The sequence below is a fragment of the Mycobacterium sp. NGS49 genome (assembly GCF_059812565.1).
Window position 1 is genome coordinate 56822 of the sequence record NZ_JCALCX010000010.1, and the last position, 56143, is coordinate 112964.

At 66.8% G+C, this 56143-nt stretch carries 56 protein-coding genes and 4 tRNA genes (2 of these 60 cut by a window edge); 23 read left to right on the forward strand and 37 right to left on the reverse strand.

All coding sequences use genetic code 11. The features are described from left to right. Nucleotides 1-1337, forward strand: partial view of a multicopper oxidase family protein gene (locus tag AC5Y7D_RS12325; protein WP_499924250.1) — the 3' portion only. The gene continues 292 nt to the left of window position 1, outside the view; the window shows 1337 of its 1629 coding nt (coding positions 293-1629); the start codon falls outside the window, past its left edge; its stop codon occupies nucleotides 1335-1337. Nucleotides 1338-1350: 13 nt separating this feature from the next. Here the strand turns inward: AC5Y7D_RS12325 and AC5Y7D_RS12330 are convergent, their stop codons facing one another. Genes AC5Y7D_RS12330 through AC5Y7D_RS12365 form a run of 8 tightly spaced genes read right to left on the reverse strand, consistent with a single transcriptional unit; the run spans nucleotide 1351 to nucleotide 10471 of the window. After that, nucleotides 1351-2169, reverse strand: coding sequence for an alpha/beta fold hydrolase (locus AC5Y7D_RS12330; protein ID WP_499924251.1), 819 nt, complete (start codon nucleotides 2167-2169; stop codon nucleotides 1351-1353). Beyond that, complete coding sequence (locus AC5Y7D_RS12335) at nucleotides 2169-3158, reverse strand: cyclase family protein (protein ID WP_499924252.1); 990 nt, start codon at nucleotides 3156-3158, stop codon at nucleotides 2169-2171. The genes AC5Y7D_RS12330 and AC5Y7D_RS12335 overlap by 1 nt, the downstream gene beginning before the upstream one ends. Continuing rightward, complete coding sequence (locus AC5Y7D_RS12340) at nucleotides 3158-3973, reverse strand: coniferyl-alcohol dehydrogenase (RefSeq protein ID WP_499924253.1); 816 nt, start codon at nucleotides 3971-3973, stop codon at nucleotides 3158-3160. Before AC5Y7D_RS12340 ends, AC5Y7D_RS12335 begins: the two co-directional genes overlap by 1 nt. A 20-nt stretch (nucleotides 3974-3993) precedes the next feature. Then, complete coding sequence (locus AC5Y7D_RS12345) at nucleotides 3994-5298, reverse strand: LLM class flavin-dependent oxidoreductase (protein WP_499924254.1); 1305 nt, start codon at nucleotides 5296-5298, stop codon at nucleotides 3994-3996. A 2-nt stretch (nucleotides 5299-5300) separates the two neighbouring features. After that, nucleotides 5301-7025, reverse strand: coding sequence for an FAD-binding protein (locus AC5Y7D_RS12350; RefSeq protein ID WP_499924255.1), 1725 nt, complete (start codon nucleotides 7023-7025; stop codon nucleotides 5301-5303). Next, complete coding sequence (locus AC5Y7D_RS12355; protein ID WP_499924256.1) at nucleotides 7022-7942, reverse strand: 3-carboxyethylcatechol 2,3-dioxygenase; 921 nt, start codon at nucleotides 7940-7942, stop codon at nucleotides 7022-7024. The genes AC5Y7D_RS12350 and AC5Y7D_RS12355 overlap by 4 nt, the downstream gene beginning before the upstream one ends. Continuing rightward, complete coding sequence (locus AC5Y7D_RS12360; protein ID WP_499924258.1) at nucleotides 7890-9608, reverse strand: bifunctional 3-(3-hydroxy-phenyl)propionate/3-hydroxycinnamic acid hydroxylase; 1719 nt, start codon at nucleotides 9606-9608, stop codon at nucleotides 7890-7892. Before AC5Y7D_RS12360 ends, AC5Y7D_RS12355 begins: the two co-directional genes overlap by 53 nt. Further along, entirely contained in the window at nucleotides 9608-10471 is an 864-nt protein-coding gene (locus tag AC5Y7D_RS12365; RefSeq protein ID WP_499924259.1) for an alpha/beta fold hydrolase, read from the reverse strand. The genes AC5Y7D_RS12360 and AC5Y7D_RS12365 overlap by 1 nt, the downstream gene beginning before the upstream one ends. A 117-nt stretch (nucleotides 10472-10588) precedes the next feature. On the opposite strand from AC5Y7D_RS12365, the gene AC5Y7D_RS12370 reads away from it, so the two are divergent. Continuing rightward, nucleotides 10589-11254 (forward strand): IclR family transcriptional regulator, encoded by a 666-nt coding sequence (locus tag AC5Y7D_RS12370; RefSeq protein WP_499924260.1) that lies wholly within the window; start codon nucleotides 10589-10591, stop codon nucleotides 11252-11254. A gap of 14 nt (nucleotides 11255-11268) precedes the next feature. Beyond that, complete coding sequence (locus AC5Y7D_RS12375) at nucleotides 11269-12915, forward strand: FAD-dependent oxidoreductase (protein WP_499924262.1); 1647 nt, start codon at nucleotides 11269-11271, stop codon at nucleotides 12913-12915. Here the strand turns inward: AC5Y7D_RS12375 and AC5Y7D_RS12380 are convergent. Continuing rightward, nucleotides 12905-14122, reverse strand: a complete 1218-nt coding sequence (locus tag AC5Y7D_RS12380; protein WP_499924263.1) for a sensor histidine kinase — start codon at nucleotides 14120-14122, stop codon at nucleotides 12905-12907. The genes AC5Y7D_RS12375 and AC5Y7D_RS12380 overlap by 11 nt on opposite strands. A gap of 93 nt (nucleotides 14123-14215) precedes the next feature. Here AC5Y7D_RS12380 and narL point away from each other — a divergent pair, with 93 nt between their 5' ends. Beyond that, nucleotides 14216-14869, forward strand: a complete 654-nt coding sequence (narL, locus tag AC5Y7D_RS12385; protein ID WP_499924264.1) for a two-component system response regulator NarL — start codon at nucleotides 14216-14218, stop codon at nucleotides 14867-14869. A gap of 34 nt (nucleotides 14870-14903) precedes the next feature. Here narL and AC5Y7D_RS12390 read toward each other — a convergent pair whose 3' ends face one another. The 9 genes from AC5Y7D_RS12390 to AC5Y7D_RS12430 form a co-directional block, all read right to left on the reverse strand. Continuing rightward, nucleotides 14904-16118, reverse strand: a complete 1215-nt coding sequence (locus AC5Y7D_RS12390) for a sensor histidine kinase (protein ID WP_499924266.1) — start codon at nucleotides 16116-16118, stop codon at nucleotides 14904-14906. 13 nt (nucleotides 16119-16131) lie between these two features. After that, a complete protein-coding gene (locus AC5Y7D_RS12395; RefSeq protein WP_499924446.1) occupies nucleotides 16132-17331 on the reverse strand; it encodes an MFS transporter in 1200 nt (399 codons plus the stop codon). A 146-nt stretch (nucleotides 17332-17477) separates the two neighbouring features. Then, nucleotides 17478-18974: a glycosyltransferase gene (locus tag AC5Y7D_RS12400; RefSeq protein ID WP_499924267.1), complete on the reverse strand. Its 1497-nt coding sequence runs from the start codon at nucleotides 18972-18974 to the stop codon at nucleotides 17478-17480. A gap of 16 nt (nucleotides 18975-18990) precedes the next feature. Beyond that, the gene (locus AC5Y7D_RS12405; RefSeq protein WP_499924450.1) at nucleotides 18991-20232 is read right to left on the reverse strand and encodes an MFS transporter; all 1242 of its coding nucleotides are present in this window, start codon (nucleotides 20230-20232) and stop codon (nucleotides 18991-18993) included. A gap of 217 nt (nucleotides 20233-20449) precedes the next feature. Continuing rightward, entirely contained in the window at nucleotides 20450-21574 is a 1125-nt protein-coding gene (locus AC5Y7D_RS12410; protein WP_499924268.1) for a PPE family protein, read from the reverse strand. 13 nt (nucleotides 21575-21587) lie between these two features. Continuing rightward, nucleotides 21588-21890: a PE family protein gene (locus tag AC5Y7D_RS12415; protein WP_499924270.1), complete on the reverse strand. Its 303-nt coding sequence runs from the start codon at nucleotides 21888-21890 to the stop codon at nucleotides 21588-21590. A 104-nt stretch (nucleotides 21891-21994) separates the two neighbouring features. Further along, on the reverse strand, nucleotides 21995-22867 hold the full coding sequence (locus tag AC5Y7D_RS12420) for an ArgK/MeaB family GTPase (protein WP_499924271.1): 873 nt from the start codon (nucleotides 22865-22867) through the stop codon (nucleotides 21995-21997). A 237-nt stretch (nucleotides 22868-23104) separates the two neighbouring features. Beyond that, nucleotides 23105-23347: a hypothetical protein gene (locus AC5Y7D_RS12425; RefSeq protein WP_499924273.1), complete on the reverse strand. Its 243-nt coding sequence runs from the start codon at nucleotides 23345-23347 to the stop codon at nucleotides 23105-23107. Nucleotides 23348-23417: 70 nt separating this feature from the next. After that, the gene (locus AC5Y7D_RS12430) at nucleotides 23418-23810 is read right to left on the reverse strand and encodes a DUF732 domain-containing protein (RefSeq protein WP_499924274.1); all 393 of its coding nucleotides are present in this window, start codon (nucleotides 23808-23810) and stop codon (nucleotides 23418-23420) included. A 258-nt stretch (nucleotides 23811-24068) separates the two neighbouring features. On the opposite strand from AC5Y7D_RS12430, the gene AC5Y7D_RS12435 reads away from it, so the two are divergent. Together AC5Y7D_RS12435 and AC5Y7D_RS12440 are read left to right on the forward strand one after the other, a co-directional pair. Beyond that, nucleotides 24069-24953 carry a proline iminopeptidase-family hydrolase gene (locus tag AC5Y7D_RS12435; RefSeq protein ID WP_499924275.1) on the forward strand — a complete coding sequence of 295 codons (885 nt, stop codon included), beginning with the start codon at nucleotides 24069-24071 and terminating at the stop codon, nucleotides 24951-24953. A gap of 46 nt (nucleotides 24954-24999) precedes the next feature. Further along, entirely contained in the window at nucleotides 25000-25842 is an 843-nt protein-coding gene (locus AC5Y7D_RS12440; protein WP_499924276.1) for a transglutaminase-like domain-containing protein, read from the forward strand. A 3-nt stretch (nucleotides 25843-25845) separates the two neighbouring features. Here AC5Y7D_RS12440 and AC5Y7D_RS12445 read toward each other — a convergent pair whose 3' ends face one another. Genes AC5Y7D_RS12445 through AC5Y7D_RS12460 form a run of 4 tightly spaced genes read right to left on the reverse strand, consistent with a single transcriptional unit; the run spans nucleotide 25846 to nucleotide 29988 of the window. Further along, on the reverse strand, nucleotides 25846-26613 hold the full coding sequence (locus tag AC5Y7D_RS12445; RefSeq protein WP_499924278.1) for an enoyl-CoA hydratase/isomerase family protein: 768 nt from the start codon (nucleotides 26611-26613) through the stop codon (nucleotides 25846-25848). A 1-nt stretch (nucleotide 26614) separates the two neighbouring features. After that, nucleotides 26615-27715, reverse strand: a complete 1101-nt coding sequence (locus AC5Y7D_RS12450; RefSeq protein WP_499924279.1) for an acyl-CoA dehydrogenase family protein — start codon at nucleotides 27713-27715, stop codon at nucleotides 26615-26617. Beyond that, nucleotides 27702-28607 (reverse strand): acyl-CoA dehydrogenase family protein, encoded by a 906-nt coding sequence (locus tag AC5Y7D_RS12455; protein WP_499924280.1) that lies wholly within the window; start codon nucleotides 28605-28607, stop codon nucleotides 27702-27704. Before AC5Y7D_RS12455 ends, AC5Y7D_RS12450 begins: the two co-directional genes overlap by 14 nt. Continuing rightward, complete coding sequence (locus tag AC5Y7D_RS12460) at nucleotides 28585-29988, reverse strand: class I adenylate-forming enzyme family protein (protein ID WP_499924281.1); 1404 nt, start codon at nucleotides 29986-29988, stop codon at nucleotides 28585-28587. Before AC5Y7D_RS12460 ends, AC5Y7D_RS12455 begins: the two co-directional genes overlap by 23 nt. A gap of 93 nt (nucleotides 29989-30081) precedes the next feature. Between AC5Y7D_RS12460 and AC5Y7D_RS12465 the strand changes: the two genes are divergently transcribed. Together AC5Y7D_RS12465 and AC5Y7D_RS12470 are read left to right on the forward strand one after the other, a co-directional pair. Continuing rightward, nucleotides 30082-30363 carry a 2Fe-2S iron-sulfur cluster-binding protein gene (locus AC5Y7D_RS12465; RefSeq protein ID WP_065135507.1) on the forward strand — a complete coding sequence of 94 codons (282 nt, stop codon included), beginning with the start codon at nucleotides 30082-30084 and terminating at the stop codon, nucleotides 30361-30363. Between the two features lie 19 nt (nucleotides 30364-30382). Continuing rightward, entirely contained in the window at nucleotides 30383-30697 is a 315-nt protein-coding gene (locus AC5Y7D_RS12470) for a hypothetical protein (RefSeq protein ID WP_499924282.1), read from the forward strand. On the opposite strand, the gene AC5Y7D_RS12475 is transcribed toward AC5Y7D_RS12470, so the two are convergent. The 5 genes from AC5Y7D_RS12475 to AC5Y7D_RS12495 all read right to left on the reverse strand — a co-directional run bounded on the left by AC5Y7D_RS12475 (nucleotide 30694) and on the right by AC5Y7D_RS12495 (nucleotide 35664). After that, nucleotides 30694-31563: a pyridoxamine 5'-phosphate oxidase family protein gene (locus AC5Y7D_RS12475; protein ID WP_499924283.1), complete on the reverse strand. Its 870-nt coding sequence runs from the start codon at nucleotides 31561-31563 to the stop codon at nucleotides 30694-30696. The genes AC5Y7D_RS12470 and AC5Y7D_RS12475 overlap by 4 nt on opposite strands. A 59-nt stretch (nucleotides 31564-31622) precedes the next feature. Beyond that, entirely contained in the window at nucleotides 31623-32603 is a 981-nt protein-coding gene (locus AC5Y7D_RS12480; RefSeq protein WP_499924454.1) for a CaiB/BaiF CoA transferase family protein, read from the reverse strand. A 104-nt stretch (nucleotides 32604-32707) separates the two neighbouring features. Next, on the reverse strand, nucleotides 32708-33664 hold the full coding sequence (locus tag AC5Y7D_RS12485) for an LLM class F420-dependent oxidoreductase (RefSeq protein ID WP_499924284.1): 957 nt from the start codon (nucleotides 33662-33664) through the stop codon (nucleotides 32708-32710). Continuing rightward, complete coding sequence (locus tag AC5Y7D_RS12490) at nucleotides 33649-34074, reverse strand: cobalamin-dependent protein (RefSeq protein WP_499924285.1); 426 nt, start codon at nucleotides 34072-34074, stop codon at nucleotides 33649-33651. The genes AC5Y7D_RS12485 and AC5Y7D_RS12490 overlap by 16 nt, the downstream gene beginning before the upstream one ends. Continuing rightward, nucleotides 34075-35664, reverse strand: a complete 1590-nt coding sequence (locus AC5Y7D_RS12495) for a methylmalonyl-CoA mutase family protein (protein ID WP_499924286.1) — start codon at nucleotides 35662-35664, stop codon at nucleotides 34075-34077. It abuts the gene before it with no gap. Between the two features lie 421 nt (nucleotides 35665-36085). Here AC5Y7D_RS12495 and AC5Y7D_RS12500 point away from each other — a divergent pair, with 421 nt between their 5' ends. After that, nucleotides 36086-36772 (forward strand): cutinase family protein, encoded by a 687-nt coding sequence (locus tag AC5Y7D_RS12500; RefSeq protein WP_499924456.1) that lies wholly within the window; start codon nucleotides 36086-36088, stop codon nucleotides 36770-36772. A 35-nt stretch (nucleotides 36773-36807) separates the two neighbouring features. Here the strand turns inward: AC5Y7D_RS12500 and AC5Y7D_RS12505 are convergent, their stop codons facing one another. Beyond that, on the reverse strand, nucleotides 36808-37464 hold the full coding sequence (locus AC5Y7D_RS12505; RefSeq protein ID WP_499924458.1) for a M15 family metallopeptidase: 657 nt from the start codon (nucleotides 37462-37464) through the stop codon (nucleotides 36808-36810). A 228-nt stretch (nucleotides 37465-37692) separates the two neighbouring features. On the opposite strand from AC5Y7D_RS12505, the gene AC5Y7D_RS12510 reads away from it, so the two are divergent. After that, a complete protein-coding gene (locus AC5Y7D_RS12510) occupies nucleotides 37693-39405 on the forward strand; it encodes a CocE/NonD family hydrolase (protein WP_499924287.1) in 1713 nt (570 codons plus the stop codon). Here AC5Y7D_RS12510 and AC5Y7D_RS12515 read toward each other — a convergent pair. After that, a complete protein-coding gene (locus tag AC5Y7D_RS12515) occupies nucleotides 39402-40064 on the reverse strand; it encodes a sensor domain-containing protein (protein WP_499924288.1) in 663 nt (220 codons plus the stop codon). The two genes, AC5Y7D_RS12510 and AC5Y7D_RS12515, sit on opposite strands and share 4 nt — an antisense overlap. Before the next feature lie 179 nt (nucleotides 40065-40243). Between AC5Y7D_RS12515 and AC5Y7D_RS12520 the strand changes: the two genes are divergently transcribed. Then, nucleotides 40244-40810 (forward strand): TetR/AcrR family transcriptional regulator, encoded by a 567-nt coding sequence (locus tag AC5Y7D_RS12520; protein ID WP_499924290.1) that lies wholly within the window; start codon nucleotides 40244-40246, stop codon nucleotides 40808-40810. A 107-nt stretch (nucleotides 40811-40917) separates the two neighbouring features. Further along, nucleotides 40918-41568, forward strand: a complete 651-nt coding sequence (locus tag AC5Y7D_RS12525; protein WP_499924291.1) for a biliverdin-producing heme oxygenase — start codon at nucleotides 40918-40920, stop codon at nucleotides 41566-41568. Nucleotides 41569-41581: 13 nt separating this feature from the next. On the opposite strand, the gene AC5Y7D_RS12530 is transcribed toward AC5Y7D_RS12525, so the two are convergent. Then, nucleotides 41582-41914: a DUF3703 domain-containing protein gene (locus AC5Y7D_RS12530; protein ID WP_499924293.1), complete on the reverse strand. Its 333-nt coding sequence runs from the start codon at nucleotides 41912-41914 to the stop codon at nucleotides 41582-41584. A 446-nt stretch (nucleotides 41915-42360) separates the two neighbouring features. On the opposite strand from AC5Y7D_RS12530, the gene AC5Y7D_RS12535 reads away from it, so the two are divergent. After that, the gene (locus AC5Y7D_RS12535; protein WP_499924295.1) at nucleotides 42361-44004 is read left to right on the forward strand and encodes a PE family protein; all 1644 of its coding nucleotides are present in this window, start codon (nucleotides 42361-42363) and stop codon (nucleotides 44002-44004) included. An 18-nt stretch (nucleotides 44005-44022) separates the two neighbouring features. Here AC5Y7D_RS12535 and AC5Y7D_RS12540 read toward each other — a convergent pair. From AC5Y7D_RS12540 to AC5Y7D_RS12550, 3 genes are all read right to left on the reverse strand, one after another. Beyond that, a tRNA-Phe gene (locus tag AC5Y7D_RS12540) sits at nucleotides 44023-44096 on the reverse strand. 33 nt (nucleotides 44097-44129) lie between these two features. Then, nucleotides 44130-44206: transfer RNA gene (locus AC5Y7D_RS12545), tRNA-Asp, on the reverse strand. Between the two features lie 40 nt (nucleotides 44207-44246). Further along, nucleotides 44247-44319: transfer RNA gene (locus AC5Y7D_RS12550), tRNA-Glu, on the reverse strand. 126 nt (nucleotides 44320-44445) lie between these two features. On the opposite strand from AC5Y7D_RS12550, the gene AC5Y7D_RS12555 reads away from it, so the two are divergent. Both AC5Y7D_RS12555 and AC5Y7D_RS12560 read left to right on the forward strand, forming a co-directional pair. Next, nucleotides 44446-44518 (forward strand) — tRNA-Lys (locus AC5Y7D_RS12555). Between the two features lie 114 nt (nucleotides 44519-44632). Then, complete coding sequence (locus tag AC5Y7D_RS12560) at nucleotides 44633-45451, forward strand: TIGR04255 family protein (protein ID WP_499924297.1); 819 nt, start codon at nucleotides 44633-44635, stop codon at nucleotides 45449-45451. Nucleotides 45452-45457: 6 nt separating this feature from the next. Here AC5Y7D_RS12560 and AC5Y7D_RS12565 read toward each other — a convergent pair whose 3' ends face one another. Continuing rightward, nucleotides 45458-46363, reverse strand: a complete 906-nt coding sequence (locus AC5Y7D_RS12565) for an SAM-dependent methyltransferase (protein WP_499924298.1) — start codon at nucleotides 46361-46363, stop codon at nucleotides 45458-45460. 83 nt (nucleotides 46364-46446) lie between these two features. Here AC5Y7D_RS12565 and AC5Y7D_RS12570 point away from each other — a divergent pair, with 83 nt between their 5' ends. The 3 genes from AC5Y7D_RS12570 to AC5Y7D_RS12580 are packed head-to-tail and all read left to right on the forward strand — an operon-like array spanning nucleotide 46447 to nucleotide 47610. Further along, a complete protein-coding gene (locus tag AC5Y7D_RS12570) occupies nucleotides 46447-46959 on the forward strand; it encodes a nucleoside deaminase (protein ID WP_499924299.1) in 513 nt (170 codons plus the stop codon). Nucleotides 46960-47009: 50 nt separating this feature from the next. Continuing rightward, complete coding sequence (locus tag AC5Y7D_RS12575) at nucleotides 47010-47402, forward strand: ArsR/SmtB family transcription factor (protein WP_499924301.1); 393 nt, start codon at nucleotides 47010-47012, stop codon at nucleotides 47400-47402. Nucleotides 47403-47412: 10 nt separating this feature from the next. Next, nucleotides 47413-47610 (forward strand): zinc transporter Slc39a7, encoded by a 198-nt coding sequence (locus AC5Y7D_RS12580; RefSeq protein WP_499924302.1) that lies wholly within the window; start codon nucleotides 47413-47415, stop codon nucleotides 47608-47610. 4 nt (nucleotides 47611-47614) lie between these two features. Here the strand turns inward: AC5Y7D_RS12580 and AC5Y7D_RS12585 are convergent, their stop codons facing one another. Continuing rightward, nucleotides 47615-48658: an oxygenase MpaB family protein gene (locus AC5Y7D_RS12585; protein ID WP_499924304.1), complete on the reverse strand. Its 1044-nt coding sequence runs from the start codon at nucleotides 48656-48658 to the stop codon at nucleotides 47615-47617. A 66-nt stretch (nucleotides 48659-48724) separates the two neighbouring features. Here AC5Y7D_RS12585 and AC5Y7D_RS12590 point away from each other — a divergent pair, with 66 nt between their 5' ends. The 5 genes from AC5Y7D_RS12590 to phoU all read left to right on the forward strand — a co-directional run bounded on the left by AC5Y7D_RS12590 (nucleotide 48725) and on the right by phoU (nucleotide 54772). Beyond that, nucleotides 48725-49336, forward strand: a complete 612-nt coding sequence (locus AC5Y7D_RS12590; RefSeq protein ID WP_499924305.1) for a TetR/AcrR family transcriptional regulator — start codon at nucleotides 48725-48727, stop codon at nucleotides 49334-49336. A gap of 172 nt (nucleotides 49337-49508) precedes the next feature. After that, the gene (locus AC5Y7D_RS12595) at nucleotides 49509-50531 is read left to right on the forward strand and encodes an acyl-ACP desaturase (protein ID WP_499924307.1); all 1023 of its coding nucleotides are present in this window, start codon (nucleotides 49509-49511) and stop codon (nucleotides 50529-50531) included. Nucleotides 50532-50537: 6 nt separating this feature from the next. After that, nucleotides 50538-51671 (forward strand): tRNA dihydrouridine synthase DusB, encoded by a 1134-nt coding sequence (gene dusB / locus AC5Y7D_RS12600; RefSeq protein ID WP_499924308.1) that lies wholly within the window; start codon nucleotides 50538-50540, stop codon nucleotides 51669-51671. 337 nt (nucleotides 51672-52008) lie between these two features. After that, entirely contained in the window at nucleotides 52009-54027 is a 2019-nt protein-coding gene (locus AC5Y7D_RS12605; protein ID WP_499924459.1) for an LCP family protein, read from the forward strand. A 76-nt stretch (nucleotides 54028-54103) separates the two neighbouring features. Next, entirely contained in the window at nucleotides 54104-54772 is a 669-nt protein-coding gene (phoU, locus tag AC5Y7D_RS12610) for a phosphate signaling complex protein PhoU (protein WP_499924310.1), read from the forward strand. Between the two features lie 4 nt (nucleotides 54773-54776). On the opposite strand, the gene pstB is transcribed toward phoU, so the two are convergent. Together pstB and pstA are read right to left on the reverse strand one after the other, a co-directional pair. After that, complete coding sequence (gene pstB, locus AC5Y7D_RS12615) at nucleotides 54777-55553, reverse strand: phosphate ABC transporter ATP-binding protein PstB (RefSeq protein ID WP_499924312.1); 777 nt, start codon at nucleotides 55551-55553, stop codon at nucleotides 54777-54779. Nucleotides 55554-55571: 18 nt separating this feature from the next. Beyond that, nucleotides 55572-56143 carry the 3' portion of a phosphate ABC transporter permease PstA gene (gene pstA / locus AC5Y7D_RS12620; RefSeq protein ID WP_499924314.1) on the reverse strand. The gene runs 343 nt beyond the window's last position, so only the last 572 of its 915 coding nucleotides appear in the window; its start codon lies off the right edge, out of view — the gene reads right to left on this strand; its stop codon occupies nucleotides 55572-55574.

Genomic DNA, 56143 nt, shown 5'->3' on the forward strand with positions numbered 1-56143 from the left:
TCGGCGACGAGGTCGTCGTCTCGGTCAGCAACAGGCTCGACCGCCCCACCTCGGTCCATTGGCACGGTGTCGCATTGCGTAACGACATGGACGGTGCCGCGCCCGCCACCCCCAATATCCCCGCGGGTCAGGACTTCACGTATCGGTTCTCGGTGCCGAATGCGGGCACTTACTGGGCACATCCGCACACCGGCCTGGATGCCGACAAGGGCCTGTATCTGCCAATCATCATTGACGATCCGACCGAGCTGGGCAGTTATGACACGGAATGGATTGTGGTGCTTGATGATTGGACGGATGGCGTCGGAAAGTCGCCGCAGCAGCTATACGACACCCTGGTCAACAAGCCGCCCGTTCAGGAGCCTCCGGCGGCGACGACCACGCCGACCTCCACCTCCGTGACCACCACGACGGGGGCACCCGCGACCACGGGCACCAGCCCGACCGGCACGTCGCCGGCGAGTTCACCCAGCCCGGCCAACAGCATGCCGGGTATGCCGGGGATGCCGGCCGGGGTCGGTAAGAGCGAGCTGCTCGGCGGTGACGCCGGGGACATCGCCTACCCCTACTATCTGATCAACGGACGGATTCCCGAGGCGGCCACCACTTTCAACGCCAAGCCCCAGCAGCGGATTCGGATCCGGATCATCAACACCGCCTCCGACACGGCATTCCGCGTCGCGTTGGCAGGGCACACGATGACGGTCACCCACACCGACGGCTACCCGGTGATCCCCACACAGGTGGACGCTTTGCTGGTGGGCATGGCCGAGCGCTACGACGTGGTGGTGACCGCCGCCGATGGGGTGTTCCCGCTGGTCGCGTCCGCCGAAGGCAAGAATGCCCTGGCCCGCGCCGTGCTCGTGACGGGCAAGGGCAGCCCGCCCGACCCGCAGTTCCGGCCCGGTGAACTCACCCGGCGGGTCGGCACCGTTGACATGTTCACGGCCGTGACCGCCGCCAATCTCGGCCGTCCCGACCCCAATCTCGACCTGCCCGTGGTACTGGGTGGCACGATGGCCAAGTACGACTGGACGATCAATGGCGAGCCATACAGCAGGACGAAACCGATACAGGTGCGGGAGGGGCAGCACACCACTCTCACGTTCGACAACACCACCATGATGTGGCATCCGATGCACCTGCACGGCCACACATTTCAGGTGATCAAGGACGACGGCACGCTGGGCGCCCGCAAGGACACCGTGATCGTGCTCCCCGGGCAGAAGCTGCGCGCCGTCCTGATCGCCGATAATCCGGGGATCTGGATGTTGCACTGCCACAACACTTACCATCAGGAGGCCGGCATGCAGACACGCCTCGAATACGTCTTCTGATGCCGGTTGCGTACTACCGTCCGAAGAAGTCCAGCAGTAACCGGTTCACCACGGAGGCCTGCTCGATCTGCGGGCAGTGCCCCGCTTCGTCCACCACCACCGAACGGGCGCCCTCGATCTGGCCGGCGATCTGCGCCGCCCACCCCGGCGGCAGGAGTTTGTCGCCGCGCCCCTCGATGACCAGCGCCGGCACCCGGATCCGCTCGTATGCCCGCGCACCGGACGGCGCCGTGGGTGCCGGGGCATTGGGGCGGCGAAAACGCGCGGCCGCCACGGCCTCCCATGCCCCGGGCGCGGTACTGGACTCGAAGCGGCGCCACACATAGTCCTCGTCGGCCGGGTAGGCGGTGTCGTAGAACAGTGCGTCGACGATGTTGCGCATAGCCGGTAGCGTCGCGTCGTACTGCTGCAGCGCCTCGAAGTGGTGATTCTGCCGAATTTCCCCGCCACCGCAGATGATCGCCATGCTACGCACCGGCAGCAACGGTGTCTGCGACGTTGCGTCGGCGAGTAAGTTGATGGCGCCCATGGAGTTTCCGGCGAAGTGCGCCGACTCGACGCCCAGCACCGCACAGAATCGCGCGACGTGCCGGATCCGCATCGCTCGGCTGTTGACGAAGTCGATGACTTTCGCCGACTGGCCGAACCCGAGCTGGTCGGGGGCAAGCACGCGGTAATGTGCCGCGAGCGCGCCGATGTTGCGCTCCCATCCCAACTCCGCGCTAGCCCCGAACTCACCGCCGTGCAACAGCACCACCGGGTCACCATCGCCGGACTCGAGGTAACTCGTCGCCAGGCCGTCGATTTCGATGGTTCTGCGATGTGTCTCCATCACTTGATGGCGATCGGGTTCACCGGGGAACCGACCGCGCCGGTGAATCTCAGCGGCGGCGCGATGAGTTGAAACTCGTAAACACCATCGGCGGCACAGTCTTCGGCCAGCGCGGTGAGGTCCCAGTACTCGCCGAGCATCAGGCCCATGTCGCGCAGGCAGAGCAGATGCAACGGCAGAAACATTCCCTCGACACCGGACACCGGGTCCTCGACCTGCAGGTTGTCGGCGGCAACCGCGGCGACCTCGTTGTCGTGCAGCCATCGCGCACAACGCCAGTCCAGGCCGGAGTACGGCTCGATCCTGTCGCCCGTCATGAGAAACCTTGCCCACCAACCCGTTCGGATCAACACAATGTCACCACACTCGATGGTCACACCCTGCGCCCGCACGACGTCGTCGAGTTCCTCGGGGGTGATGGGGTTCCCGTGTTCGAGGAACACTTCGGCTCCGCGGTGGCGGACCAGATCCAGCAATACACCGCGTGAGGTGATGCCCTTGACGTCGACCTTGTCGATGCCGCAGTGAAAGGCTCCCGCGCTGGTGACCGAAGCCGCCGGGAAGCCGTTGTAAAGCTGATCGTCGTAATACACGTGGGACAGCGCATCCCATTGGGTTGCGGCCTGCAACGGCATGATCACCATGTCGTCGTTGAAGCGGAACGGGCTGTCGACCAGGTAGCCGCCCAGTTGAGCGGCGGTAGGGTTCTTGTCCCATCCGGGTCCGTACACAGCAAGCGAGTTCGCGTCGCCCCCGTCCACTGTCATCACGTGAATGGGATTGTGGCGGAACCCGAAAGCTCCCTGTGGTCCCGACGAGCCGAAGTCGACACCGAGGGAGAACACCTTGCCGTGCCGGACCAGGCCGGCCGCGTGCCGCACCTTCTCGGGGGTGATGAAGTTGAGCGTGCCGAGTTCATCGTCATCTCCCCACCTGCCCCAGTTGCTGAGATCCTTTGCGGCTCTGCGGAAGTCGCTCATACTGGCCATCAGGCCGGTCCTTCCTCGAGTTCGGCGGCGATGGCGGCGCCGACGTTGCCACCGTCTACCCACACCACCTGGCCCGAAATATAGCTGGCCGCCCAACTATTCAGAAACACCAGCACCGCGGCCTGCTCCGCAGGGTCACCCACCCGCCCCAGCGGTTTGGCGATGTCGTCGAGGTAGGCCGATCCGTACGCGGTGCGCAACTGGTCGAGGATCGGGGTTGCAGTGACCCCCGGCCCGGTGCAGTTGATCCGGATGTCTCGCTTACCCAGTTCCACCACGCTGCCCATGGTGTAGAGAATGACGGCTTCCTTGGACAACTGGTAGCCCGCCCCCAGCGTGTCGGGGTGGCCTTCACACCAACGCACACCCTCCCGCATCGTCGCCGTGCGCAGCAACGGTGCGACCTGCGGCGCGTGCTCGCGGTACGCCGCCGCCGCAAGTGACGACACGCTCACAATCGACGAACCGGCAGGCATCCGGGGAATCAGCGCCTCGGTGAGATGGCGCATCCCCAGGAAGTTGATCGTGACCACCAGCAGCGGGTTCCCGATTCCAGAGGACACGCCGGCGACATTGAACAGCGCATCGACCGGGCCGTCGATGGACGCGACGGCCCGGTCGATCGACACGGGGTCGGACAGGTCCACTTCGCGAAAGTCGTTGACTGCGAGAGCGGGTTGATGCCGATCCAGTCCGATCACCTGCGCGCCGAGTTCGCCGAGCTGCTGCGCGACCTGGGCGCCGATACCCGATGCGCATCCGGTCACCACGGCACGGCGGCCGTCATAGCGCCACAGTTCATCGATGCGGGCCAACGGTCAGCCGGCTTTCGGTGTCACTGGTTGGCCTGCTCCTTCGCCCGCTGTGCCGCCTGGACACGGCCCTCGTTGATCTCGGCCATGGCCTCGGGGATCTCACTGGCGGTGAACTTTCCGCCCCGCCCGGTCGGCAGGCCGCCGAACGAGTAGTTCTCGTCGAACGGCGGGATCGTCGACTCGGGCCGGCGCGCCTCCACCTTCTCGATCACCGGCGCCAGTCTCGCGGCCTTCTCGGCCACCGCCCTCTCGTCCCGTTCGATGAACTCGGGCAGCACCTCCTTGCCCATCAGCTCAAGGGATTCCATGGTGCCCTCGTGACTGCGCGGGTTGAGCAGCAGAATGATCTCGTCGACGCCGCTCTCCTCGTAGCCACGTAGAAACTCGCGCACGGTGGCGGGCGATCCGATCGCACCGCGACCGGGACCGTAGGCCAGGGTCGGGTCCTTCTCGACCTCCTCGAGATAGCGTTCCCAGACGCCGGTGCGCCCCGGGGTGTGCACACCGGTCATGTAGTAGTGCATGATGCCGAAAGAGAAGAATCCGCCGCCCTTTCCGAGGCGCTGCAGCGCCAGTTCGTCGCTGTTGGCGACCATCATCGACAGGTCACCGCCGATGGCGAGAATGTTCGGATTGATCTGCGGGGTGACCGGGACGCCGTTCTCCTCGAACTCCTTGTAGTAGCCGTTGACCCGCTCGGCCAGCGGGCCGGGGCCGGTGTAGGCGAAACTCAGTGCGCCGATGCATTTCTGGGCGGCCATCTGCACACTGGCGGGGCGCGTGCACGCCACCCACACCGGTGGGTGCGGCTTCTGCAGTGGCTTGGGGATGACGTTGCGGGCCGGCATCTCGATGTGCTCGCCTTTGAAACCGGTGAAGGGCTCCTCGACCATGCACCGGATCGAGACCTCCAGGGCCTCCTCCCACTGCGCCCGCTTGTCGGCCGGGTCGATGTTGAAGCCGCCGAGCTCGCCGACGGAAGAGGATTCGCCGGTACCGAATTCCACTCGGCCATTGGAGATCAGGTCCAAAGTGGCGATACGTTCGGCCACCCGCGCCGGGTGGTTGACGGCTGGCGGCAGGTGCATGATGCCGAAGCCCAGGCGAATGTTCTCGGTGCGCTGGCTGGCGGCGGCCAGAAACATCTCCGGCGCGGTGGAGTGACAGTATTCCTCGAGGAAGTGGTGCTCGGTGAGCCAGACGGTGGAGAAACCGGCCTTGTCGGCGGCCTCCACCTCGTCGAGGCAGTCCTGCAGCATTTGACGCTCATCGTCGGGAACCCAGGGCCGCGGCAAGGCGAACTCGTAGAACAGTGAAACCTTCATGACTACCTCCTATGAGAATCAAGGGTCTGTGCGGCAAGGTGTTTGGCGGCGACGAAGCCGAACGTCATGGCGGGCCCGATGGTGGCTCCGGCGCCGGCGTAGCTGCGGCCCATCACCGGCGCCGAAGTGTTACCCACCGCATAGAGCCCCGGGACCACCGTGTCGTCCGCTCGCAGCACCCGGGCGAATTCGTCGGTGCGCAGGCCACCGGATGTCCCCAGGTCACCCGGCACGATGCGAAACGCATAGTAGGGCGGGGCCCCCAGGGGAAACAGGTTGGGGTTGGGCAGGGTCGGGTCACCGTAGTAGTTGTCGTAGACGCTGTCGCCGCGGTTGAAGTCGTCGTCGTGTCCGGCGCGGGCCAGTGTGTTGAACCGGGCAGCGGTGGCCTCGAGTTGGGCTGCCGGAACGTCGATTTTGGCCGCCATTTCCGCCCAGCTCGAGGCGGCTTTGACGACGCCGGATTCCAGCCACGCCTTCGGGACGGTGCGTCCGGTGGGTACCGGCGCACCGGGAATTCTGGGTATCGGCAGGTGCCCGCCGACCACATAGCGGTTGAAGGATCGGTGATCGGTGATCAGCCAGCACGGAATGTGCGTGATGCCGGACTTGTGTCCCTCGATCATGGCGTGGCCGAAGTCCATGTACGGGGCCGCCTCGTTGATGAACCGCCTGCCCGCCCCGTTGACGATGAACTGTGCGGGCATCATGCGCTCGTTGAGCATGAACTGCATTCGCCCGTCCGGCCATTGGATGGCGGGAAACCACCACGCTTCGTCGAGCAGATCGGTGGCGGCGCCGACCTTCTGCGCGGCCCGGATACCGTCACCGGTGGCCGCCGGGTTGCCGAAGCTCCAGTCCTGGTCCACCACCGGTTGCTGCTCTTTGCGCCAGGCCATGTCGTGGTCGAAACCGCCCGAGGCCAGGATCACCCCGCGACGCGCGCCGATCCGCTGCGGCGTGTCGCCCCGGTGCACCGACGCGCCGGTCACTCCACCGCCCGCGTCGCGCAACAACTCGCCCATCGGGGCGTCCAGCCACAGCGGGATGCCCTGCTCTCTCATCGCCAGCCGCAACCGCGCGGCCAAAGACTGGCCGATGGCGGCGATCCGCTCGCCGCGCAGGCGTGCCCGGACCATCCGCGAGATCAGTTTGGCCAGGACGAATTTGCCCGACCAGGACTGCCGGATCCGGTAGAAGGACCGCAATTCCATGGGGCCCAGCCAAATTCCCTTGGGGGCCAGCGCGAGCGGCTGCAGCAGCTTCGGCTCGTCGGCACCCAGCTCCCGCAGGTCGATCGGCGGCACGTTGATGGTGCTGCCGAGCTCAGAGCCGCCCGGCAGGTCTGGGTAGTAGTCTGAATAGCCAGGCTTCCAAACGAATTCGAGCCAGGGACTGAGCCCCTCGAGGAATTCCAGCATCCGTGGCGCCGATTCGACGTACTGACGAATACGCGCGTCACTGACCAGGCCTTCGGTGATCTGCTGCAGGTATCGGATCACGTCCTCGGGTGACGGTGAGTAGCCCGCCCGGCGCTGCGCGGGCGCACCGGGTACCCAGATCCCGCCCCCGGACAGTGCGGTGGAACCGCCGAAACGCGCGGACTTCTCGATGACCAAGGCATCCAGACCGCACGCCGCCGCGGTCAATGCCGCGGTCATGCCGCCTCCGCCGGAGCCGACGATGAGTACGTCGACCACGTGATCGAAGTCATCGAAGGACGTCATTCGACCGGCACCGCCGTCCGGATGGCGAACCCGGCGATCAGGTCGGCGGCCTGCTTGTAGTAGCGCACCGTCGTCCGGTAGCGCCCGACTGTCGCCAACGCCGCGAAAGCCGCAATCCAACAGCGTATCTCGTGGGCAGAGCTGCCACCTTCATGCGTCACGAACTTGTTGGACCACTGGTCGAAGTCGGCCAGGTGACCGCTGTCGACGATGTCCAGGAAACGCTGATCCCAGGCCGGGTTGAGGGGTTGCAGGTCGCTTTCACCGTCGGCGAAGCTCCTGGCCGCCTCGATCACCTGCGTCTGGCGGGCCTGGCGCTGTTCGGCGGTCATCGGGTGGCCGTGCACGATCCGTTGCAGCTGGGCCCCGGCGGCCGTCGCGAGGGTCGGTACCGGCGGGCTGTGGGACAGCCCGCCCGATCCGAGCACCAGCACCCTTTTGTCCAGGGCGTTCAGATACCCACCGACCGCGGTTCCCAGTGCCCGGCAGCGGTGCAGCGGCCCCAGCGGTGTGGCGACCGCGTTGACGAAGATCGGGATCACCGGACGCGAGGTGGCCACACCGAGTAGCTTCTCCAGCGGTTGGACGGTGCCGTGGTCGACGTCCATGCTCGCCGATACCGCCACGTCGACGCCGGCGCTCAGCACGGCCCGCGCACATTGTTCGGCGTTGTGTTCATCGACGGGCAACGGACCCGCGTAGGTCCCGTAGTCGCCGACTCCGTGGGCCCGCAGGCCGATGCAGAACGGCGGCATCACTTTGTAGAAGAAGCCGTTGTAGTGGTCCGGGGAGAAGACGACCACCAGTTCGGGATCGTAGGCGGTGACGAAGTCACGCGCTTGGCCGATCCCGGCGCCGACGTCGTCAAGCAGATCCTGCGGCGGCCCCGGTAGATTCAGGAGCGGGCTGTGGGACATACAGCAAAGAGCCAGTGGCACTGTCGAATTCACCCCCTACCGGTGTCAGCGAGAGGGCATCGATCAGGGCGGCGCTCAACTCGGCGGAGCGTTGCGCGATGCAGGAACCTGCGATACACCGATCGGGGCGCAGGAACAGGACCGACTCTTCGTGCTGGTCGAACCAGGCTTTCAGGTCGCCGCACCGGTCGCCGACGACGATGACGTCGGGGTCGTCCTGTGCGGTCCAGCCCAGCTGAGTCAACGGCCGCAGCGCGACAAAACGGGCGCCCAGGGCTTTCCAGTCGCCGAAGGCGCGATCGCCGAGGATCTTGCGCGGGTTGTTGTTCCAGCACAGCACCGCGAACCAGGTGCCCAGCACGTCGTCGAGCAGGACGTCGCGCTGTGTCCGGGTATCGACCCGGGGCTGGATGAACAGGGTGCCAGTCGGCGAGCCGGGCCGGGCCGCCACGCCTGCCGGGTGAGCCACTGCGCCGTGCTCGTAGCGCGGCATCGGCTTGAACCTCATCTCGAGCACATAACGCTTGAGGGACGGGACGATTGACGCCGATCGAATGACGGCGTCGCGCGCAGTGGCGACCCGGCGGTTGGTCGGCGAAATGACCCGGCCGACCATCGTGGACAGGTCGATCATCGCCCGGGCGTGCTGGCGCCGCTCCACGTCATAGGTGTCCAGCAACGCGTCGGCGGCGCGGCGACGGACCACCGCGGCCAGCTTCCATCCCAGGTTGGCCGCGTCTCGGATGCCACTGTTGTAGCCCTGTCCCTGCCACACCGGCATCAGGTGCGCCGCGTCCCCGGCTAGCAGCATCCGGCCACTGCGGAAGGCACCGGCGATCCGCGAGTGATGGGTGTAGACCCGGCGGCGGATGACCTCCACGCGATCCGGATAGGGCACCATGCGCGCCAGCATCCGCCGGAGGAATGCCGGATCCTCGGCCTGCTCGTCGGTCTCGCCGGCGTGAATCATGAACTCGAACCGCCGAATTCCGTGTGCAATCGAGATCGACGCGTACGGGCGTGCCGGATCGGCGCCGACCTCGCTGTTGGGATGCCCGAGCGGATCGTTGGCGACGTCGACCACCAGCCATCTGGTCGGCGATGTGGTGCCGTCGAAGGAGACACCCATCACGGTGCGGGTCGTGCTGCGCCCGCCGTCGCAGCCCACGACGTAATCGGCCCACACGGTTCGGGGGTCGGCGCCGCCGAGTTCGACCCGCATCGCATCGTCGGCTCGGGTACACCCGATCATCGGGCTGTTCCAGCGCGTTTGAACGTGATCGAACCGGTCCAGCCCGCGCAGCAATTCGGCGTCCACCAGCGGCTGCACAAAGCCGTTCCGCTTGGGCCAGCCGAATCGCGAGTCCGGCGGCGCCATTTCGGCCAGTACCCGGCGCCTGGCGTCGTAGAACCGGAGAATCTGGTTCGGAACAGTATGCGGCAGGACGCTTTCCACGAGTCCGATCGACTGGAAGGTGCGCAACGCCTCGTCGTCGAGGCCGACCCCACGCGGATAGTCGATCAGGCTCGCGCGTTCTTCTGCCACCAGTGTCCGAACACCCTGGAGGCCAAGGATATTGGCCAGCGTCAAGCCGACGGGGCCGGCGCCGACGACCAGAACGTCGAACTTCTCTGGTGCGCTGCCGCCTCGCCCGGTGCCGGTCATCAGCGGCTCAGCAGGAAGTCGAGGTGCAGGCGGTTGAACGTCTTGGCGTCCTCGTACTGCGGCCAGTGACCGCAGCCCGGCATCACCTCGAAGCGGGCACCGGGAATCATCGATGCCATGCGGCGTCCCTCATGAACGTCGGCGGTGGGGTCGTCGCTGGTCCACAGGACCAGGGTGGGCGCGGTGATGGATCCGTACTCGGCCGGCCCCAGCAGGTTTCGCGCCCGGATCTGCGGATCCTGCAGGGCCATGATGTCGCGCATGGCCGCGACGAAACCCGGCTGTCGGTAAATGCGCTGGCGGCAGGCGACCAGGTCGTCGTAGTCCTTCGACTTGTCGGCCATCAACCACTTGATGCGCGCCTGCACGGTGTCCCAGGTGGGGTCTTCGGCGGCGGCCATGGACAGTCTGATGATCCGTCTCATCACCTCCGGGTCGGCCTGCGATCCGCCCGCGGTGTTCAGCACCAGCCGGTCGATGACGTCCCGATGGTCGATGGCGGCGCGGGCGGCCACCCAGCCCCCCAGCGACTCGCCGCTCAGGTGGATGCGCCGCGCTCCGATGGCGCGAACCACCGCCATCAGGTGCTCGACGTAATGGCGGATCTCGAGCGGGTGTCCGGGTTTGTCGGTGTACCCGTGCCCCAGCATGTCGATCGACCAGGTCCAGAAATGCTCGGCGTGGGCGGCCAGGTTGCGGACATAGGCCTCGGCGTGTCCGCCGGAACCGTGCAGCAGGATCAGCACCGGCCGAGCCGGGTCACCCGCCTGCAGATAGCGGGTCCGGACGCCGCCGGCCGTCAGGTAGCCCTGCGAGAACGCGACGCCCTGAAGGTCGCTCCACACGCTTTCGAACTCGGTCACGGTTCCTTTCCCGGCAAGAATGTGGTTCTCGTCTTCTGCGTACGGTATGTGCTAATATCGCACATTGATGTGCGTTATATATAGAGCTTCGCTCTCACCGGAGGGTCTGTCAAGACCGTGACGGGTTCCCAGACGCTGGCCAGGGGACTGACGGCGCTGCAGTTGGTGGCGGCTTCCCCGGCCGGGCTGACCATGCAAGAGGTCGCCGACCACGTCGGAGTGCACCGCACCATCGCGTACCGATTACTGGCCACCCTGAGCGAGTTTCGGCTCGTCGCCAAGGGAGAGGACGGTCGCTTCCGGCCCGCCGCCGGGCTGGCCGCGCTCGGCGCGTCTTTCGACCACAACGTGCGGCAACTGTGCCTGCCCACGCTGCGCTCGCTGGCCGACGAACTGGGCACCACGGTGTCATTGCTGATCGCCGAGGGCGACGAGCAGGTGGCCATCGCCGTGATCGTGCCGACCCAGGTCGCCTACCAGCTCGCCTTCCACGAAGGCAGCCGATACCCACTGGACCGGGGCGCGGCCGGCATCGCCCTGCTGGCGAGCATGTCACCGCGTCCGGGCGAGCGGGACCTGGTCACCGCGGCGCGCCGGCGCGGTTGGGTGACCACGCACGGAGAGATCGAGCCCAACACCTATGGACTGGCGGTGCCGATTCGTCGTCCGGCGCCGTCACCGCCCACCTGCATCAACCTGATCTCCCACCGCGAAGACGTGGTGATGCGGGGTAAGGACGCCGTCATCAGAGCCGCAGCGCAGCTGTCTGCGCTGCTGAGCTGAAAGGACTTGCGAGGATGCCGAAGCAGGAAGCCCGGGACCGGGAATACGACCACGAGGTCGATGTAGTCGTGCTCGGCAGCGGCGGGGCCGGACTGACGGCCGCCCTTACGGCGGCCGTCGGGGGCGCCACCGTGCAGGTGTTCGAGAAGTCCGAAACCGTGGGCGGAACCACCGCGGTGTCCGGTGGCATTGTCTGGATCCCGGCTCACAACCGTTGTGCAGCACGGGAATTGACGGTCGAGGATGCGTTGCGCTATTTGCGGGCACAATCCTTCGGCTCGATGGATGACACCCTGGTCGAGACGTTCGTACGGACCGGGCCCTCGATGCTCGACTTCGTGGAGAGGTACAGCGGGCTGCGCTTCGAGATCGCCGAGGGCTTCCCCGACTACCAGCCCGAGCTGCCGGGCGGGCAGCCGGCCGGAGGCCGTTCGCTGAGCGCGGCGCCTTTCGATCTGAGTCAGATCGGCGCTTGGGCCGACCGCATCACCGCATTCCCCGCCGATTGGTCCAACGTCGGGTTCGACGCCGAAACCAGGGCCCGCCTGCACGCCGACATCGAGCGGTCCGGCGACCTGTGCGTAGCGGGCACCGCGCTGATCGCCGGCCTCCTCAAAGGCCTGCTCGACATCGGAGTGGCACCATGCACGAACGCCCGTGCCACCGGGCTCATCGTCGACGACGGAGCCGTCACCGGCGTGCGCATCACCGGTCCCGAACAGAGCCTGGACGTGCGTGCGCGCCGCGGGGTCATCCTCGGGACCGGCGGATTCGAATGGGATCCGCTGCTGGTGAAGGCTTTTCTGCGCGGTCCCATGCACGGTGCCGTGTCGCCGCCGAACAACACCGGTGACGGGCTGCGCATGGCGATGGCACTCGGGGCGGACCTGGCCAACATGGGTGAGGCGTGGTGGGTGCCCATCGTGCGGATTCCGAATGACACCATTGCGGGAAGGCAGCGCAGCCGCAGCGTGCGACTCGAGCGCACCCGCCCGCGCAGCATCATGGTCAACCGGGCCGGCAGGCGATTCGTCAACGAGGCCGGCGAGTACAACTCGATGGCCGGCGCCTTCCACTATCTCGATCCCCGGGGTGGCTACGTCAATGACCGCGCGTGGATGGTCTTCGACTCGGTTCACCTGAGCAGCTACGGATTCCTGGGTGTGGCCCCGGGGCATCCCGTTCCGGACTGGTTCTGCGAGTCCACCGATCTCGTCGAGCTGGGCGCCAAGACCGGCATCGACGCCGCGGGTCTGGCGCGCACCGTCGAGCAGTGGAACCGCAACGTCGCCGCCGGCGCGGACCCGGACTTCGGGCGCGGCGCAAGCGCATACGACGGCTACTGGGGTGATGACCGTGCCACCACGCCGGCCGGAAAGACGCTGGGGCCGATCGACACCGCCCCCTACTACGCGGTCCCGGTCTGCGTGGGATCGATGGGCACCAAGGGCGGTCCGCGCACCGATCGCGACGGCCGGGTGCTGCACGTCGGCGGCCAACCGATTCCCGGGCTGTTCGCGGCAGGCAACGCGATGGCCGGGGTGACCGGCCGAGCCTACGGCGGCGCCGGCGGAACTCTGGGCCCGGCAATGGTTTTCGGGTACCGAGCCGGCTACGCAGCGGCGCGCAACCTTTCCGACGGAGAGTCCGTCAAGTCTTGAGAGGCACCTCGACGCAGACATGCGTTCCGGTGGGGGCCTCGAGGAAGACGAAGCTGCCACCCGCCGCGTCCACCCGGGCCCGGTGCGACGCCAGGCCGATGTGGCCTTCCCCCAGCCGCCGCGCCATCACGTCACCGTTGACCCCCACGCCGTCGTCGGCCACGGTGAGCACGCACATCTCGTCGGTGATACCGAGCATCACCGACGCGGTCTCCGCCCGGGAATGGTGCACCACGTTGGACAGCAACTCGCGCACCACACCGAACACGATGGGATCGATCGCATTGCGGATCGGGTAGTCGATGTCGGTGGCGACCTTGATGCCCGAGCGTCGAGCCGTGAACCCGGCCAGCTGTTCCACCGCAGCACCCAGCCCGACCTCTTCGAGCACCGCCGGGTGCAGCTCGAAGGTAGCCTGCCGCAACCGTTCCGACGCGCTCTGCAGCCCCGCCAGCGCCCGACTGATCCGCTCGTCGTCGGGGTGGTCGAGTTCCAGCTCGATCAGTTCTTGACGAGCGGCCAGGACGTCCTGCAGCGGCCCGTCGTGGATGGACTCCGAGATCCGGCGCTGCAATTCCTCCGAGGCCGTCATCGTCTGCGCCAGCAACTCCTCGCGCAGCGCGCTCAAGCCGGCGACCGAGCGGGCGTGGCGCTCCTCGATGCGCACCACGACCAGCGCCGTGCCACACAGGAACGCATACAGCGCGAACCGGAAGACGGCTTCGGGCCATCCGATCGCCCGTACCATCACCGGGTCCTCCAGGACGGCGAGCGCGAACCCGACCAGCGTGAAGGCCAGTACTGTCGCCGCCCGCCGGGTGGACACGTCGAGTCCCACCAGCACCGGCAACAGGGTCATGATCAGCAGCGGGTAGATCCCGTCGGTGGACAACATCTGATAGCCGGTCAGCGCCACCACATCGATGGCGGTGAAGACGAACGGTTCCAGCCGGCGCATCCCCACCAACGGCCCCATCCCGACCCACGCCCGTGACGGCGCGAAGGCCAGCACCAGCGAGCACAGCGCGACGACGGCGTACAGCGCGATCAGGACGCTTTGCTGAAACCATTCCGACCGCCGGGTGCCAATTATCATGGCCGCGATCATCAGCGCCACCACGCCGATCCGCAGCACGGAGGCGATCCGGTAGGAGCGCAGCTGGTGCACTCTGCGCACTCGGTCGAGTTCGACGTTGCTGATCGCCACAGGAACACCGTACTCATGGGGACCGGAAAAGCAGCCGCGCGCGAAGGCGGCAAATGTGAACGGATCTTTGCGGGCAGCCGCTACACTTTCGCCATGGTCGGCGCTGGGGCCCCTGAAAAGGTCCGTGTGGTGGTCGGTGATGATCACCCGCTGTTCCGCGAGGGAGTCGTGCGCGCGCTCTCGCTGAGCGGCTCGGTAAACGTGGTCGGTGAAGCCGACGACGGCGCGGCCGCTCTGGAGCTGATCAAGGCTCACCGGCCCGACGTCGCGTTGCTCGACTACCGCATGCCCGGGATGGACGGCGCGCAGGTGGCGGCCGCGGTGCGCAGTTTCGACTTGCCGACCCGGGTGTTGCTGATCTCTGCGCACGACGAGTCCGCGATCGTCTATCAAGCGCTCCAGCAGGGGGCCGCCGGGTTTCTGCTCAAGGATTCGACGCGCACCGAGATCGTCAAGGCGGTACTTGACTGCGCCAAAGGACGTGACGTCGTGGCTCCGTCGCTGGTGGGCGGCCTCGCCGGCGAGATCCGCCAGCGCGCGGCCCCGAGCGCACCGGTGCTCAGCGCACGGGAACGCGAGGTGCTGCATCGCATCGCCCGCGGCCAGAGCATCCCGGCGATCGCGGCCGAGTTGTACGTGGCGCCGTCAACGGTCAAGACGCACGTGCAGCGGCTCTACGAGAAACTCGGCGTCAGTGACCGCGCCGCCGCCGTCGCCGAGGCGATGCGGCAGAAACTGCTCGACTGAGCGACGCCGTTCGCGGCGCGATCGTCTCCCGCGCTCACTTCTTCAGCGGCAGTTGTACACAGACGCGGGTACCGCTGGACGCCTCGAGGAAGACGAAGGAGCCGCCGGCCGCGTCGACGCGCGCCCGGTGTGACGCCAGTCCGATGTGTCCCTCCCCCAGCCGCCGCGCCATCATGTCGCCGTTGATCCCCACCCCGTCGTCGGCCACGTTCAGCACGCACATCTCGTCCGCGACACGCAGGGTGACCCAGGCGTGTTCGGCACGGGAATGGTGAACCACGTTGGACAACAGCTCCCGTGCCACGCCGAACACGATCGGGTCGATTTCATTGCGGATCGGATAGTCGATGTCGGCTTCGACCTTGATGCCTGAGCGTTTTGCGGTGAACCCGGCCAGCTGCTCCACGGCCGGCCCCAGCCCGACCTGCTCGAGCACCGCTGGGTGCAGCTCGAAGGTGGCCTGCCGCAGGCGCTCCGACGCGCTCTGCAATCCCAGCAGTGCACGACTCACCCGGTCGTCGTCGGGGTCGTCGAGTTGCAGCTCGATGAGCTCCTGGCGCGCGACCAGGACGTCCTGCAACGGCCCGTCGTGGATGGATTCCGAGATCCTTCTCTGCATCTCCTCCGAGGCGGTCATCGTCTGCGCCAACAACTCCTCGCGCAATGCGCTCAAGCCGGCGATGGAGCGGGCATGGCGCTCCTCGATGCGCACCGTCACCAACGCGGCGACGCACATGAACGCGTACAGCCCGAAAAGGAAGGCGGTGTCTGACCACCCGATCGCCCGCTTCTGCAGGTGGTCCTGCACTCCGGCGAACGCGAACCCGACCAGAGTGAGGGCCAGTATCACCGCCGCCCGCCGGCTCGACAAGTCCACTCCCACCAGGACCGGCAGCAAGATCATGATCAGCAGTGGGTAGATCCCGTCGCTCGAGAGCAACTGCAGGGCCGTCAGCACGACCACGTCGATGGCGGTGAAAGCGAAAGGTTCCAGCGGGCCCGCGACGAAACGGGTCATGCCCAGTCGCTCGAAGGGCGTGAACGCCAGCACCAGGGCGCACGCGGCGGCGAAAGCGTAAAGGCTGACCAACGAGATCTGGCCGCCCCATTCCGAGCGCGGCGATGCCAACACCATGGCGCCGATCACGAACGCCAGCACGCCGATCCGGAGGACGGCAACGATCCGATAGGAGCGCATCTGGTGAATCCTGCGCACTCGGTCCAGTTCCACGTCGCTGGCGATCGCCACCGGAACACCGTACTCAGACGTCGTTCGCAGCGGAAACCAATCGGTCCAGCGGCGAACAGCACGCCGCTCCGAGCAGGCCCACCAGCACGATCGCGGCCGCGAGCGCCGGGCGCCCGCCGTGGGGTAGGGCGCCGGCCACCAGGACTGGCGCGACGACCGACGCGGCCGCGGTGGTCATCGACCAAATACCCTGGTAGAGGCCGAGGTTCGAGGCGGGGGCGATCCGGTGTACGACACCTGCGGCCACGACGAACCAGGCGATCTCCGCCGGCGAGCACGCCGCAGCGGCCACGGTGAAGGCCAGTGTGCTGTGCGCCAGAGCCACCGCCCCCATGCACAGCGCCAACCACACTCCCGCAGCGGCCAGAATGTCCAGTCTGGGACCGCTCGCCAGCCGCGCACTGAGCCACGGAGTCAGCACCGGGGTCAGGACGACCACCGCCGCCGCATTCATGAACTGGACGAAGCCGTAGGCCCCCGCGCCCAGCCCGGAGTAGGACATCAGCATCGGCACCGCAACGAAGATGCTCATCAGTGCCGTGAGCGTCGCCAGGCTCGACCCGACCAGCAGCACCAACCTGTGGTCGCAGAGCGCCTGCCGGTAGCCCCCTGTCGCACCACTTCCGGGAGCGGTGCGGGAGATGCCGGCCGGGATGCACCGGGCCGCCAGCATCGCGAAGCCCGCGCAGGCGATGGCGTTCACCCAGTACAGCAGGCCGGTGCCGCACCAGTCCGCGGTCAGTCCGCCTACTCCGCCGGCGAATGCCGCACCGACGTTGAGTGCCCAGCCGAAGCGCCACCCGTCAAGACGTGCCCGTTGCCGCGGGTCCGCCACCAGCTCGGTGATCGCGGCTCCCAGCACCGGACGGGGCGCGTCGCAGACCAAACCGGCGACCAGCGCGCTGAACAGCAGCATCGGCAAGGTGTGTGCACCGGCCATCAGCAGCAGGACCGCCGACGCCACCGACATGGTTGACACCAGGGTCGCGCGGGTGCCGAAACGGTCCACCAGCGACCCGGTGACCAGCTGGCCGGCCGCCCAGCCGAGGCCGTACGCCGCCAGCACCGCACCGACCGCGTCCGCGGTGTAGCCGCGCCCGGCCACGTGATAGGCAAGGAACGGGTAGGCGAATCCCGCCGAGCGCACCATCAGGTTGCCGGCCAGCAGCAGCCAGATCACCGTCGGAATGCCACGTTCGCGCGCGGTGCCCACGGCCGGCTCGGGGAGGGCGACGGCCGTCGATGTGCTCACGTGACTGAAGGTAGAGCTGTCGAAGGTGCCCGGAGTACCCCCGATCGGTCCTCAACGGTGAGGAAACCCCGTCCCCCGATCGGTGGACATCGCGGCGCGGGTGTGCGCTACGCCGCCGACTTCAATGCCGTGGCGGGCACCGCCGTCGCAGGCCCGCGGTGCGCCGTTTTCTCCCAGAGGAAAGGCGCGGTGACCAACTGGTAGAGCGCGCGCCAGGCGGCTACCCAGTGGGCAATCCAGTACAGCGGCAGCGCGGCGACGGCGCGCACATGGCTCCCGCGTTGTTCGCCGCAGGCCAGGTAGGTGGCGGCCAGCCAGGTCAGCGTCCCGACCGCCTGGACCACCCCGACCAGAGCCGGATCCACCTCCACCTCCACCAAACCACCGTAGCCGAGGGTGTCGGCGATACTGAGCCCGAAGATCATGGTCTGCGCCAGGAACTGCAACGGCATGCCGAGGACGAAGACGAGCAACGTAAGCAGACCGCGCGGACCGAACCGGCGAACCGCGTCGCGGGGGGATCGGGTGTGGACGAGGGCGGTGAGCAGAAAGCCCTTGTGCCAGCGGGTGCGCTGGGAAATCCAGTCGCGCAACCGGTCTGGTGCGTCACCGTAGGTGACGGAGTCGACCACGTCCGACCGGTAGCCCAGGGCGTGCAGCCGCATGCCCAGATCGGCGTCCTCCGAGACGTTCCAGGCATCCCAGCCGCCGACCTCCCGCAGCACCCGGGTGCGGAAGTGGTTGCTGGTGCCGCCCAGCGGAAATGGTGCACCCAGCGCGGACAGTCCCGGCACGGTCATGCGGAAGCGCCGGGCGTACTCCACCCCGAAGCAGTGCGCCAGCAGATTGGTCTTGACGTTGCTGGTCTGCAACACCGCTTGGACGCAGGCCAGTTCGGCGGAGTTGGCGGCGAAGACCGCCGCGGTACGACGAAGCTGGTCGGGCTCGGGCCGGTCCTCCGCGTCGTAGATCACCAGGAGTTCGCCCTTGGCGACCAGGAGTCCGGCGTTGCAGGATCGCGGCTTGGTGCGCGGCGGTCCAGGCGGGACCTGCAGTATCCGCATGTGGGACGGGGGCTGAGCCGCGGCGATAGCAGCCTGAGTTTCGACGTCGGTGCGCTCGACGAGGAACAGCACCTCCAAAAGCTCTGCCGGGTAGTTCAATTCGGCCAGACAGCGCACGAGGTCGCCGATCACCTCTTCCTCGCGATAGGCCGGCACCAGCACGGTGTAGGTGGGTAGCTGCGGGTCCGCCAGCTGCGGCAGGGGCCGGCGCGCGCGGTCACGCCACCGCCGCAGGCCGGCGATCGCGACGACGAACGACACCAGCACGATCACCGATGTGGTGGCCAGCAGGGTCAACAGCAGCGCCGACGGTGCAACCACCGCCATGATGACGCAGGCCGCTGCCACGCCTTGGGCAACCCGCTTTTGCCACAACAGAATTCCGTGCCGGGCCGACATCGTAGGATTGGTCTCGGCGAAGTCGTGAACGATATGATGCGCCACTTCGGCTTCCGCCTCGGTGAAATAGCGATCCTGCAGTGGCGCGGGACGCGAATGCAGATCTGCCAGGTCGTACCGGCGAATCTGGTTGTTGCTCAACGTGACTCCTGATCGATTAGTGGGTTGATCTGTGCAACGTGCGGGCGAGCGGCAGACACAGGGCGGCACCGAGCACTCCGGCGGACACTGTGACGACGGCGACGAGGCGGTGGCCACCGTGGATCAGGCTGTAGGAAGCCAGGATCGGGGCGATGACCGAGGCAACTGCCACCGACATCGACCAGATCCCGTGGTAGCGGCCGCCGGTGGCGGGTGGGGCGATACGGTGCACGACGCCCGCCGCGATGACGAACCAGGCCACCTCGCCCGGCGTCGACATGGCGGTGGCCAGCGAGAAGTCGAGGGTGGTGTGCGCCATGGCCGCCCAGCCCATGCTGACCGTCGTCCAGAGCCCGGCCAGAGCCAGGATGTCCAGCCGCGGGTGGAACCGGACCGCCACCTTGCGGCCGACCCACGGGCTGATCACCGGGGTCAGCGCGAGTCCGGCGAGCGCGTTAGCCAGTTGTGCCCAACCGAACTGGCCCGCGCCGAGTCCGCGGTCGGCCATCAGCATGGGGATGGCTGCATACAGACCGCGGACCGCGATCAGGGTGGCCAGGCTGGAGGCGAACAGCAGGGTCAGGCGGCTGTCGGCGAATGCCATCCGGTAGCTGATGCTGCGGGGCTTGGCTGCCGTGGTCGCCGGCCTGCGTCCACGGCCGGGGATGCAGCAACCCGCCACGATCGCGAATGTGAGGCAGCCGGCGGCGTTGATCCAGAACAACACCGGCACACCCACCGAGCCGACGAGGATGCCGCCGACCCCGCCGGTGATCGCCCGGCCGATGCTCACGACCCAGCCGAAGCGGAAGGCGTCGAGTCTGGCGCGGCGTGCCGGGTCCGGGACCAGCTCGGTGATCGCGGCCCCCAACACCGGTCGCGGGGCGTCGTAAACGATGCCGGTGATGATGGCCCCGAAGAACAGGGCCGGCACGCTGCTCGCCTGCGCCATGAGCACCAGCACCGTGGCTGCCACCAGCATGGTGGAGACCAGGGTCATCCGGGCTCCGATCCGGTCGGCCAGCCATCCGCACAACAACTGCCCGATGGCCCAGCCCACGCCGAAGGCGGCCAGTACCGCGCCCACCGCATCGGCGGCGTGATGGCGCCCGGCGACGTGGTAGGCCAGGAATGGGTAGGCGAAACCGGCGCCGCGCACCAAGAAGTTGCCGCCCAGCAGCAACCAGATGACGGTGGGATAGGCCGCGGACTTCTCGCGTACCGTGGTCCGGTGATCCAGCAGCCGGGCGCTGCGCAGGGCTCGTACGGCTCGGGATCGGCGGGTCCCGCGAAGGCCACCGCTGGCGCAGACTCCCGGGCGATGGGCAATCAGCCCGTCGAGAGTCTCGAGGTTGGCTGCGCTCGGCGCCGCTGTCGTCACCCCTGGAACGTTATGGATGATCACGGTTTGATAACTCCACCGATCGGGCGCATCTGTGGCGGACGCCGGTCATCCAATCGGGGGACACGGCCGCTCAGCCGATGAGGCTCGGCAACACCCGAAGCGGGGTGATTCCGTCCTGGGTGGCGTTGCCGCCCGAATCGGACCGCCCTTCCGCGCCCGACAGCGGCAGCCCGCCCAACAGACCCGGAGCGGCCGAGCCGACCGACGGCGCGGCGGCACTGCTGACCGCGCCGGGCAACGCCCCCACCGCCGCGTGACTCAGCGTCGGAGCCGACGCGGCCCACGCCGGCGGAACAGACAGCCCACCCACGGTCTCCGCTTCGCCAAGACCGGCCGCAACCGCGCCGGTGAGGCCGGCCGAGCCGACCCCCGCCGCCTCGGCAGCGGCCGAGCCCACCGAGGCCGCGATCTGGCTGCCGACGGCCGCCGCGGCCGGGAACATGCCCTTGATGGTCGACAACATCGACATCATCAGTCCGGCCGACGAGGTGCACACGAAGAACGGTGTGCCGAAGATGCTCATCACGGTGTCCAGGTCGGAAATCCAGCTGGGCAGCGCGGTTGCGCCCAGTCCCATCGACCCCAAACCCGACAACACCGACGTGACGGTGGTGGCCGCCGAGGTCCCGCTCGTTTCGGCGACGGCGGCGGCTTGGACGGCCAGCCCTGCCGGGTTGACGGACTGGGGCGGCTGGGTGAACGGCGTCAACCGGGTCGCGGCGGCCGAGGCCGCAACGTAGCAGTACATCGCGGTCGCATCCTGCGCCCACATTTCGCCGTATTGGATTTCGGTCGCCGCAATGGCGGGAGAGTTCTGGCCGAGGAAGTTGGTGGCGACCAGGGCAGCCAACTGGGCCCGGTTCGCGGCGACCAGCGCTGGGTGCACCGTCATGGCGTACGCGGTTTCGTAGGCGGCGACCGCTGCTTTGGCTTGGCCCGCAGCCTCCTCGGTCTGGGCTGCGGTGGCATGCAGCCACGCGACGTAGGGCGCGGCCGCGGCGGCCATGGTGGCCGCGGCGGCACCCAGCCACGGTCCGCTGATCAGGCTGGCGATCACCGCGTCGAAGGCGCTTGCCGTCTCACTCAGGCCGACGGCGAGCCCGTCCCACGCGGCCGCGGCGGCCAGCATCGATCCCACTCCCGGCCCTGCGTACATGCGCCCGGAGTTGATCTCGGGCGGCAATGCCCCATACACGTTGGTAGTGCTTTCAGCGCGCCGCTACCGCGTTGGCGGCCTCGGTTGCCGCATAGCAGCCCCCGCCGGCTGCCAGGGTGCTGACGAAGAGCTGGTGAAATGCGGCGGCCTGCCCGCTGATTGCCTGGTAGAGGGCACCATGCGCGGCGAACTGCGCCGCGGTCAGCGCCGACACCTCGTCGGCTGCGGCAGGCACCACACCGGTGAGGGGGGCGGCAGCGGAAGCGTTGCTCGCGTTCATCGCGGCGCCGATCGACTCAAGGTTTCCCGCGGCCGATGTCAGCAGTTCAGGCTGGCTGGTCACGAATGAGGACATGACCGTTAGCTTGCCGTCGCCCGGCATTGCTGTCTGTCGGCTGAGCGGCCCCTAGCCGGGTTGAATCGCGGTGTCCTCCGATCGCCGGATGCGCCGTCCCCCGGTCAGGCAGGCGGCGATGACAGCAGTCGTTCGGCGGCGGTGTAGGGGTCGTCGCGTCCGTCGACCACCGACTCGGCAAGCACGTCCAGATCGGTGCGGGTCCGAAGTCGCGTTTGTGCCAGCGACAGGATCTGCGCCCGGGCCCGGGCCAGCCGGCGGGCACGGTTGTCCGAGCGGTGGTGAGCATCGATTGCCGCCACCAGATCGTCGAGCCCCTCACCACGGGCGGCGATCAGACTGACGATCGGCGCACTGGTTTCGCCGCGCAGGTCGCGTACGGTCTGCTGGGCGCCGTCCCGGTCGGCCTTGTTCACGGCCACGATGTCGGCGACTTCCAGCAGGCCGGCTTTGGCGGCCTGCACCGCGTCACCCGCCCCGGGATTGAGGATGACGACGGTGGGGTCGGCGACGGCGGCGATCTCAATCTCGGACTGTCCCACCCCTACCGTCTCCAGCAGCACGATGTGATAGCCGATGGCCCCGAGCAACCGGATGGCGGCAGGGACCGCCGCGGCGAGGCCACCGAGATGACCCCGGCTGGCCACCGAGCGGATCAGGACGTCAGAGTCGTTGATGTGCGCCGTCATTCGGATGCGGTCGCCCAACAGTGCACCGCCACTGAAGGGTGACGACGGGTCCACGGCCAGCACAGCCACCCGGCGCTGCCGCTGCCGATAGGCGCCGACCAGTGCGCCGATCGTCGTCGACTTGCCGGCGCCCGGCGGGCCGGTGATCCCGATAACGCGCACCGGTGTGGCCGGGCCGATGCCCTGCAGCACCTCGTCCCGGCGATCGCCCTCGACGAGGCTGAGCAGCCGGCCGGCGGCACGGGGAGACCCGTTGCGCGCCTGCGTGATCAGATCGGAGACGTCCACGACGGCGTTAAGGAGCGGGGGCCGTCGCTACCACGGCTTCAGGCACATGGTTCTTCTCCAGAACACAAGTAGATGAGAAAATCATTCTCACATCACGAGAGCAGGAGTTGCAATCAACGCTGAACTGCGAATGAGCCTTTAGTGTATCAAAGTGCCCCGGTACACGGTTTCAGGATTATCTATGTTTCAGGTGTCAACGCAGCTGTAGCAAATTTTCAGACTACTGCTGCCTTAAGATCAAAAACCGCTCAGGTCAGACGCACTGCCCTTGAAAGCCACCACTACGTCATTGAGGTCCACCGTTGGTGTTGTACCCGGACCACTCGGCGCACAGTCTGTGAGATTGCCGCAGTTCATGGCCAAGGAGCCGATGCTGTCGACCGGGTAGGCGGGGTCGGAAGGGTCGGCGATCGCCGGCGCCGCCAGTCCAACGGCGGCACCGAGGACGATAGCTCCGCTGACCAGCAATTTCGTGATCATTCATTCTCCTTTTGGGGGTTGACGATATTGTACGCTGCTTTCATATTGAACGGCTGCAGTCGCGACTTCGTTAAAGCGAATCGAGCGTCTGCTCCAACCCAGGTGGTCCGTAGTAGTGGACCGCGATATGGATGAAGTTGACCGCCTGCTGCACGGTGAAATTCACGTTCGCATTGTCTCTGATGAGCATGTTGGACATCGCCGTGATCCCCTTCATGGTGGGGTGTCCGGCGAGGTAGTCAGCTATGCCGTGACCGACCCTGATCGCTGCCGCGGAGTCGGTATAGGGGATCCCGTAACGGTCCACGGCCTCTAGAAACCTCTGGTCGCAGAAGGCCGCGTCGTAACCAGCGTCTTCGCAGGCCGTCACCGCCTTCGCCAGCGGCACCACCGGCGACGGCAACCCGACGAGTGCGGCCAAGGCGACGAACACCGCAAACAGCATCTTGGTCCAGGTCTTCACCAGTCCACGCCCATACCGTTGCTCATGCAGTGCTCTCCCATTGCCCCGCGCCTGTCTGGCGACTGCCAACCGAATCGAGCCTAGGTTCGGCAGACGGGGCCGACCAGGGTCTTTTGGCCTCAGCTGGGGTGCGAGATCACATCGAATCGGGCCGCTATCCGGGTGGTGCCATCAGGTCACGCGGGACAGCCTTGGTCGAACGCTCGCTTACACTGCCGCATCAAGCCCCGGGGCCGACATTGGGAGGTAGCACCGGCGATGACCGAATGTGCGACTCAACGGGAGGGGGCTATTGCAGTCCCCGGCGGGAACGTCTGGTTCAAACGGGTCGGCCGCGGGAGTGGCCGGTCACTGCTGGTGGTCCACGGCGGGCCGGGGCTGCCGCACTACTACCTGAGCGCACTGAAGCGCCTGGCCGACGAGCGTGAGGTGATCTTCTGGGATCAGCTCGGCTGCGGCAACTCCGACCGCCCGTCGAATCCGGACCTGTGGACGATGGAAAGGTCGGTCGCCGAAATGGATGCGGTCGTTACCGCCTTGGGGCTTGGCGCTTTCCACATTTTCGGCAACTCCTGGGGTGGCATGCTGGCACAGCAGTATGTCCTGGACATGTCGCCGATGGCCGTCAGCCTGACCATCTCCAACAGCGCCGCGTCCATCCCCGTGTTCGCCGAGAATGTGATCCGGCTGAAATCCGAACTGGACGCCGCCACGCAGGACGCCATCGATCGCCACGAAGCTGCCGGCACCACCGATTCCGCGGAATACCAGGCGGCAATCACTACCTGGAACGAAACGTATCTGTGCCGGAAGCGGCCCTGGCCGGACGATCTCTACCGGGCCTTCCAGAACATCGGCACCGAGATCTTCCAGACCATGTTCGGGCCCAGCGACTTTCACATCGTCGGTACGATCCGGGACTGGGATGTGGTCGACCGGCTCGGTGAGCTCAGCGTGCCGACCCTGCTGCTCTCCGGCAGGTTCGACGAATGCTCCCCGGAGCACATGCGGGAGATGCACCAGCGCATCAAGGGCTCGCGCTTCGAGTTCTTCGAGCACACCGCCCACCTGCCCTTCATCGAGGAGCCCGACCGCTTCGACGCAGTGATGCGTGACTTCTTGCGCCGGCACGACGGAGCTTGACCGCCAGCGAATGCGGGTACAGGCCAGCTGTGGTTGGCTACGAACGATGAAGTTGCGGCGCGATCGTAATAAGGGGGACGCGTTGTTGAAGCGCGAGGTCGCGGCCAGTCTGCGGGTTGCCGTCAACGATCCCACGGCCCTCGAGTTTCAGATCGCGGTCGCCTCGCTCCCCGGTCTGCAGATCGACGAGTCGCTGACGGTGACCTTGGACGGCAAGCCGGTAGCGGTGCGCGAGATCAGCGGCGAGCACGGCACCCGTATCCACACCGCCGACGTCGAGACGGGCGAGCTACAGGTCAAATACGAAGCCACGGTAACCGGACGAGCCGATCCGATCGCGGTCAGAGACCTCGACGTCTCGACCTATCTGCGGCCCAGCCGTTACGCCGAGGCCGACAAGTTCTTCGGATTCGCGGCCACCGAGTTCGGCCAGTACACCAACTCCGTCACGCTGCTCGAGAAGGTCTCGTCGTGGGTGGGCACCAGGCTGAAATATGTTCCGGGGTCCAGCGATCCGATCGACGGGGCGACCGACACCCTGTTGGCCGGCGCCGGGGTATGCCGCGACTACGCACATCTCGTCGTGGCGTTGCTCCGTGCGGTCAACGTCCCGGCCCGTCTGGTCGCGGTGTACGCACCCGGATGCGATCCGATGGACTTCCACGCCGTGGCCGAAGCACTGATCGACGGGCAATGGCAGGTGGTGGATGCGACCTGCCTGGCGCCGCGTCAGACGATGCTGCGCATCGCCACCGGGCGCGACGCCGCCGACACCGCCTTTCTCGACAACCACGGCGGCGCAATCGAGTTGACCGAGGCGGTGATCACCGCCATCACCGCCGACCCGCTGCCGCGCGATTCGGTGGAAGATCTGGTGGCGTTGGGCTGACGGTCAGTTCTTGCCTTCGTTGAGCTTGCTGACGATGGCCCGGAAGTCTTCGGTCACGAACGACTGATGCTCTGCCGACAGCGCATAGTCCAGGCTGGCCAGCACGGCGCGTTCCAGGTGGATGTTGAGCACCCGCTTGGTGCTTTCCACCGCCTGCTGCGGCAACTCCATGATTTTCGTGGCGCACTCCACCGCGGCGGCGAACGGATCGTCGGCCACGTGGTTGGCCAGGCCGAGTTCGACCGCCCGTTGCGCACGAATCCTGGTGCCGGTCAAGGCGTACTCCTTGGCCAGCATCAGGCTGATGTGCAACGGCCACGTCAGGGGCCCACCGTCGGCGGCCACCAGCCCCACCTGCACATGCGGGTCGGCGAGAAACGCGTCCGGCGCGATGTAGACGATGTCGCTCAGCGCCACCAGGCTGCACCCCAGCCCCACGGCGGGGCCGTTGACTGCCGCGATCACCGGAATTCGGCACCTGGCCATGCCGAGGACGATTTCTCTTCCGTCGCGAATGGTCTTGGCGCGCAGGTCAGCATCTTCGGCCAGCTCGGCCAGATACGCGAAGTCCCCGCCGGCCGAGAATGCCTTCCCGCTCCCGGTGATCACCGCCGCCCGCGCGGACGCGTCGTCAGTCAGTCGCTGCCACAGCCGTGCCAGCCCGACGTGCAGATTGTCGTTGACCGCGTTGAGGTCATCCGGGCGGTTGAGCGTGATGATCCGCAGCGCCCCCTCCGAGCGGACGTCGATTTCGCTTGGCATGTCGTACATTTCAGACTCCCAACCCCAGGATTCGCGCGGCGATGATGTTCTTCTGTATCTGCGACGTCCCGCCCATCACGCTCTGCGCGCGGCTGTACAGGTAGGCGCTGAACAATCCGTCGTCGCGGGTTCCGCCGACGGCCAGCGCGGCGTGCCCGACGGACTGCTCCACCCAGGTCATCAGCAGCTTGTCCAGCGAGCCCTCGGGGCCGTGCGACACGCCGTCGAGTTGCTCGGACAGCCGGCGCCGCACGTGGTGCGTCAGCATCTCGGCCTGCACCGCAGCCCACGCCACCTCGTCTTTCACGGGGTCGCCCACCTCGCCGCCACTACGCGCCACCAACTCCGCGACCAGCTTGTTGTACCGGGCCGCGTAACCCAGCGTGGACGGCTCCCGCTCGTGGCCGACGACCGTCATCGCCACCGCCCACCCGTCACCGGGGCTACCCACCATGCGCTCTGCCGGAACGGTGGCGCCGTCGAAGAACACCTGTCCGAACTCGTTGGTGACGCCGTTGATCATCTGCAGCGGACGCTGCTGCACCCCAGGCTGTTTCATCGCCAACACGAACGCCGACAGGCCGCGGTGCCGCCTTGCGTCCGGGTCGGTGCGCGCCAGCAGCAGGCACCAGTCGGCGACGTCGGAGTAGCTGGTCCAGATCTTGTGTCCGTGGATCAGGTAGTTGTCACCGTCGCGGGTGGCGGTGGTGGTCAGCGACGCGAGGTCCGAGCCCGCGCCCGGCTCACTGAACCCCTGGCACCAGCGTTCGGAACCGTTGATGATGCCGGGCAGGAACCGTCTTCGCAGTTCGTCGCTGCCGTGGCGGCCGATTCCCATGACCAGATAGCCCACGCTGGGCCGCGGTGGGGCCCCGGCGCGGGCCAACTCCTCGTCGACGATGACGTCGTAGACCGGCGGCAGTTCCAAGCCGCCGTACTCACGCGGCCAGGACAATCCGAAGAAGCCCTCTTCGTAGAGCGCGCGATGCCAGTCCGCCTGGCGGGCCCAGTACTGGTCCCCCGAGACGCTGAACTCTCTGGCGTGCAACGAAAGCCAGTCGCGCAACCGGTGGCGGAACTCGGCTTCCTGCGGCGAGTCACGAAAGTCCACGGCCGACCTCCTGCAAGGTGACCGGCCACAGCTCCGTGGACGTCAACGCCCGGCGCAGATACACGTGCACCAGGCATTCCCAGGTGTTGCCGATGCCGCCGTGCACCTGCATCGCGGTCTCGCACACGGTCCGAGTGGCGCGGGCGCAATAGATTTTCGCGACCCGGGCGGCCCGGACGGCTTCGGCGGAGCTCAGTTCGTCGACCGCCCAAGCGGCGTGGCGCAGCACGCTCACCGATCCTTCGATCAGGGCCAGGCTTTCGGCCAGCAGATGCGCGATGGCCTGATAGGAACCGATCGGCTTGCCGTACTGCGCACGGATTTTGGCGTAGTCGCAGGCCAGGGCCTGCGCGCCGCGAGCGGTCCCGACCAGGTCTGCCGCCGTGCCGGCCAGTGCCAGCGCCTGCCATCGATCGACGCCCTCGGCGGGCACTTCACCCAACTCCACGGCCTCATCAGTGATTTCCGCGCAGACCCGGGTCAGGTCCGCGCCGTGCCCCACGTCCGCGATGCCCGCCGCAAAAACCGTTGTGCCCGAGAGCCATGACGCGCGCCGGTATCCGCGAGCGTCGAAAGCCCGCCCGCCCGCCGCGATCGTCGCGGCGCCGGCATCGGAGCCCATCCGGCACGCCAAGTCGTCGGCCAACACCGGCCCGAGAAACGGTGCGTCGACCAGACCGCGCCCGAATTCCTCTGCGACGAGGGCGACTTCGACGCCGGAGGCCCCGTCGGATCGCAACGAGCGCCAGCCCGTCATCTCGATCTGCTTGTCCAGGCGGGAGATTCGGCTCTGGTCGGCCAGGTCTTGCACCGAGGCCGGACCGAGGTCGTCGGCCATCTTGGCCGCGGCGTCACGCAGTTGCTGTTGTTCAGCTGTCAGACGTACATCCATAGCTCTCCTTGAGCACTCTGCGCAACACCTTGCCCGACGGCAGGCGGGGGATATCGGACACGAACACCACGCGGCTCAGACGCTTGTAAGACGCGAGGTGCGCGTCCACCCGGGCGGCGAGGTCATCGGCTGCGACCGGGCCGCGGGTGGCCACCGCGGCGACGACGGCTTCACCGTTGGCGCCGTCGGGAACGCCGAAGACCGCGCAGTCCTTCACCGCCGGATGACCGTGCAGCACGGTTTCGATTTCGGCCGGCGCGACCTGGAACCCGCGCACTTTGATCATTTCCTTGAGGCGGTCGGTGATTCGCAACCAGCCGTCGGAGTCGAGCCATCCGACGTCGCCGGTCCGGTACCAGTCGCCCTGCAGCACATCCGCGGTCTCCTCCGCCGGGAGATAGCCCGCCATCAGCGAATCGGACCGCGCCTGGATTTCGCCGACCTCACCCGGACCGGCCGGCTCGCCGGTCTCCAGCGAGACCACCCGCAGTTGGACGCCGGGCACCGCGCGCCCGACGGAATCCAGGCGCGCGCCGTCGCGCGGATTGCAGGCGATCACCGGCAATTCGGTGGTGCCGTAGGCCGGAACCCAGCGGGTACCGGTGCGCCGGGTCACCGTCTCGGCGATGCTGGCGGTGACGGGCGTGGCACCCCACATGATGTAGCGCAGCGAGGACAGGTCGTAGGCCTCGAGTTGGGGGTGCGACGCGATGGCCAGTGCGATCGGTGCGACGGCCATTTCTATCGTGATGCGGTCGGTTTCGATGTGCCGCAGCATCCGGTCGACGTCGAAGCGCGGGTGCAGCCGCAACCACGCGCCGGTGCGCAGCGCCGTGAGGATGTTGAGCAGGCCCAGGATGTGCGACGGCGGCGTGGTGATCTGCAGGCGGTCCCGGTCGGTCAAGCCCAGCGCTTTGCGCCAGTGCCCTACCGCCGCATTCAACGATGCGTGGGTGTGGCGGACGGCTTTCGGCAGGCCGGTGGTACCGGAACTGAACACCAGCACCGCATCGCCGGCCGGTCGGGTGGCGGTGTGCACGGGTTCTGCCGGTGTCAGTGGCTCATCGAGATGCAGCATGGGCATCAGGCCGGCCAGCACCGGATGGTCACCGACCGCGTCGGCCGGGTGGGTCAGCGCCAGCGCGTGCTCGACCTCGCCGCGTTTCCAGGCCGGGCTGATCAGGACCGCTGCCGCGCCGAGTCGCCAAATCGCGTGTACCGCGATGACGAACTCCGGCCGGTTGGATGCCATGACCGCGACCCGCTGCCCGGCGCCGACGCCGCGCGACCGTAGGGTCGCGGCCAGTCTGCCGGTCAACGCATCGAGGTCGCGCAGGCCAAAGTGCCGATCCTCGAACGCGAGCGCGGCCGATTCGGTCACGTCTCGATCCCTCCGGCGGTCTTGAGAAGGTCCTATCTTCTAGTGAGAATAGTATTCTCAATAGTGAAGAATACAAGTGCGTGGAAGGTGCGTATGACGGAGGCCGCCGTGGTGACGATCCACCTCGACCGCAGGAAAGTCTCGGTGCCGCTGGTCCCCGGCGAGACCTTGCTGGAAACCGCGCGCCGCGCGGGTCTGGACCCGCCGTTCAACTGCGAGGCCGGCAACTGCGGTACCTGCATGGCCAGGCTCACCGAGGGCAGCGCGACCATGCGCGTCAACGATGCCCTGGACGACGACGAGGTGGCCGACGGCTACATTCTGACGTGCCAGGGCATTCCGGACACGACGCCGATCACCGTTCATTACGAGTAGCCACGAAAGGCTGGCGACCATGGCCAAAGGCATCATCTACGTCGAGACGTATCCCAGCTCGCCGGACCGCGACCAGGAATACAACACCTGGTACGACGAGGTCCACCTGCCGGAACTCGTGGCCATCGACGGGATCGTCTCGGCACGCCGGCTGCGGCCGGTCAACGGCGAAGGGCCCTACCTCGCCCTCTATGAGATCGAGGGTGACGATCTGCAAGCGGTGCTGCAGAGCATGAGCGCAGCCAAACTGACCATGTCCAGTGCTCTACAACTCGACCCGCCGCCGATTCCGCGGTTGCTCGAGGTGATCGCCGACTGCCATCAGAAAGGCTAGACCGGCGCCTGGATGGCGATCACCTGTTGCGGGGTGAACACCACCTGCCGCCCGGTGTCCGCGGAGTCGGCATCCCAGCGAACTGAGGCGGTGCCGGAGAGCTGAAGCGTTGCGCCGCTGTCGAAGTCGGTGAACAGCAGCGCGGCCGTGGGGTCGGCGAACAAGTTCCCGAAACTGTTGAACATGTTGTTGCCCGGGTAGTCGGGCCACCACAACTGCCCGGATGCGACGCGGACAAAGCCGGCCGGACCACCGCGGTGGGATGCATCATTGCCCGAGACGGGGTGCGTCGTACCGAGGAAGAACGTGTCGGCCGCGCGCACGAGATCGGCGTCTGCCGAACGTAAATCACTGCCGTGAAACACTTCTGGGCGTTCATCGGCAGAGCTCGAGGCACCGAGGCGCAACTGCCGGGGCGTGATGTACTGCGGGCAGTTGCCGTAGGCCTGGTCCACATCGATCACCAGCCCGCCGGAATCTGCATCAGTCAGTAGGCCGTTGACGCGCAGGCGCCGCCGGGTCGCGAAGTCCATCACGACCAGGCCTATCGGCTGGTTCCCGGGCAACCCGCGTAACGGGTCTGCCGCCCGCGGTGTGGTCTCTACCAGCAGCCGGGTGGGCGAGCCGACCCGCAGGAAGCCGGGAGCGCCGGACAGCGGCGACACCCACAGCCGTCCGGACCGGTCACGAGCGGTCAGGGCCGCAAATGTCGCCTTGGCAAGGAAAGCGGCCGTGCCGGCGCGCAACTCGCCGGCGGCGACCATCGGGGCGAGGCGCGCCGCCGTCGCCTTCACGCCCGCCTGATGCTGCACGGCAAGCTCGCCGGCATGGAAGCCGACCGCGGCCTCTCGACGATCGTGTCCCATCGGATCAGCTCCCTCTTCGCTGCGGAAGGAACTGCGATCGTCGCGGAAGTATTCCCCGGCTAGCTTTCCAGCGTGGGCGGCGGACGGTAATCGGGTTGGTAGCCCCACACGTGGATCGGACTGCCGACCAGTCGCATATCCCCCGCCGAGACCACCACCTCCGGGGTCGCCTCGAGGGCCTCGGGGAGCGTCCGGACGGCTGCCGCGGGCACTCCCAGTGGGCGCAGCCGCCGTTCCCAGCTTGCCGCGGTGTCGGCCGCCAACGCCGACGTGACCGCGGCCAGCACCTCCTCGCGCCGGGCGACCCGCTGGGTCATGGTCTCGAACCCGTCGATGCCGGCCTCGGCGGCGAAGGATTTCCAGAATCCATCGTGCGTGATGAACAGTGCCAGATATCCGTCGGCGGTCGGAAACAGTTGGGCTGGAACGTAATACGAGTGGGCGCCGTAGGGACGGCGCTGTGGCTCGGTGCCGTCGTTGAGATAGGCGGCGGCATGGTAGTTCAGTTGCGAAAACATCACGTCGCGCAGCGACACGTCTACCTGTCCGCCGCTACCGGAGACGATCTTGGCCAGCAGGCCGAGCGCCGCGCACATTCCGGTGGAGTTGTCGGCCGAGGAGTAGCCCGGCAGGGTCGGCGGGCCGTCGGGGTCGCCGGTCAGCGCGGCGATGCCGACGCCGGCCTGCACCACGTAGTCGAACGCCGGGTCGTCGCCGCCGTTCAGTCCAAAGCCGGTGATGGCGACGCACACGATCCGGTCGTTGTGCCGGCGCAGCGCCTCGTAGCTGAGCCCCAGCCGGCGAATCGCCGACGGTTTCAGATTCACCAGCAGGGCATGCGATTTCGCGACGAGATCACCGAGCCGCCGTTGCCCCTCCGGTGAGTTCAGGTCGAGACAGATGCTGGACTTGTTGCGATTGAGGCTGGCGAAGTAGCTGTCCCCGACACCTCGGGAGATCTCACCGCCGGCCGGCTCGATCTTGGTCACCTCAGCACCCAGATCCGCCAGCAGCATGGTGGCATACGGGCCGGCCAGCATCGTGCCGACTTCCAGGATCCGGATCCCCGCCAGCGGCCCCGTTCCCTCGCGAGCAGACGCAAAATCGCCCTGGAACACGTGCTCCAGGGTACTTTTGCGTCTGCTCACCGAAGCTCCGCGGCCAGTTCGGCGATCATCTCCCGGGTCCGGCGTTTGGATGCGATCAGTTCGTCGCGGTTGTCACCGATCGGCAAGAGCCGCACCGACAGATCGGTCACGCCGGCGTCGGCGAAACGACGCATCCGGGCCAGGATCTGTCCCGGGTCACCGGCCGCGCACAGGTCACCGACATCGCGGGCGTCGCCACGTTCGAGCAGGCGCTGATAGTTCGGCGACACCTCCGCCTCACCGAGGATACGATTGGCGCGCTCCTTCGCGGCATCGACTTCTGAAGGCGCACAAAGACATACCGGGATACCCGCGACGATGCGCGGCGCCGGGCGACCGGCATCCGCGGCGGCCTTGGTGATCTTCGGTGCGATGTGGTCCCCGATGGCCCGCTCGTCGGCCATCCACAACACGGTGCCGTCGGCCAGCTCACCGGCGATCTGCAACATCACCGGTCCCAGCGCGGCGACCAGCACCGGCATCGGGGGATCGGCCGCAAGCACGGTCGGATTGTGCACCGTGAACGAATCATTTTCGACGTCAACCGATCCCGGTCCGGCGGTGGCGGCGTTGAGCACCTGTAGATAGTCGCGGGTGTAGGCCGCCGGCTTCTCGTACGGCAACCCGAGCATGTCGCGGATGATCCAGTGATGTGACGGCCCGACTCCGAGCGCCAGCCGGCCGCCCGCCACCGCATGCATCGAGAGCGCTTGGCGCGCAAGGGCAATCGGATGCTGGGCCTGCAGCGGTACCACCGCGGTGCCCAGCTCGATGCGCGAGCTGTGCGCGGCCATCAGCGACACCATGGTCAGGCAGTCGAAGTCGTCGGGCACCTGCGGCATCCACGCGGTGTCCAGTCCCGCCGCTTCGGCCCATTCGATGTCAGCGATCAGTTTGGCCACCTTGCGGGCCATGTCACCCCGCTCGGCGCCGATCATCACTCCGACGCGCACGGTTCCTCCTGTGCGGGTTCCGGCGTTCCGGTCAGCGCGCGGATGTCGCGAACCAGGACGTCCAGTGACGTTCCGGTGGGAAACACCGCGGCCGCGCCGGCGGACAGCAGCTTGGGCACGTCGGCATGCGGGATGGTGCCGCCGACGACGACGGCGATGTCCGCGGCATCGGCGGCGCGCAGGGCCTCGATGGTGCGCGTTGTGAGGGCCAGGTGCGCGCCGGACAGGATACTCAAGCCCACCACGGCGACGTCTTCCTGCACCGCGATCGACGCGATGTCTTCGATGCGCTGCCGGATGCCGGTGTAGATGACCTCGAAGCCCGCGTCACGCAGGGTGCGGGCGACGATCTTGGCGCCGCGGTCGTGTCCGTCCAGACCGGGCTTGGCGACCAGGATCCGGGCGGCCATCTAGAACACCACCGGTTGCTGAAACTCGCCCCAGACGGCCTTGAGCGCGGAGACCATCTCGCCCACCGTGCAATAGGCGTTGGCGCAGTCGATCAGCTTGTGCATCAGGTTGTCGGTTCCCTCGGCACTGCGCGACAACGCGGCAAGAGCAGATTCGACTGCGGCACTGTCTCTTTCGGCCTTCACTTTGGAGAGCCGCTTGAGCTGCAGGTCGCGCCCTTCGGCATCGAGTTCGTAGCTGACGATGTCGGGTCCGGGGTCCGGCCCGGGCTCCTGCGACACGAACCGGTTGACCCCGACCACCGGACGGGCGCCCGACTCGATGTCCTGGTGAATCTTGTAGGCCTCGTCGGCGATCAGACCTTGCAGATAGCCGTCTTCGATCGCGCTGACCATGCCACCGTGCTGCTCGAGGTCGGCCATGATCTCGATGATGCGGGCCTCGGTGGCGTCGGTGAGCGCCTCGACGAAATAGGAGCCACCCAACGGGTCGGCGACCGCGGCGACGCCGGTTTCATAGGCGAGGATCTGCTGGGTGCGCAGGGCCAGGGTGGTGGACTCCTCCGACGGCAGCGCGAACGGCTCGTCCCAGGCCGCCGTGAACATCGACTGGACCCCGCCCAGAACCGCTGCCATCGCCTCATAGGCCACTCGCACCACGTTGTTCTGCGCCTGGGGCCCGTATAGCGATGCGCCGCCGCAGACGCAGCCGAACCGGAACATCGACGCCCTGTCTTTGCTGGAGCCGTAGCGCTCCCGCACGATCGTGGCCCAGCGTCGCCGTCCCGCACGGTATTTGGCGACCTCTTCGAAGAAGTCGCCGTGGGTGTAGAAGAAGAAGGAGATCTGCGGCGCGAATTCGTCGATGCTCATCCGCCCGCGTTCCACCACGGTGTCGCAGTAGGTGACGCCGTCGGCCAGGGTGAACGCCATCTCCTGCACCGCGGTAGCGCCGGCGTCCCGGAAGTGCGCACCCGCCACCGAGATTGCGTTGAACCTCGGCACCTCCGCGGCACAGAACTCGATGGTGTCGGCGATCAGCCGCAGCGACGGCTCGGGCGGCCAGATCCAGGTCCCGCGCGACGCGTACTCCTTGAGGATGTCGTTCTGGATGGTTCCGGTGAGCTTGGCCCGGGGTATCCCTTTGCGCTCGGCGGCGGCAACGTAGAAGGCCAGCAGGATGGCCGCGGTGCCGTTGATGGTCATGCTCGTGCTGAGTTTGTCCAGCGGGATGCCGTCGAACAAGATCTGGAAGTCGGCCAGCGTGTCGACCGCGACGCCGACCCGGCCGACCTCTTCACCGAAGTCGGGATCGTCGGAGTCGTATCCGCACTGGGTGGGCAGATCAAGCGCGACGGACAAGCCGGTGCCGCCCTGATCCAGCAGATAGCGGTAGCGACGATTGGACTCTTCGGCGGTGCCGAACCCCGAGTACTGGCGGAAGGTCCACAACTTGCCGCGGTATCCGGACGCGAAGTTGCCCCGGGTGAATGGGTACTCGCCGGGCGGCGGGGGCTCGGTGCGCCGATCCGCCGGTCCATACACCGGCGCGAGCGGGATGCCCGATGGGGTCTGGGCTGCGTTATCCATCAGTGCATAACGTACTTGCAAAAAAAGAGAATGCCAATACCACGGTTTGAGCTGGTCATATGCTTCCGCGGGAAGCTTTTGGCCGGGCGCCGCGGCCCCCCATCCGCCCGCAGGAAGCGGGTGCCGGCGCGCGGTGGAAACGTGTGAGGATGCCCACATCCGGTGACGCCCGGCCCGACGGCGCTGCGCCGCTCCCCACCACCGGTCAAGTGCGCAAACGCCGCCGATCACAGCAGCGGGCTCCCGACATCCGGCCGTCGCGCGAGCACTGCAGTGGTCCCGGCCGTGTCTTAGGCTCAGTACGCGCCAAACAAAGCGCGGAACAAACTGCCCCCGCCACCGGTTCGTTATCGGCGGAACCCGCCAACGAAAAGAGCCGACCTTGAGCTGCACTCGATTGCCTGCCCTGTCGTTTCCTCGGGTGGCTCCCTGGCTGGCCGCGGTCGTCTTGTCGGTAGTGGGCCTGGTCGGACCACCGGCCGGCGGCATGGCGCGAGCCGGTGCCGATCCGGGATGTCCGGATGTCGACGTGGTGTTCGCCCGCGGGACTTTCGAGGCGCCCGGGGTCGGAGCCACCGGGCAAGCGTTCGTCGATGCCCTCAATGCGCGTCTGGTCGGCAAGACCGTTGCCGTCGACCCGGTGAATTATCCCGCGTCGCTGGACTTTGGCCGGGCTGTCGACGGGGTGGCCGATGCCAGCACCAAGGTCGAGTCCTCCGCCGCGAAGTGCCCCAACACCAAAATCGTGCTGGGCGGCTATTCCCAGGGCGCCGCCGTCGCCGCGTACACCACCACCGACAACGTGCCGGACGGCGTTGACCTGCCCGATGGGATAACCGGGCCCATGCCGCCCGCCGTCGCTGCCAAGGTCGCCGCGGTGGTGCTCTTCGCGCCCCCCTCCGACTGGTTCCTGCACTTGGTCGACCGCGACGCACCGCCGATCAGCATCGGCCCGCTGTACGCCGCCAAGACCCTTCAACTCTGCGCCGATGGAGACGTGGTGTGCTCGCCCGGCGGGCGTGACCGCGCCGCCCACAGCACCTACCGGGACAACGGAATGGCCAACCAGGCCGCCGATTTCACCCGGAACGCGCTCGTTCTGCGCTAACCCTGGCCGGCCCCGGCCGCAAGGTAGCGCGACGGTCAATCGACCGGCACGTCGAGGATCGGGCGGTGCACGCCGGCACCGGGGCCGTCGAAATGCCACCACTCACCGGCGTAGACGGTCAAGCCCCCGTAGTTCATGGCGTCGCGCAGTCGCTTGCGGTTGGCCTGCGCTTCGACGCTGACGTCTTGGCTCAAAGCGTTTGCGCGCGAGGTGAAATCGTCGAAATCGGTGCCCATGTCGGAAAGGCAGATTCCGGTGACCAGCCGCTGAGGTGGGCACTGCGGCTGGGCACCGGTGTAGGTGACGTCCACCGAACGCCCCGATTCGTGACTGGTCGCGTACGGACCGGGCCGCGCCACCCAGGCCGGATTGGGGACGATCTGGAACATCTTGACCTGTACCTCGTGCGGCCGGTAGCAGTCCCAGAAGACCAGCACGTGCCCCTGCGGCCGTAGCGCATTGGCCGCGGCGGCCAGGCCGGGCGCCAGAGACTGATGCACCAGACACCGCGCGTCGGCCGGGTATAGCTGCGTCTTGGTGAAGTTGTTGGTCGTCGCATACCGCAGGTCGACGATCGCGTCCGGAACCACGGTGCGCAGATCGACGAACCCGGCGGCGTGCGCCTCCTGGCTCAGCGGTGGTACGCCGGGCCCGGACGGGGCAGTGGTACCGGCAGGCCGGACGGCCACCACCGTCCCCCCGGCATCCGACCGCGAGCCGGGTCCAGCCGAGTGGGCCGGCTGGCAGGCAGCTGACGCGGCAACGAGCGCCGCCGCGGCGACCGACAGCAGAGGCTTGCGACCACTCACCTGGCCATTGTCCCGGCCCGCCCAGCACTGCGCCGGCAGCGCCACGCCAACCCGGTGGCCCGGCACGAAATACTCCTTGCGGTCGAACTAGTTTCAACGTACCGTGAAACTATGACGAACGCGCTCAATGGCCCCCAGACCACGGGCCGGGAGTACCGCAACCTGAGCGAGCCGCAGTACCGCTCCCGGCGGGACTGCAACGTGCCGGTCGCCATGCGCGACGGCACCACGCTGCTGGCCGACGTCCATCGACCCGACGCGGCGGGCCGCTTCCCCGCCCTGCTGGCCGCGTCGCCCTATCCGCGGGAGATGCAGGACTTCGGTGCTCCGGCCGGGTTCATCGAAGCCGGGGTGACCGACTTCTGGGTGCCACGCGGTTACGCGCACGTCATCGCCAATGTGCGCGGCACCTGCGGATCCGGCGGAACCTTCGGCTTCTTCGATGCACAGGAACGGCGCGACATGTACGACCTCGTCGAGTGGGTTGCCGCGCAGCCGTGGTGCGACGGGAATGTGGGCATGATCGGCATCAGCTACTTCGCCATGTCCCAACTCGAGGCGGCCGTCGAGCGGCCCCCGCATCTCAAAGCGATCTTCCCCGTTGCCGTGACCGCGGACCTCTACGAAGCCGCCAGCCATCACGGCCTGTTCAGTTCATCCTTCGTCACGCCGTTCCTGTCGATGATCGGGCTGACCTCCGAGCGCAGCGACCGGCTGTGGCGCAGCGTGCCGGTGAGCATCGCCCGGCGGTTGCTGCACACCCCCCGGCTGCACAGGAAGTTTGCGTCCATGAACGGCGAGTCCGCGGTCACCATGCTGCGCCAGCTGATCAAACTTCCACACGACCCGCATCCGTGGGACGAGCTGTGGCACGACGCAGCGGTCAATCACCCTATCCGGGACGAGTGGTGGGACGAACGAAACCTGTTGCCCCTGCTCAAGGAAGTCGACATCCCGGTGTACCTGGGGTGTGACTGGGAAAACGTACCGCTGCACCTGCCGTCGACCTTCGCTGCGTGGAACGGCTTGTCGGACAACGCTTGTGTGCGGATGGGGATGCTGGGCAAGTTCGGTCTGACCTGGCCCTGGGAAAGCATGCACACCGAAGCGCTGGCCTGGTACGACCATTGGCTCAAGGGACGCGACACCGGAATTCTCGACGGCCCGCCGATCCGGTACTTCCTGCCCGGTGCCGACGAATGGCGCACCGCTGAGTCATGGCCGCCACCGGAGGCGACGCATCGCGAGCTGGCGCTGCGCGCCGACGGCACTCTCGGTGCGGACGAAGGCGATTCGGGATCTCGGGACTATCTGGTGCTGGGCGCCGGACTCGGTCGCGCCAAGCCCAGCAAGATCGATCCACCGTCGTCACTGACCTGGACCAGCGCCGCGTTGACCGAAGCGCTCGACGTGGTCGGTGACTTCGAGCTGCGCCTGGTCGCCGCCGCGACGGCGATCGACACCGCGTGGCTGGTGACCCTGCAGGACGTGGCGCCCGACGGCGAAATCGAGGACGTGACCGCCGGTTGGCTGCGGGCCAGCCTGCGGGAGGTCGACGAGACGGCCAGCCGGCCCGGTGCGCCGGCACTGCCCTGCCGGAACCCGCTGGCGGTGCCCGTCGGAAAAGACGTCGAGTATCGAATCCCGTTGGTGGCCAACGCTCGACGATTCCAATCCGGCCACCGCATGCGGTTGGTGCTCACCAGCGACGATCAAGACCCGTCGACTCCGGCGATGATGAACTTCCGCCACGCGAGCGTAGGCACCAGCAGCCGCAACACCGTCCGCTCGTCGTCACGGTTGCTGATACCGGTCCTGGCTTAGTCGATACGGTCGGTAGCCGTCTGCAGGATCGTCCGTGCGATCTGGTCGGCCGGCTCGAGTCCGAGCACCCCCACGGACATCAACACCGCTGACTTCTCCCGATACATGTGGCTCCACGCGTGGGCGTTGATCCACACGGTGGAGGAATCCGGCCGGTCGATCTTGAAGTCGTAGCGGGGGTCACCTAACGCGGCACACGCCTGCAACGAAGACTCCAGCTGATGCAGAACTCCGCGGGCGGTGCTCGAATCCGGGTAGACGGCGACGGCTTGACTCACCGTCTGGATCATCGCGGGCCCGCCGGGTTTCAGGTCGTCGGTGATGCCGTGATAGCCCGCGCTGCGAAACTCCGACCAGCCGGTGCCGAAGGTGACGTCGCTGATTCCGGCGGCGCGGCAGGGGCCCGGCGCGTTCAGGTCGCCGGGCGGCGGCTGCCGTTGATCCCCGTGCGAATGCGCGGTGAGCTCCTCGTAGTTGGCGATCCGGCGGACCTCTTCCACGCTGACGATCAGCGCATCGGCGCGGGAGCCGGCCGGGGTGCCGGGGCGCGACGACGTGACTTCGTGTGAACAGGCCGGCACGGCCGCCAGCAGCAGGCACCCCGCCAGTACGCGGCACAGCGCCACTGTGGTCCGGAGTACGCGTGGTTGCCTCGCCATTGGCAGCATTGACAAGCCGATCTCTGCGAACGGAAGTCCGCGGTCATGACGCATTCCTGCGACGATTCCCCGGGCGAGCGCACCCGCCCCTGTCCCCTGCTTCTTTGTTGTCCCTTACCATCCTACGGTCGACGCCGCAATCCCGCAGGTGTGGGCGTTGGCAGGGATAGAGTCGCCGGGTGCCCAAGATCAGCGCCCCGTCGGTGGAGGAGCACCGCGAGCAGCTGCAAAGCAGGGTCTTCGAGGCCTTCGCCACCCTGTTGGCCGAGCACAGCTTCGACGCCATCACCATGGCCAAACTCGCAGCGGCGGCCGATATCGGACGCACCGCGATTTACCACCATTTCGCCGACAAGGACGCGGTAGTGGTCGCGTTCGCCTCGCACGAGACCAGCCGCTACATCGCCGGCCTGCGGGCCGGCCTGGCCGGTGTCGGCGACCCGGCGGATCGGCTGACCATCTACATCAGGCACCAACTCAACGCCGGCGAGCAATTTCACATGGGCCTGGGCCCCCAGCTCTACGGCGCTCTGTCGCACGACACCAGGCGCGCCATCCGCGAGCACGTGGTGGCCATCGAGAACGTGCTGCAAGAAATCCTGACCGATGGCGTGGCCAGCGGACAGTTCCTCATTGAGGACCAAGCCGCCACGATGTCGCTGATCCACGCCTGCCTGGCGCCCCGCGGGCTGCCGACGGCGACGATTGAACGATTCGTGCTGCGTGCGCTGGGTATAGGACCGTAGGGCAAGCACGCCCGGCGGGAGTGTGGTAACTTTCCTGACACATTGTCAATATCCTTGCGCCCGTAGTCAACGTCGTCTGATGCACTAGTCCATTGCCTGGAGCCGAGATGCGACCGAAGACCGCCGCGGCCGTACGCTCCTTTTCCGTTGCCATGAAGGAAGGTTCGGCGGCCGAGCACGAAGCGGCGGAGCACTCCTCGTTTGTTTCCGAACTGCTGTCCGGTCGGGTGAACCGCCGCGGCTACGCCGACTACCTACTGAGGTTGCGGGTCATCTACGAAACGCTCGAGGCGGCCGTGCGGGCCCACCGCGATGATCCACTGGTGGCCGCGGTCTACGACCCCTCGCTGGAGCGGCTGCCGGCCATCGATGCCGACCTGGAGTTCTGGGCACCGGGCACCACACGCCAGATCGAGTCTCCCGCCGCCCAGACCTACCGGGACCGCCTTGCCGGCGCCGCCTGGGGCGGCGCGTTAGTGGCACACCACTACACCCGCTACCTCGGTGACCTCTCCGGCGGGCAGGCCATCGGCAGGATTCTCGACCGCACCTTCGGACTGGACGGGGCGGGCCTGGCATTTTACGACTTCCCGGTGCGCCCCAAGCCCTACAAAGACGCCTACCGGGCCCGGCTTGACGACCTGGACCTCGACGAGGATGCCATCGGTCGCGCGGTCGACGAAGTGCGGGTCGCCTTCACACTGAACCAGGGGCTGTTCGACGAACTCGCGGAGAACCTGCCGGCTTACCGGCGCTGATGCGGGTGATTTCTCAGATCACGGCCAGCTCGGGCGGCACCGGCATCGGCGTGAACAGACCGACCGACGCCCGTCCGGTGTTCCCGTCGGGATAGCGACCGGTCCACGAACCGGGCGCAGCGAGCGCGATCCGCACCACCTGACCCAATGCCTCGCGCCGATCGTGTTGTCGCACAGCCAATCCCAACATCGCGATGTGGTTGCGGGTGTGAAACCAGGGCGCGGGCTGCGAAAGGATGTGCGCCCTCTCCAGGTGATACCAGCGGACGTCGGCGGAATCGGCGCACCGGGCTGCCGCCATCTCGCGAAAATACCGCTCGCGGGACGCGCTGGTAATGCGCGGCATCGGGCCTCCTAACGTGTGTATGCATAAATACTAATAACACGATACGTCATTGCCGGGGAGTCGGTCCGCTGCTTCGGCTGCCCGAGCCAGACGGTCAGCCATTGCGGCAGAAGCGTTTAGAAGAGAGCAGCCGGGGTAAATCGAGGGAAGCGTTCAGTACACATCCACGGAAGAGGGGCTCTTGATCACCTGTATCTGCCCCGCGTGTGGATATCCCACGTTGAGTCCCGCCCTGTGTGCCTTCTGTCGCCCGGGGGAAGTGTTCGGCGACAACGTATTCGGCTCGATGCCCGCGACGCGCCCGCGCGAGTTCGAGCGGTCCCCGCTCTGGTCTGGACCGGTAGCCAGCTGAAGCGGGGTGCCGGCGTTCCGCGACCGACCGGATGACTTCCGCTTTCCGGCTGGTTTGCCTGACCGGAGCCGATCACCCGTGACAGGGTGCCCTCATGGCGCACTTGCTGACACACCCCCGGCTCCTGACGGCGGCCGCAGCGGATGTTGCGGCCATCGGAACCGCGATCGACGAGGCCGGCGCGGCAGCGGCGCACACCACCTCCGGGATTGCGGCGGCCGCCGCCGACGAGGTCTCGGCGGCGATAACCGACCTCTTCAACGCATACGCCCGAGAGTGCCGGGCGGTCATCGGGCAGATTGCGCAGCGGCACGGCGCGTTCGCCCAGACGCTGGCCACCGGCGCCGCTAGCTACGCCTACCAGGAGTCCGCCGATGCGGGCGCATTGCGGGCCCTGACAGCCGGCCCGTACGTGACGCTGGTCATGGCCGGAAGCGGAACGCCGATACCCTCGCCGTCCTTCGTGGCCAACATGGTCAACAGGTACATCTCGCCGTTCTTTCCCGCCGGCCTGGTTCAAGCGCTGCCGTTGCCGGCGGGCGAATACCCGGTGACCGGCATCAAAGACCTGACTCAGGACGTATCGATAGCCCGCGGTGTCACGATCCTCAACGATGCGATTCAGCAGCAACTCGCGACCGGAAACACCGTCAACGTGCTGGCCTACTCGCAGAGCGCGAACATCGCCTCGCTCGAAATGCGACTGCTCAGTCCGGGCGACACTCCGAGCTCGCTGCCGATAAACTTTGTGCTGCTGGGTAATTCGATGAATCCGAACGGCGGTTGGGACGCCCGCTTCCCAGGCCTGAGCCTACCGAGTCTCGGTTTCACGACCCTGGGCGCCGCACCCGGCAATTCCTTCCCCACCACGGTTTACACGATCGAGTACGACGGCTGGGCCGACTTCCCGCGATACCCGATCAATATCCTCGCCGACCTCAATGCACTCGCCGGCATGGTGACCGTGCACGGCGGCTACGAGAATCTGACGGCCGCACAACTCGATTCAGCGATCCTGTTGCCGACCCAAGGGCCAACCACCACAACGTATTACATGATCCCGACCCAGAATCTGCCGCTGTTGGAACCACTGCGTGCCGTACCGGTCCTGGGGACCCCGGCCGCAAATTTCGTGCAACCGATCTTGCGACCGATGATCAACTGGGGCTACGGCGACCCGAACTACGGTTGGTCCACCGGACCGGCAAACGTGCCGACGCCATTCGGATTCCTGCCGCCACCGGAGGCCACCACCGCCCTGGGACCGGCTCTGGTCGACGGATTTCAGCAGGGCATCGCCGCGGCGACCGGCGACCTGGCCACCATGGAGCCTCCGGTCCCGCCCTCGATCCCGGGTGCCGTCTGGTCGCTGCCATCGGTACCGGGCACCCCGACCCTGCCCGGCACAACCGACATTCTGCGCGGTCTGCAGACGGCGAACACCCAGATCGTCGGCACCGCCACCACGGCATTCTCGACCGCCTACTCGACGCTGCTGCCGACCGCCGATATCGCGACCGCCGCCCTGGTGTCGCTGCCCTCCTACAACGTCAACCTGTTTCTCGACGGGCTGCTGCAGATGAGCAACGGGCAACCGGTGGAAGGGCTGATCAACGCGATCGGGAATCCGATCGCCGCCACCGCCGGGCTACTTCCGTTCCTCGGCGGTCTGCAACTCAGTGTCGTCGTCCTGGCGGCGGACTCGATCCTGACGGGCACGCCGTATTCCGATCTGTGATCGGCGGCGCGATGTGCGTGGCCAGGGGCGGGATCGAACCGCCGACCTTCCGCTTTTCAGGCGGACGCTCGTACCGACTGAGCTACCTGGCCGGAAGCCGGCAGGCAGCGTGTGCCTCGCCGTGCTGGCGACCCTGACGGGACTCGAACCCGCGACCTCCGCCGTGACAGGGCGGCGCGCTAACCAACTGCGCCACAGGGCCTTGCTCTACTGCTGTGCTCCGCGGGTACCCGCGTCACCTGTACCCCCTACGGGATTCGAACCCGCGCTACCGCCTTGAAAGGGCGGCGTCCTAGGCCGCTAGACGAAGGGGGCCAGAACCGAATCTCTCCGGGGCACTGCCAACGCGATTACTGTTGGGAGCCACGTCAGCTTAGGTCACCCCGGCCCCAATCCTCAAACGAGCCCTCCGCCACGCACACAGTATTGTGATTCTCCGCCGCCCCTATAGCTCAGTTGGTAGAGCTACGGACTTTTAATCCGCAGGTCGTAGGTTCGAGTCCTACTGGGGGCACCCCACCCGCACTAACCGGCGCCGAGCCGGAATGTCGGGCACGCAAGGCCGCACGGCCGAGACGGATCGGTGCGCTGCGGGTGATTGCCGTCACGCTTGGTTATGCTCGCGGCTATGCTTCCGGACGTGAATCCCGCTGAGGTACAACCCAACGCCCCCGTAGCCCTGGTGACGCTGGAGATCCGTCACCCGGCCACAGACTCTCTCACCGAGTCGGCAAGCCGCGAACTCAAGCATCACCTCATCAACGACCTGCCGATCGAACGCCAGGCCCAGGACGTCCAGTGGGGCATGACGGCCCCCGGCCAGCCACCGCAACCGGTCGCGGATCGTTTCGTGCGCTACTCCAACCGGGAGAACACCACCGCCGCATCGCTCAAGAACCAGGCGATCGTCGTGGAGACCAGCGCATACAGCAACTTCGACAACTTCCTTGACATCGCGATGCGCGTGGTCGATGCCCGTTCGGCGGTCTCGACGATCGTGGGCATCGAGCGCATCGGCCTGCGCTACGTCCTTGAGATCCGGGTGCCGGCCGGCGTCGACGGGCGCATCGAATGGGCCAACTGGATTGACGACAGCCTGCTCGGACCCCAGCGTCTGGCCCCCGGCGGGCTTTCCCTGACCGAATGGCAGGGTGCCGCCGTCTACCGCGAGGCGCAGCCGGGCAAGTCACTCATTGTGCGTTACGGACCGGGTGTCGGCCAGGCGCTCGACCCCAGCTACCACCTGCGCCGGGTCACCCCCGCCCAGACCGGCCAGTTCTTCCTGATGGACATCGACAGCTTCTGGACGCCGCCCACCGGCGCGATCCCGGAGTACAACCGGGAAGCGCTCGTCTCGACGTACCGGGATCTCTACGCTCCGGCCCAGACGGTGTTCCAGGACATGCTCACTTCGCGGCTGAAGGACGAACTGCTCCGCAGCCAGTAAGCGGCGCTACGGCGTGAGCACCGCGCTGGCGTAGGTCAGGTCCGCGAACGCCTCGGCCAATTCGTCGTCAGGGTAGGCGAAACCGTTGACCGCGTGCAGTTCCTTCACGGTGTGGTGCGAGGTCTGCCAACCGCTGCGGCCGAGGTGGTCGAGGATGTGGCTGCGCTCGGCGTGGTAGACGAGGTCGTTGAAGTCGATGTCGAAGCCCAGTTCGGCCATCTGGTCGTGGTGGGCGCGCCATCGTTCGTCCTGGAAGATCCGGGTGTCGGGGACGAACTCGAAGGCCAGCCGGCTGCCGGGCGCGCTCAACTCGGTGATGTTGTCGAAGAGGGCGTCCTGGGCGTCGTCGGGCAGGTAGACCAGCAGCCCCTCGGCGCTCCACGCCGACGTCGCCTGCTCGTCGAACCCGGCCTCGCGCAGCGCCGATGCCCAGTCGTCACGCAGGTCGATGGAGACGGTCCGGCGCTGGGCGGTCGGCTCGGCACCCAGATCGCGCAGCGTCAGCGTCTTGAACTCGATCACCTCCGGCATGTCGACCTCGTACACGACGGTGCCGGCCGGCCACGGCAACCGGTAGGCACGTGCATCCAGCCCGGACGCCAGGATGACCACCTGCCCGATGCCGCTGCGGGTGGCCTCCAGGAAGAACTCGTCGTAGAACCTGGTCCGGCAGGCCATGCCGATGGCCATCCGCTCCGGGTCGAATTGAGAGTCGTCCTCGACGGGGATCTCCCCGTTCACCAGCCGGGTGTAGACGTCGATGCCGACGGCCCGCACCAGCGGCGCCGCGAACGGGTCGTCGATCAACGCGTATTCGGGGTCCGAAGCCAACGCCCGCTGGGCGGCGATCATGGTAGCCGTCGCACCGACACTGGTCGCAAGATCCCAACGATCCCGATCGGTACGCACCATTGCACTCCCTCTTCAGCGAGAAATATAGATAACCTAGTTACTATCACAGAACCGACAATGATTCTGCGGACTAATCTGCTGGTGTGACGGACTTCGCACAGCGGACCATCGACCTCGCCCGGCGCAACGTCGACGAAGGGGGCCGCCCGTTCGCGACGGTCATCGTCAAGGACGGCCAGGTTCTCGCCGAAAGCGCGAACAAGGTGGCACAGACCAACGATCCGACCGCCCACGCGGAGATCCTGGCCATCCGGGCGGCCTGCACCAAGCTGGGCACCGAACACCTGATTGGCGCCACCATCTATGTGCTGGCCCACCCCTGCCCGATGTGCCTGGGCTCGCTCTACTACTGCTCCCCCAACGAGGTCGTCTTCCTCACCTCGCGCGACGCCTACGAACCGCATTACGTCGATGACCGCAAGTATTTCGAGCTCGCCACGTTCTACGACGAGTTCGCCAAAGACTGGCGGGCGCGCCGACTACCGATGCGCGAAGAGACCCGCCCGGAGATCAGAGAGGCCGCGGTGGACGTCTACCGGTCGTGGCAGCAGCGCAACGGCGGAAAACGCCAGGCGACCGCGGTTCCACCCGGCTGACGACGATCTCGACTTGACAGCAAGCCCGCCTGCAAACCTATTATCTACGTATGCATGCAGATAATAGATCTGGGTTGCTGCCGGACGACCAGGTCGGTCTGGTGGTCGAGATCTTCCGCATGCTCGCGGACGCCACCCGGGTGCAGGTGCTGTGGTCACTGGCCAAGCACGAGATGTCGGTCAACGAACTCGCCGAACATGTGGGCAAGCCCGCGCCGTCCGTCTCCCAGCACCTGGCCAAATTGCGGATGGCACGGCTGGTACGCACCCGGCGCGACGGCACCACGATCTTTTACAGCCTGGAAAACGACCACGTGCGCCAGCTCGTCATCGATGCCGTCTACAACGCAGAACACGCCGGCCCCGGCGTTCCGGGCCATCACCGCGGGGACAGCACCTTACAAGCAATCAAAGCTGAAGCCGCACAACGATATTCACGATAAGGAGAAAGAAATGTCAGACCACAGCCACGATGAGGCCCATTCCCACGAACACCAGCACGGGGATGTGCACCACAGTCACGCCCACACCACTCACGACCATGAGCACGTCGCGCACGAGCATCCCCACTCACACGGTGACGGCACGGAGCACTCACACGAACATGTGCACCAATCCGGGCTCGAAGAGGTGCACAGCCACGCCCACTGACCGCTCAGACCTCGGGGCAGTAGTGCGTCGGGTTGTCTCGCTCGTCCAACGGCGGCAGATTGCGTGCGTGCGTCTGGGGCAGCGGCGCGTCGGCCGGGATGCGTCCGCTCGCGCGGTCCAGGCCGGCCCGGGCCCGCGGATGCTTGCGGTAGCGGGGCGGCACGAACGCGAAGATCACCCGGACCAGGTTGCCGAAGCGCCGGTGCAACCACTCGTCGCGGCCGGACCACGAGTAGCCCAACCGCTCCCGGACGGCCGGGTGGTACAGGCCCACCGTCAGCCATACGAAGAAGGGCGCGAACGCCTTGGTCAGCCTCGCCCACAGCCAGTCGGGGATCCATGGGGCGACCGGCGGTTTGTCATATTTGGTCAGGTCGAGCACGGCCCGGGTGGCGTAGTTGTCTTCTAAGACGTTCCGGCACATGTGGTCCCAATAGCTCTGGAACTCCTCCCAGGTCGGGGGTACGGGCCGCATGCTCATGCCGTACATCCGGTACCACTGAACGTGCTCGTCGAACAACTGGCGCTTTTCCGCTTCGGTCAGGCCGGTGCCGAAGCGTTCGGCGACGTGGATGGTGCCCATGAAGAAGGTCGTGTGCGCCCAATAGAACACGTCGGGGTTCAGTGCGTGGTACCGGCGCCCCTGGGCATCGACGCCCTTGATGCCGATGTGGTAGTCGCGCACCTCGGCGCCGGTGGTCGGAGCGCGGTCACCGTCGAAGACCACTCCGCCGATCGGGTACAGCGACCTCATCACCCGCGGCAGGGGTTCCCGGAAGAAAGTCGAGTGTTGCTCAACGGCCGCGCCCAACTGCGGATGCATGTTCTGCATCGAGCCGGCGAACGGGCCCTGCAGGATTCCCCGCCAGTCACCGAAGTACTTCCACGTGAGCGAATCCGGGCCCAGCGGCGTCGGCGGAGCCTCATAGCCCTGCGATACCGGGCAACCTTGCGCCACCCCGTCGGGTGCGGGAGCGGGCAAGTTGCCCCCGGTGGCGCCTTGGTCAGCGCTGGTCACCGGGCAGGCCGCAGACGTATCTTGAGTCACTGGTGCTATTCCTCAGCTGTCAGAAAACTGACTACATGCGTTGTCAGAATCGATTCTAGGAGCGAAGTGCAGGCGGGTCAACGACGGGGCCGCTGGTCGGGCGTCCCCCTGGAAGACCGTCACGCGTTGCGCCGAGACACTCTGGTCGCCGCCGGCGTAGAACTTCTCGGCCGGGAAGGCGGCCCGGCACTCACGGTGCGCGCGGTGTGCCGGCAGGCCAACCTGACCGAGCGCTACTTCTACGAAAGCTTCACCGACCGTGAGCAGTTCGTTCGCGCGGTCTATGACGACGTCTGCACCAGGGCGATGGCGACGCTGACGTCGGCGAAGACGCCGCGGGAGGCCGTCGAGCAGTTCGTCGCCCTCATGGTCGACGATCCGGTCCGTGGTCGCGTGCTGTTGCTGGCGCCGGCCGTAGAGCCGGTGTTGACCCGCTCCGGGGCAGAGTGGATGCCGAACTTCATCGACCTGCTGCAGCGCAAGCTCTCCCGGATCGTCGATCCGGTCGTCCAGAAGCTCGTCGCCACCAGCTTGATCGGCGGGCTCACCGCCCTTTTCACCGCCTATCTGAACGACCAACTCGGCGCTACGCGCCAGCAATTCATCGATTACTGCGTCGACATGCTGCTCGGCACGGCCGCCACCTACGTGCCACACCGCCAACACGACTCGGCCTGATGCAGTTGCGCTGCGCCGCAGGATTAAGCACGCTCCCCCTCGGGCACCCTTTTCCTGGTAGCTGATCGACCTTGACCGCACCGTGATGCGCCACACCGCGGGCAAACTTGATGCTACTGATAGGCACAGATATATTGACTGCAACCAACAGACACAGATAACTGGAGTTGCCATGTCAGGCGAGCTGACGAATCTGCAGCTGCTACAGGAACTCGAGCCGATGGTCGAGAAATACCTGAACCGGCACGAGAGCATGCACAAGGACTGGAACCCGCACGACTACATCCCGTGGTCAGACGGCAAGAACTTCTACGCCCTCGGTGGGCAGGACTGGGAGCCCGGGCAGTCCAAGCTGTCCGACATCGCCCAGGTGGCGATGGTGCAGAACCTGATGACCGAGGACAATCTGCCGTCGTATCACCGCGAGATCAGCATGAACTTCGGCCTGGATGGACCCTGGGGCCAATGGGTCAACCGGTGGACCGCCGAAGAAAACCGGCACGGGATCGCACTGCGTGACTACCTGGTGGTGACCCGCGCAGTCGACCCCTATGAGCTGGAGAAGCTGCGCATGGAGGTGGTGAACCGCGGCTTCAGCCCGGGTCAGAACCAGCAGGTTCGCGACGACCTGTTCGCCGAGAGCCTGTTCGACTCGGTCATCTACGTCACGTTCCAGGAGCTGGCCACCCGGATCTCGCACCGCAACACCGGTAAGGCCTGCAACGAGCCGATTGCCGACCAGATGCTGGCCAAGATCTCGGCCGACGAGAACCTGCACATGATCTTCTACCGCGACGTCAGCGAGGCCGGGTTCGAGATCGCGCCGAACCAGGCGATGAAGTCACTGCACAAGATCCTGCGCAACTTCCAGATGCCGGGCTACCAGGTGCCCGAGTTTCGCCGCAAAGCAGTGCTCATTGCCGTGGGCGGCGTCTACGACCCGCGGATCCACCTCGACGACGTGGTTATGCCGGTGCTGAAAAAGTGGCGCATCTTTGAGCGCGAGGACTTCACCGGCGAAGCCGCCGCCCTGCGCGACGACCTGGGCGTGCTGGTCAAGGAACTCGAGGCGTCCTGCGACAAGTTCGAGCAGTCCAAGCAGCGCCAGCTGGACCGGGAAATCCGCACCGGCAAGAAGACGACCGCGTTCGAGCTGCACCAGACCGCGGGCAAGCTGACGCTCAGCGGGCGGTAGTGCCCTTTGCGCATCGGCACCATCGAGCTGGCCAGCCCTGTCGTGCTGGCGCCCATGGCCGGGGTGACGAACGTCGCATTCCGGTCGCTGTGCCGTGAGCTGGAACAGTCCAGGGTCGGCACGGTAAGCGGGCTGTACGTGTGCGAGATGGTCACCGCGCGGGCGCTCGTCGAGCGTCACCCGGTCACCATGCACATGACGACGTTCGCCCCGGATGAAACGCCCCGGTCGCTGCAGCTCTACACCGTCGACCCGGAAACCACCTTCGCGGCGGCCAAGATGATCGCCGACGAGGGACTGGCCGACCACATCGACATGAATTTCGGCTGCCCGGTGCCCAAGGTGACCAAGCGGGGCGGCGGAGCCGCGCTGCCCTACAAGCGGCGGCTGTTCGGCCAGATCGTCGCCGCCGCGGTACGCGCCACGGCCGGCACCGACATACCGGTGACGGTCAAGTTCCGCATCGGCATCGACGACGATCACCACACCCACCTGGACGCCGGGCGCATCGCCGAGTCAGAGGGCGCCGCGGCCGTCGCGCTGCACGCCCGCACGGCCGCACAGCGGTACTCCGGCACCGCCGACTGGGATCAGATCGCGCTGCTCAAGCAGCAGGTACGCACCATTCCGGTGCTGGGCAACGGCGACATCTACGACGCCAGTGACGCGCTGGCCATGATGGCCGCCACCGGCTGCGACGGCGTGGTCATCGGCCGCGGCTGCCTGGGCCGGCCGTGGCTGTTCGCCGAGTTGTCGGCAGCATTCACCGGCAGACCGGCACCCGACCCGCCAATGCTCGGCGAGGTCGCCGATATCATCCGGCGGCACGGCGCGCTGCTCGCCGCCCATTTCGGCGAAGACAAGGGCATGCGTGACATACGCAAGCACGTCGCCTGGTACCTGCACGGCTTCCCCGCCGGATCCGACCTGCGCCGGGCATTGGCGCTGGTCAAGACCCTCGACGAACTCGACCGGCTGCTCGACCGGCTGGACCGCGACGTTCCCTTCCCGGAAGCCGGCAACGGCCCGCGCGGTCGACAGGGTTCGCCGGCGCGGGTGGCCCTTCCCGAGGGCTGGTTGGCCGATCCGGACGACTGCCGGGTGCCCGAAGGCGCCGATGTGATGCACTCCGGCGGCTGATCCGCAAGGGAGGGAGGCTGAACCGAGACAGTCTCGAAATCGCGTCTCAGCCGATAAATCAGTACGATATGAGCCCTGATGCAGTTGCGCGGCGCCGTGGACGACGCCGCTCTGTTCACGTGTGCGCTTTACGCCCGAATAACCACCCGGGTGGCGGGGACGTCCGCAGAGTGACTTTGGAGGCCGGTAGGACATGAGTGACGGCGAGAAAGACGCCACTCCTGACCGTCGGCGCGCGCCGGGCACCGGTAATGCTGACTTCCTTACCGAAAACCCTCAAGCATTGCGAGGCGCCGCGCCGTGGGAGCGCTTTTCTCCGCCATCAGCCGATGACGAAATGAGTCGCTGGTCGGCCGTGCCCTTGCGCGCACCGGAACCTGAGCAGCACCGGGAAGCGCCGGCAGACGATCAGGCGGGCAGCCACAACAACGGTGCGCTGAGCGTGGCGGACCTTATCGCCAAGCTCGGCGCCACCCTTCCGGAGCGTCCCCGCCACCACCATCTCGCCGACCAACCCGAGGTTGCCGACCAACCCGAGGTCGCCGAAGGACCCGGTCCGGGCGACATAGACCCACCCATCCTGGACCGCGACGATCTGCTGGACACCCAGGTCATCCCCATCCCGGCCTATTCGCTGCAGCTGCTTTCCGAACTGCCTGACCTCGGGGCCGCGAACTACCCGCCGGACACTTCGGACAGCGGCGAACCCGCAGCGGCGCCGGCACGGAAACGGCGCCGCAAGAACGCCGCGGCCGAAACGTCGCCGGAAGCCACGGCGAAGAAGTCCGGCCGGCGTCCGATCCTGCTCGCGGGCCGCTCCCTGGTGGCGGTGATCGCGCTGCTGTCGCTGGTGCTGACCGGCGGCGCCTGGCAGTGGACTTCGTCGAAGAACAACCAGTTGAACACCGTCAGCGCACTGGACCCGCAGTCGACCGACATCGTCGACCCCAACGCGCAATACGGCGACGAGAACTTCCTCATCGTGGGGATGGACTCGCGGTTGGGCGCCAATGCCGATGTCGGAGCCGGCGACACCGAGGACGCCGGGGGCGCCCGGTCGGACACCGTGATGCTGGTCAACATCCCCGCCGATCGCAAGCGCGTGGTCGCCGTCTCGTTTCCGCGTGACCTGGCGATCAACCCGATCCAGTGTGAGGCCTGGAATCCCGAGGACGGCAAATACGGCCCCATCTACGACCCCAAGACCGGCAAGACCGGTCCCCGAATCGTCTACACCGAGACCAAGCTGAACTCCGCGTTCTCCTTCGGCGGCCCCAAATGCCTGGTGAAGGTCATCCAGAAGCTGTCCGGCTTGAGCGTCAACCGGTTCATCGCTATCGACTTCGTCGGGTTCGGGCGCATGGTCGAGGCCCTCGGCGGTGTGGAGGTGTGCAGCACCACTGCGCTGAAGGACTACGAACTGGGCACCGTGCTCCCCCACGCCGGACGCCAGGTCATCGACGGGCCCACGGCGCTGAACTATGTACGCGCCCGTCAGGTCACCACCGAGAGCAACGGTGACTACGGGCGCATCAAGCGTCAGCAGTTGTTCTTGTCCTCGCTGCTGCGGACGATGATCTCCGAGAACACGTTGATGGACCTCAACAAGCTCAACAACGTGGTCAACATGTTCATCGGCAACAGCTACGTGGACAACGTCAAGACCAAGGACCTGGTCCAGCTCGGCCGCTCTTTGCAGCACATCGCGGCCGGACACGTCACGTTCGTCACCGTGCCCACCGGCGTGACCGACCAGGACGGCAACGAGCCCCCCCGGACCGCGGACATGAAGGCGTTGTTCACCGCCATCATCAACGACGATCCGCTGCCCAAGGAGAATGACCAGAATGCGCAGAGTCTGGGCACCTCCCAGACTCCGACCTCGGCTCCCAGCTCCACGAAGAAGCCGCCCCAGCCGGCCCCGGCCAACGACACACACCGCGAGCAGGTGACCACGACCTCGCCCCAGGAGGTGACCGTCCAGGTGTCCAACGGAACCGGCACCGAGGGGCTGGCCGCCACCGCCGCCGGCCAACTCAAGCGCAACGGCTTCAACGTGATGACGCCGGACGACTATCCCAGCGCGCTGAAGACCACGACGGTGTTCTTCTCTCCCGGCAATGAACAGGCGGCCGCCACGGTGGCCGCGGCGTTCGGCAACGCGAAGGTCGAGCGGGTCACCGGAATCGGCTCGGTGGTTCAGGTGGTGCTCGGGCCGGACTTCAGTGCGGTGACCAGTCCGCCGCCAAGCGGCTCGTCGGTGAGCATGCAGATCAGCCGAAACACCAGCAGCACGCCCACCCGGCTGCCGGAGGACCTGACGGTCACCAATGCAGCCGACACCACGTGCGAGTGACCCCGTTCACAATTGCGCACACTCTTCGACGTGCCGCTGCATGCCTACGGCCATAGGCAGAACGTAGGCTCTAGACATGAGGACCGCCTATCATGAGCAGCTCGCGGAACTTTCCGAGCGACTCGGCGAGATGTGCGGGCTGGCCGGGATGGCGATGGAGCGGGCTACCCAGGCCCTGTTGCAGGCCGACTTAGTGCTGGCCGAGCAGGTCATCACCGACCACGAGAGGATATCGGCGCTCAGCGCCCAGGCGGAGGAGAGTGCCTTCGTGCTGCTGGCGTTGCAGGCGCCAGTCGCCGGTGACCTGAGGGCCATCGTCAGCGCGATCCAGATGGTGGCCGACATCGACCGGATGGGCGCGCTGGCTCTGCACGTCGCCAAGATCGCCCGCCGCCGGCACCCACAGCACGCGCTGCCCGAAGAGGTCAACGGCTACTTCGCCGAAATGGGCAGTATCGCAGTCGAATTGGGCAACAGCGCGCAAGAGGTGCTGTTGTCCCGGGACCCGGAGAAGGCCGCGCGGATCCGCGAAGAGGACGACGCGATGGACGACCTGCACCGGCATCTGTTCAGCGTGCTGATGGACCGGGAGTGGAAGCACGGGGTAGCCGCCGCCGTCGATGTGACGTTGCTGGGACGGTTCTACGAGCGCTTCGCCGACCACGCCGTGGAGGTGGCTCGCCGGGTCATCTTCCAGGCCACCGGCAGGTTCCCCGAGGACGAGCCGTCCCCGACCTCGCACTGAGCGATCAACCGAACCGACCCGAGATGTAGTCCTCGGTGGACTTCATGCTGGGGTTGGAGAAGATCTTTTCGGTGTCGTCTATCTCGACCAGACGCCCGGGCATGCCGACGGCCTCCAAGTTGAAGAACGCTGTCTGATCGCTGACGCGGGCGGCCTGCTGCATGTTGTGGGTGACGATCACGATGGTGTATTCCTGCTTCAATTCGCTGATCAGGTCCTCGATCGCCATTGTCGAGATGGGGTCCAGCGCCGAGCACGGCTCGTCCATCAACAGCACGTCGGGTTGCACCGCGATGGCGCGTGCGATGCACAACCGCTGCTGCTGCCCGCCGGAAAGACCGCCGCCGGGTTTGTCCATCCGGTCTTTGACCTCGTCCCACAGGTTGGCGCCGCGCAGTGAGTGCTCGGCAATCTCGTCGAGCACGTTGCGGTTGCGTATCCCCTGCAGCTTCAGGCCGGCCACCACGTTGTCGCGAATCGACATGGCCGGGAACGGATTCGGCCGCTGGAAAACCATGCCGATGGCCCGGCGCACGCCGACGGGGTCGATGCGGGTGCCGTAGATGTCCTCGTCGTCGAGCAGCACGCTGCCCTCTACCCGGCCGCCGGGGACCACCTCGTGCATCCGGTTCAGGGTGCGCAACACTGTGGTCTTGCCGCAGCCGGACGGGCCGATGAAAGCCGTCACGCTGCGCGGCAATACCGACAGGGTCACGTCGGCGACCGCGTGAAACGACCCGTAGTAGATGTTGACCTCTTTGAGGTCCAACCGTTTGGCCAACTGAAACAGCTCCTGCCTTCAAGTCTTCTTCGGGGCGAAGAACCTCGCGACCACCCTGGCCCCGACGTTGATCATGGCGATCAACAAGATCAGAGTCAGCGCGGCGCCCCACAGCCGATCCGTGGGCACCGGGTCGGCACCGGCGCCGGCGGTGGTCTGGTCATACATCATGCCGGGCAGCGACCCCATGAACCCACCGAATATGTCGAAGTTCATCGCACGTGCATAACCGACCAGGATGAGCAGGGGTGCCGTCTCTCCCAGCACCCGGGCCAGGGCCAGCAGGATTCCGGTGAGGACGCCGGGCAGTGCGGTAGGCAGCACCACCCTGGTGATGGTCTTCCATTTCGGTATACCGAGTGCGTAACTGGCCTCGCGAAGGTCCGCCGGCACGACCCGAAGCATCTCTTCGGTCGATCGGGCGATCACTGGGAGCATCATCAGGACCAGCGCCAACGACACCGCGAACTGGGAACGTGGAAGACCCAGCGCCACCACCCATACCGCGTAGATGAACAACGCAGCGATGATCGAGGGCACTCCAGCGAGGATATCGACGGTGAAGGTGACCAGCCTGGCGAGCGGGCCGC

What these genes read in the sequence shown, in the direction of transcription:
- AC5Y7D_RS12330 (WP_499924251.1), bottom strand. Translation starts at nt 2,169, where the DNA reads ATGGAGACACATCGCAGAACCATCGAAATCGACGGCCTGGCGACGAGT.
- AC5Y7D_RS12335 (WP_499924252.1), bottom strand. Translation starts at nt 3,158, where the DNA reads ATGGCCAGTATGAGCGACTTCCGCAGAGCCGCAAAGGATCTCAGCAAC.
- AC5Y7D_RS12345 (WP_499924254.1), bottom strand. Translation starts at nt 5,298, where the DNA reads ATGAAGGTTTCACTGTTCTACGAGTTCGCCTTGCCGCGGCCCTGGGTT.
- AC5Y7D_RS12350 (WP_499924255.1), bottom strand. Translation starts at nt 7,025, where the DNA reads ATGACGTCCTTCGATGACTTCGATCACGTGGTCGACGTACTCATCGTC.
- AC5Y7D_RS12355 (WP_499924256.1), bottom strand. Translation starts at nt 7,942, where the DNA reads ATGTCCCACAGCCCGCTCCTGAATCTACCGGGGCCGCCGCAGGATCTG.
- AC5Y7D_RS12360 (WP_499924258.1), bottom strand. Translation starts at nt 9,608, where the DNA reads ATGACCGGCACCGGGCGAGGCGGCAGCGCACCAGAGAAGTTCGACGTT.
- AC5Y7D_RS12375 (WP_499924262.1), top strand. Translation starts at nt 11,269, where the DNA reads ATGCCGAAGCAGGAAGCCCGGGACCGGGAATACGACCACGAGGTCGAT.
- narL (WP_499924264.1), top strand. Translation starts at nt 14,216, where the DNA reads ATGGTCGGCGCTGGGGCCCCTGAAAAGGTCCGTGTGGTGGTCGGTGAT.
- AC5Y7D_RS12415 (WP_499924270.1), bottom strand. Translation starts at nt 21,890, where the DNA reads ATGTCCTCATTCGTGACCAGCCAGCCTGAACTGCTGACATCGGCCGCG.
- AC5Y7D_RS12425 (WP_499924273.1), bottom strand. Translation starts at nt 23,347, where the DNA reads ATGATCACGAAATTGCTGGTCAGCGGAGCTATCGTCCTCGGTGCCGCC.
- AC5Y7D_RS12435 (WP_499924275.1), top strand. Translation starts at nt 24,069, where the DNA reads ATGACCGAATGTGCGACTCAACGGGAGGGGGCTATTGCAGTCCCCGGC.
- AC5Y7D_RS12440 (WP_499924276.1), top strand. Translation starts at nt 25,000, where the DNA reads ATGAAGTTGCGGCGCGATCGTAATAAGGGGGACGCGTTGTTGAAGCGC.
- AC5Y7D_RS12445 (WP_499924278.1), bottom strand. Translation starts at nt 26,613, where the DNA reads ATGTACGACATGCCAAGCGAAATCGACGTCCGCTCGGAGGGGGCGCTG.
- AC5Y7D_RS12455 (WP_499924280.1), bottom strand. Translation starts at nt 28,607, where the DNA reads ATGGATGTACGTCTGACAGCTGAACAACAGCAACTGCGTGACGCCGCG.
- AC5Y7D_RS12465 (WP_065135507.1), top strand. Translation starts at nt 30,082, where the DNA reads ATGACGGAGGCCGCCGTGGTGACGATCCACCTCGACCGCAGGAAAGTC.
- AC5Y7D_RS12470 (WP_499924282.1), top strand. Translation starts at nt 30,383, where the DNA reads ATGGCCAAAGGCATCATCTACGTCGAGACGTATCCCAGCTCGCCGGAC.
- AC5Y7D_RS12475 (WP_499924283.1), bottom strand. Translation starts at nt 31,563, where the DNA reads ATGGGACACGATCGTCGAGAGGCCGCGGTCGGCTTCCATGCCGGCGAG.
- AC5Y7D_RS12480 (WP_499924454.1), bottom strand. Translation starts at nt 32,603, where the DNA reads ATGCTGGCCGGCCCGTATGCCACCATGCTGCTGGCGGATCTGGGTGCT.
- AC5Y7D_RS12490 (WP_499924285.1), bottom strand. Translation starts at nt 34,074, where the DNA reads ATGGCCGCCCGGATCCTGGTCGCCAAGCCCGGTCTGGACGGACACGAC.
- AC5Y7D_RS12495 (WP_499924286.1), bottom strand. Translation starts at nt 35,664, where the DNA reads ATGGATAACGCAGCCCAGACCCCATCGGGCATCCCGCTCGCGCCGGTG.
- AC5Y7D_RS12510 (WP_499924287.1), top strand. Translation starts at nt 37,693, where the DNA reads ATGACGAACGCGCTCAATGGCCCCCAGACCACGGGCCGGGAGTACCGC.
- AC5Y7D_RS12515 (WP_499924288.1), bottom strand. Translation starts at nt 40,064, where the DNA reads ATGGCGAGGCAACCACGCGTACTCCGGACCACAGTGGCGCTGTGCCGC.
- AC5Y7D_RS12525 (WP_499924291.1), top strand. Translation starts at nt 40,918, where the DNA reads ATGCGACCGAAGACCGCCGCGGCCGTACGCTCCTTTTCCGTTGCCATG.
- AC5Y7D_RS12530 (WP_499924293.1), bottom strand. Translation starts at nt 41,914, where the DNA reads ATGCCGCGCATTACCAGCGCGTCCCGCGAGCGGTATTTTCGCGAGATG.
- AC5Y7D_RS12535 (WP_499924295.1), top strand. Translation starts at nt 42,361, where the DNA reads ATGGCGCACTTGCTGACACACCCCCGGCTCCTGACGGCGGCCGCAGCG.
- AC5Y7D_RS12560 (WP_499924297.1), top strand. Translation starts at nt 44,633, where the DNA reads ATGCTTCCGGACGTGAATCCCGCTGAGGTACAACCCAACGCCCCCGTA.
- AC5Y7D_RS12565 (WP_499924298.1), bottom strand. Translation starts at nt 46,363, where the DNA reads ATGGTGCGTACCGATCGGGATCGTTGGGATCTTGCGACCAGTGTCGGT.
- AC5Y7D_RS12575 (WP_499924301.1), top strand. Translation starts at nt 47,010, where the DNA reads ATGCATGCAGATAATAGATCTGGGTTGCTGCCGGACGACCAGGTCGGT.
- AC5Y7D_RS12580 (WP_499924302.1), top strand. Translation starts at nt 47,413, where the DNA reads ATGTCAGACCACAGCCACGATGAGGCCCATTCCCACGAACACCAGCAC.
- AC5Y7D_RS12595 (WP_499924307.1), top strand. Translation starts at nt 49,509, where the DNA reads ATGTCAGGCGAGCTGACGAATCTGCAGCTGCTACAGGAACTCGAGCCG.
- AC5Y7D_RS12605 (WP_499924459.1), top strand. Translation starts at nt 52,009, where the DNA reads ATGAGTCGCTGGTCGGCCGTGCCCTTGCGCGCACCGGAACCTGAGCAG.
- phoU (WP_499924310.1), top strand. Translation starts at nt 54,104, where the DNA reads ATGAGGACCGCCTATCATGAGCAGCTCGCGGAACTTTCCGAGCGACTC.